The 57,671-nt window shown below is 43.7% G+C and carries 57 protein-coding genes, 16 tRNA genes, 1 rRNA gene, 1 pseudogene and 2 riboswitches (1 of these 77 running past the window's edge); of the genes and pseudogenes, 8 read left to right on the top strand and 67 right to left on the bottom strand.

All coding sequences use genetic code 11. The features are described 5' to 3' along the window. The 6 genes from ABHN01_RS02465 to ABHN01_RS02440 all read right to left on the bottom strand — a co-directional run. Positions 1-1,561, bottom strand: partial view of an ABC transporter ATP-binding protein gene (locus ABHN01_RS02465; protein ID WP_429874236.1) — the 5' portion only. It extends 194 nt beyond the left edge of the window; 1,561 of the gene's 1,755 nt are visible here — the first part of the coding sequence; its start codon is at positions 1,559-1,561; the stop codon falls past the left edge of the window. Between the two features lie 552 nt (positions 1,562-2,113). Then, the gene (gene ribH / locus ABHN01_RS02460; protein ID WP_290401876.1) at positions 2,114-2,584 is read right to left on the bottom strand and encodes a 6,7-dimethyl-8-ribityllumazine synthase; all 471 of its coding nucleotides are present in this window, start codon (positions 2,582-2,584) and stop codon (positions 2,114-2,116) included. Positions 2,585-2,604: 20 nt separating this feature from the next. After that, a complete protein-coding gene (locus tag ABHN01_RS02455) occupies positions 2,605-3,798 on the bottom strand; it encodes a bifunctional 3,4-dihydroxy-2-butanone-4-phosphate synthase/GTP cyclohydrolase II (RefSeq protein ID WP_429874235.1) in 1,194 nt (397 codons plus the stop codon). Between the two features lie 18 nt (positions 3,799-3,816). Then, complete coding sequence (gene ribE, locus ABHN01_RS02450; RefSeq protein ID WP_429874234.1) at positions 3,817-4,467, bottom strand: riboflavin synthase; 651 nt, start codon at positions 4,465-4,467, stop codon at positions 3,817-3,819. A gap of 217 nt (positions 4,468-4,684) precedes the next feature. Continuing rightward, a riboswitch (FMN riboswitch) is annotated at positions 4,685-4,831 on the bottom strand. A gap of 79 nt (positions 4,832-4,910) precedes the next feature. Beyond that, positions 4,911-5,657: an oxygen-insensitive NADPH nitroreductase gene (nfsA, locus tag ABHN01_RS02445; protein ID WP_429874261.1), complete on the bottom strand. Its 747-nt coding sequence runs from the start codon at positions 5,655-5,657 to the stop codon at positions 4,911-4,913. Between the two features lie 161 nt (positions 5,658-5,818). Then, a complete protein-coding gene (locus ABHN01_RS02440; RefSeq protein ID WP_429874233.1) occupies positions 5,819-6,139 on the bottom strand; it encodes a thioredoxin family protein in 321 nt (106 codons plus the stop codon). Positions 6,140-6,302: 163 nt separating this feature from the next. Here ABHN01_RS02440 and dapF point away from each other — a divergent pair, with 163 nt between their 5' ends. Continuing rightward, positions 6,303-7,274: a diaminopimelate epimerase gene (gene dapF / locus ABHN01_RS02435; protein ID WP_290401880.1), complete on the top strand. Its 972-nt coding sequence runs from the start codon at positions 6,303-6,305 to the stop codon at positions 7,272-7,274. Between the two features lie 203 nt (positions 7,275-7,477). After that, complete coding sequence (locus ABHN01_RS02430) at positions 7,478-8,731, top strand: aminopeptidase P family protein (RefSeq protein WP_429874232.1); 1,254 nt, start codon at positions 7,478-7,480, stop codon at positions 8,729-8,731. 62 nt (positions 8,732-8,793) lie between these two features. Here the strand turns inward: ABHN01_RS02430 and ABHN01_RS02425 are convergent, their stop codons facing one another. Next, entirely contained in the window at positions 8,794-9,153 is a 360-nt protein-coding gene (locus tag ABHN01_RS02425; RefSeq protein ID WP_429874231.1) for a hypothetical protein, read from the bottom strand. Between the two features lie 174 nt (positions 9,154-9,327). Between ABHN01_RS02425 and ABHN01_RS02420 the strand changes: the two genes are divergently transcribed. After that, positions 9,328-9,474: a YjcZ family sporulation protein gene (locus ABHN01_RS02420; protein WP_429874230.1), complete on the top strand. Its 147-nt coding sequence runs from the start codon at positions 9,328-9,330 to the stop codon at positions 9,472-9,474. Positions 9,475-9,554: 80 nt separating this feature from the next. On the opposite strand, the gene ABHN01_RS02415 is transcribed toward ABHN01_RS02420, so the two are convergent. From ABHN01_RS02415 to ABHN01_RS02355, 13 genes are all read right to left on the bottom strand, one after another. Then, positions 9,555-10,226 (bottom strand): zinc metallopeptidase, encoded by a 672-nt coding sequence (locus tag ABHN01_RS02415; protein WP_429874260.1) that lies wholly within the window; start codon positions 10,224-10,226, stop codon positions 9,555-9,557. A 248-nt stretch (positions 10,227-10,474) separates the two neighbouring features. Further along, positions 10,475-11,131: a molybdate ABC transporter permease subunit gene (gene modB, locus ABHN01_RS02410; RefSeq protein ID WP_429874229.1), complete on the bottom strand. Its 657-nt coding sequence runs from the start codon at positions 11,129-11,131 to the stop codon at positions 10,475-10,477. A gap of 126 nt (positions 11,132-11,257) precedes the next feature. Then, positions 11,258-12,166: a cation diffusion facilitator family transporter gene (locus ABHN01_RS02405; protein WP_429874228.1), complete on the bottom strand. Its 909-nt coding sequence runs from the start codon at positions 12,164-12,166 to the stop codon at positions 11,258-11,260. Between the two features lie 120 nt (positions 12,167-12,286). Then, positions 12,287-13,093: a hypothetical protein gene (locus ABHN01_RS02400; RefSeq protein WP_290401887.1), complete on the bottom strand. Its 807-nt coding sequence runs from the start codon at positions 13,091-13,093 to the stop codon at positions 12,287-12,289. A gap of 156 nt (positions 13,094-13,249) precedes the next feature. Then, positions 13,250-13,885 (bottom strand): 5,6-dimethylbenzimidazole synthase, encoded by a 636-nt coding sequence (bluB, locus tag ABHN01_RS02395; RefSeq protein WP_429874227.1) that lies wholly within the window; start codon positions 13,883-13,885, stop codon positions 13,250-13,252. A gap of 6 nt (positions 13,886-13,891) precedes the next feature. Continuing rightward, positions 13,892-14,953 (bottom strand): nicotinate-nucleotide--dimethylbenzimidazole phosphoribosyltransferase, encoded by a 1,062-nt coding sequence (gene cobT / locus ABHN01_RS02390; RefSeq protein ID WP_429874226.1) that lies wholly within the window; start codon positions 14,951-14,953, stop codon positions 13,892-13,894. 132 nt (positions 14,954-15,085) lie between these two features. Then, positions 15,086-15,236, bottom strand: a riboswitch (cobalamin riboswitch). Between the two features lie 58 nt (positions 15,237-15,294). Next, complete coding sequence (locus ABHN01_RS02385; RefSeq protein WP_429874225.1) at positions 15,295-16,689, bottom strand: nucleoside recognition domain-containing protein; 1,395 nt, start codon at positions 16,687-16,689, stop codon at positions 15,295-15,297. Next, a complete protein-coding gene (locus tag ABHN01_RS02380) occupies positions 16,674-17,381 on the bottom strand; it encodes a FeoB small GTPase domain-containing protein (protein WP_429874224.1) in 708 nt (235 codons plus the stop codon). The genes ABHN01_RS02385 and ABHN01_RS02380 overlap by 16 nt, the downstream gene beginning before the upstream one ends. Beyond that, a complete protein-coding gene (locus ABHN01_RS02375; protein ID WP_429874223.1) occupies positions 17,374-17,625 on the bottom strand; it encodes a FeoA family protein in 252 nt (83 codons plus the stop codon). Before ABHN01_RS02375 ends, ABHN01_RS02380 begins: the two co-directional genes overlap by 8 nt. A gap of 168 nt (positions 17,626-17,793) precedes the next feature. Then, positions 17,794-18,369: a 5' nucleotidase, NT5C type gene (locus ABHN01_RS02370; protein ID WP_429874222.1), complete on the bottom strand. Its 576-nt coding sequence runs from the start codon at positions 18,367-18,369 to the stop codon at positions 17,794-17,796. A gap of 10 nt (positions 18,370-18,379) precedes the next feature. Then, entirely contained in the window at positions 18,380-19,480 is a 1,101-nt protein-coding gene (gene ribD / locus ABHN01_RS02365) for a bifunctional diaminohydroxyphosphoribosylaminopyrimidine deaminase/5-amino-6-(5-phosphoribosylamino)uracil reductase RibD (RefSeq protein ID WP_429874221.1), read from the bottom strand. Continuing rightward, entirely contained in the window at positions 19,473-20,231 is a 759-nt protein-coding gene (locus ABHN01_RS02360; RefSeq protein WP_429874220.1) for a GTP cyclohydrolase II, read from the bottom strand. Before ABHN01_RS02360 ends, ribD begins: the two co-directional genes overlap by 8 nt. Positions 20,232-20,436: 205 nt before the next feature. Then, positions 20,437-21,852: a SpoVR family protein gene (locus ABHN01_RS02355; protein WP_429874259.1), complete on the bottom strand. Its 1,416-nt coding sequence runs from the start codon at positions 21,850-21,852 to the stop codon at positions 20,437-20,439. A gap of 148 nt (positions 21,853-22,000) precedes the next feature. Between ABHN01_RS02355 and ABHN01_RS02350 the strand changes: the two genes are divergently transcribed. Next, entirely contained in the window at positions 22,001-22,708 is a 708-nt protein-coding gene (locus tag ABHN01_RS02350) for a DUF421 domain-containing protein (protein ID WP_429874219.1), read from the top strand. Positions 22,709-22,752: 44 nt separating this feature from the next. On the opposite strand, the gene ABHN01_RS02345 is transcribed toward ABHN01_RS02350, so the two are convergent. Next, positions 22,753-23,079 (bottom strand): YnfA family protein, encoded by a 327-nt coding sequence (locus tag ABHN01_RS02345; RefSeq protein ID WP_429874258.1) that lies wholly within the window; start codon positions 23,077-23,079, stop codon positions 22,753-22,755. 126 nt (positions 23,080-23,205) lie between these two features. On the opposite strand from ABHN01_RS02345, the gene ABHN01_RS02340 reads away from it, so the two are divergent. After that, entirely contained in the window at positions 23,206-23,340 is a 135-nt protein-coding gene (locus tag ABHN01_RS02340; protein WP_429874218.1) for a hypothetical protein, read from the top strand. A 302-nt stretch (positions 23,341-23,642) separates the two neighbouring features. On the opposite strand, the gene ABHN01_RS02335 is transcribed toward ABHN01_RS02340, so the two are convergent. The 10 genes from ABHN01_RS02335 to ABHN01_RS02290 all read right to left on the bottom strand — a co-directional run bounded on the left by ABHN01_RS02335 (position 23,643) and on the right by ABHN01_RS02290 (position 32,652). Beyond that, positions 23,643-24,329 carry a DedA family protein gene (locus tag ABHN01_RS02335; RefSeq protein ID WP_429874217.1) on the bottom strand — a complete coding sequence of 229 codons (687 nt, stop codon included), beginning with the start codon at positions 24,327-24,329 and terminating at the stop codon, positions 23,643-23,645. Next, positions 24,316-25,272, bottom strand: a complete 957-nt coding sequence (gene corA, locus ABHN01_RS02330) for a magnesium/cobalt transporter CorA (RefSeq protein WP_429874216.1) — start codon at positions 25,270-25,272, stop codon at positions 24,316-24,318. Before corA ends, ABHN01_RS02335 begins: the two co-directional genes overlap by 14 nt. A gap of 31 nt (positions 25,273-25,303) precedes the next feature. Next, a complete protein-coding gene (locus tag ABHN01_RS02325) occupies positions 25,304-26,431 on the bottom strand; it encodes an MGDG synthase family glycosyltransferase (protein ID WP_429874215.1) in 1,128 nt (375 codons plus the stop codon). Between the two features lie 23 nt (positions 26,432-26,454). Beyond that, positions 26,455-27,033, bottom strand: a complete 579-nt coding sequence (locus ABHN01_RS02320; protein WP_429874214.1) for a DedA family protein — start codon at positions 27,031-27,033, stop codon at positions 26,455-26,457. Between the two features lie 11 nt (positions 27,034-27,044). After that, positions 27,045-27,752, bottom strand: coding sequence for a polysaccharide deacetylase family protein (locus ABHN01_RS02315; protein ID WP_429874213.1), 708 nt, complete (start codon positions 27,750-27,752; stop codon positions 27,045-27,047). Then, positions 27,749-28,297, bottom strand: a complete 549-nt coding sequence (locus tag ABHN01_RS02310; protein WP_429874212.1) for a Chromate resistance protein ChrB — start codon at positions 28,295-28,297, stop codon at positions 27,749-27,751. The genes ABHN01_RS02315 and ABHN01_RS02310 overlap by 4 nt, the downstream gene beginning before the upstream one ends. Positions 28,298-28,477: 180 nt before the next feature. After that, positions 28,478-29,845 carry a TrkH family potassium uptake protein gene (locus ABHN01_RS02305; protein WP_429874211.1) on the bottom strand — a complete coding sequence of 456 codons (1,368 nt, stop codon included), beginning with the start codon at positions 29,843-29,845 and terminating at the stop codon, positions 28,478-28,480. A gap of 70 nt (positions 29,846-29,915) precedes the next feature. Further along, positions 29,916-30,800 (bottom strand): YitT family protein, encoded by an 885-nt coding sequence (locus ABHN01_RS02300; RefSeq protein ID WP_425589628.1) that lies wholly within the window; start codon positions 30,798-30,800, stop codon positions 29,916-29,918. A 146-nt stretch (positions 30,801-30,946) separates the two neighbouring features. Next, a complete protein-coding gene (locus ABHN01_RS02295) occupies positions 30,947-32,212 on the bottom strand; it encodes a cation:dicarboxylate symporter family transporter (RefSeq protein ID WP_429874210.1) in 1,266 nt (421 codons plus the stop codon). Between the two features lie 200 nt (positions 32,213-32,412). Next, positions 32,413-32,652 carry a DUF2642 domain-containing protein gene (locus ABHN01_RS02290; RefSeq protein ID WP_429874209.1) on the bottom strand — a complete coding sequence of 80 codons (240 nt, stop codon included), beginning with the start codon at positions 32,650-32,652 and terminating at the stop codon, positions 32,413-32,415. Between the two features lie 184 nt (positions 32,653-32,836). Here ABHN01_RS02290 and ABHN01_RS02285 point away from each other — a divergent pair, with 184 nt between their 5' ends. Together ABHN01_RS02285 and ABHN01_RS02280 are read left to right on the top strand one after the other, a co-directional pair. Next, positions 32,837-33,160, top strand: coding sequence for a hypothetical protein (locus ABHN01_RS02285; protein WP_429874208.1), 324 nt, complete (start codon positions 32,837-32,839; stop codon positions 33,158-33,160). An 86-nt stretch (positions 33,161-33,246) separates the two neighbouring features. Further along, a complete protein-coding gene (locus ABHN01_RS02280) occupies positions 33,247-33,840 on the top strand; it encodes a YitT family protein (protein WP_429874207.1) in 594 nt (197 codons plus the stop codon). Between the two features lie 40 nt (positions 33,841-33,880). Here the strand turns inward: ABHN01_RS02280 and ABHN01_RS02275 are convergent, their stop codons facing one another. From ABHN01_RS02275 to queG, 17 genes and pseudogenes are all read right to left on the bottom strand, one after another. Then, complete coding sequence (locus ABHN01_RS02275; protein ID WP_429874206.1) at positions 33,881-35,224, bottom strand: hemolysin family protein; 1,344 nt, start codon at positions 35,222-35,224, stop codon at positions 33,881-33,883. A gap of 82 nt (positions 35,225-35,306) precedes the next feature. Beyond that, positions 35,307-35,525, bottom strand: coding sequence for a hypothetical protein (locus ABHN01_RS02270; protein ID WP_290401911.1), 219 nt, complete (start codon positions 35,523-35,525; stop codon positions 35,307-35,309). A 6-nt stretch (positions 35,526-35,531) separates the two neighbouring features. After that, a pseudogene (locus ABHN01_RS02265) lies at positions 35,532-35,714 on the bottom strand (MerR family transcriptional regulator); the annotation flags it as partial. 85 nt (positions 35,715-35,799) lie between these two features. Further along, positions 35,800-36,183, bottom strand: coding sequence for a YidH family protein (locus ABHN01_RS02260; protein WP_429874205.1), 384 nt, complete (start codon positions 36,181-36,183; stop codon positions 35,800-35,802). A gap of 74 nt (positions 36,184-36,257) precedes the next feature. Continuing rightward, a complete protein-coding gene (locus ABHN01_RS02255; protein WP_429874204.1) occupies positions 36,258-38,003 on the bottom strand; it encodes a phospho-sugar mutase in 1,746 nt (581 codons plus the stop codon). Positions 38,004-38,247: 244 nt separating this feature from the next. Further along, a complete protein-coding gene (locus ABHN01_RS02250) occupies positions 38,248-39,801 on the bottom strand; it encodes a GNAT family N-acetyltransferase (protein WP_429874203.1) in 1,554 nt (517 codons plus the stop codon). 30 nt (positions 39,802-39,831) lie between these two features. Beyond that, complete coding sequence (locus ABHN01_RS02245) at positions 39,832-40,227, bottom strand: VOC family protein (RefSeq protein ID WP_429874202.1); 396 nt, start codon at positions 40,225-40,227, stop codon at positions 39,832-39,834. Then, on the bottom strand, positions 40,227-40,877 hold the full coding sequence (locus ABHN01_RS02240; RefSeq protein ID WP_429874201.1) for an HAD family hydrolase: 651 nt from the start codon (positions 40,875-40,877) through the stop codon (positions 40,227-40,229). Before ABHN01_RS02240 ends, ABHN01_RS02245 begins: the two co-directional genes overlap by 1 nt. A 166-nt stretch (positions 40,878-41,043) precedes the next feature. After that, positions 41,044-41,904 (bottom strand): ComEC/Rec2 family competence protein, encoded by an 861-nt coding sequence (locus tag ABHN01_RS02235; protein ID WP_429874257.1) that lies wholly within the window; start codon positions 41,902-41,904, stop codon positions 41,044-41,046. Between the two features lie 108 nt (positions 41,905-42,012). Beyond that, positions 42,013-43,179: a sporulation protein YhbH gene (gene yhbH, locus ABHN01_RS02230; protein ID WP_429874200.1), complete on the bottom strand. Its 1,167-nt coding sequence runs from the start codon at positions 43,177-43,179 to the stop codon at positions 42,013-42,015. Positions 43,180-43,639: 460 nt separating this feature from the next. Then, positions 43,640-43,822, bottom strand: a complete 183-nt coding sequence (locus ABHN01_RS02225) for a hypothetical protein (RefSeq protein WP_429874199.1) — start codon at positions 43,820-43,822, stop codon at positions 43,640-43,642. A 49-nt stretch (positions 43,823-43,871) separates the two neighbouring features. Further along, positions 43,872-44,429, bottom strand: coding sequence for a signal peptidase I (gene lepB / locus ABHN01_RS02220; protein WP_290401918.1), 558 nt, complete (start codon positions 44,427-44,429; stop codon positions 43,872-43,874). A 177-nt stretch (positions 44,430-44,606) separates the two neighbouring features. Beyond that, a complete protein-coding gene (locus ABHN01_RS02215; protein ID WP_429874198.1) occupies positions 44,607-46,502 on the bottom strand; it encodes a PrkA family serine protein kinase in 1,896 nt (631 codons plus the stop codon). Between the two features lie 432 nt (positions 46,503-46,934). After that, a complete protein-coding gene (gene trmL / locus ABHN01_RS02210) occupies positions 46,935-47,408 on the bottom strand; it encodes a tRNA (uridine(34)/cytosine(34)/5-carboxymethylaminomethyluridine(34)-2'-O)-methyltransferase TrmL (RefSeq protein WP_429874197.1) in 474 nt (157 codons plus the stop codon). A gap of 73 nt (positions 47,409-47,481) precedes the next feature. Continuing rightward, positions 47,482-48,369, bottom strand: a complete 888-nt coding sequence (locus tag ABHN01_RS02205) for an amidase domain-containing protein (protein ID WP_429874196.1) — start codon at positions 48,367-48,369, stop codon at positions 47,482-47,484. Between the two features lie 79 nt (positions 48,370-48,448). After that, complete coding sequence (locus ABHN01_RS02200) at positions 48,449-48,988, bottom strand: methylated-DNA--[protein]-cysteine S-methyltransferase (RefSeq protein WP_290401922.1); 540 nt, start codon at positions 48,986-48,988, stop codon at positions 48,449-48,451. A gap of 63 nt (positions 48,989-49,051) precedes the next feature. Further along, positions 49,052-50,197 (bottom strand): tRNA epoxyqueuosine(34) reductase QueG, encoded by a 1,146-nt coding sequence (gene queG / locus ABHN01_RS02195; protein ID WP_290401923.1) that lies wholly within the window; start codon positions 50,195-50,197, stop codon positions 49,052-49,054. Between the two features lie 83 nt (positions 50,198-50,280). Here queG and ABHN01_RS02190 point away from each other — a divergent pair, with 83 nt between their 5' ends. After that, positions 50,281-50,943 (top strand): B3/B4 domain-containing protein, encoded by a 663-nt coding sequence (locus ABHN01_RS02190; protein ID WP_429874195.1) that lies wholly within the window; start codon positions 50,281-50,283, stop codon positions 50,941-50,943. A 112-nt stretch (positions 50,944-51,055) separates the two neighbouring features. Here ABHN01_RS02190 and ABHN01_RS02185 read toward each other — a convergent pair whose 3' ends face one another. The 19 genes from ABHN01_RS02185 to rrf all read right to left on the bottom strand — a co-directional run bounded on the left by ABHN01_RS02185 (position 51,056) and on the right by rrf (position 57,581). Beyond that, the gene (locus ABHN01_RS02185) at positions 51,056-53,668 is read right to left on the bottom strand and encodes a YhgE/Pip domain-containing protein (protein WP_429874194.1); all 2,613 of its coding nucleotides are present in this window, start codon (positions 53,666-53,668) and stop codon (positions 51,056-51,058) included. A gap of 218 nt (positions 53,669-53,886) precedes the next feature. After that, positions 53,887-55,521 (bottom strand): APC family permease, encoded by a 1,635-nt coding sequence (locus ABHN01_RS02180; protein ID WP_289475795.1) that lies wholly within the window; start codon positions 55,519-55,521, stop codon positions 53,887-53,889. A 347-nt stretch (positions 55,522-55,868) separates the two neighbouring features. Further along, a tRNA-Leu gene (locus ABHN01_RS02175) sits at positions 55,869-55,953 on the bottom strand. A gap of 42 nt (positions 55,954-55,995) precedes the next feature. After that, a tRNA-Leu gene (locus ABHN01_RS02170) sits at positions 55,996-56,081 on the bottom strand. 18 nt (positions 56,082-56,099) lie between these two features. Then, positions 56,100-56,174 (bottom strand) — tRNA-Cys (locus ABHN01_RS02165). Between the two features lie 17 nt (positions 56,175-56,191). Then, positions 56,192-56,266: transfer RNA gene (locus ABHN01_RS02160), tRNA-Gly, on the bottom strand. A 5-nt stretch (positions 56,267-56,271) separates the two neighbouring features. Further along, a tRNA-Gln gene (locus tag ABHN01_RS02155) sits at positions 56,272-56,346 on the bottom strand. Between the two features lie 6 nt (positions 56,347-56,352). Continuing rightward, positions 56,353-56,428: transfer RNA gene (locus ABHN01_RS02150), tRNA-His, on the bottom strand. Positions 56,429-56,432: 4 nt separating this feature from the next. Then, positions 56,433-56,506: transfer RNA gene (locus ABHN01_RS02145), tRNA-Trp, on the bottom strand. 29 nt (positions 56,507-56,535) lie between these two features. Next, positions 56,536-56,619, bottom strand: a tRNA-Tyr gene (locus ABHN01_RS02140). A 77-nt stretch (positions 56,620-56,696) separates the two neighbouring features. After that, positions 56,697-56,772: transfer RNA gene (locus tag ABHN01_RS02135), tRNA-Thr, on the bottom strand. Between the two features lie 7 nt (positions 56,773-56,779). Then, positions 56,780-56,855 (bottom strand) — tRNA-Phe (locus ABHN01_RS02130). A 4-nt stretch (positions 56,856-56,859) separates the two neighbouring features. Next, positions 56,860-56,935, bottom strand: a tRNA-Asp gene (locus ABHN01_RS02125). Between the two features lie 4 nt (positions 56,936-56,939). Beyond that, positions 56,940-57,016: transfer RNA gene (locus tag ABHN01_RS02120), tRNA-Met, on the bottom strand. Positions 57,017-57,093: 77 nt separating this feature from the next. Next, positions 57,094-57,169 (bottom strand) — tRNA-Val (locus ABHN01_RS02115). Positions 57,170-57,192: 23 nt separating this feature from the next. Further along, positions 57,193-57,267, bottom strand: a tRNA-Glu gene (locus ABHN01_RS02110). A 16-nt stretch (positions 57,268-57,283) separates the two neighbouring features. After that, a tRNA-Ser gene (locus ABHN01_RS02105) sits at positions 57,284-57,375 on the bottom strand. Between the two features lie 6 nt (positions 57,376-57,381). Beyond that, positions 57,382-57,456: transfer RNA gene (locus ABHN01_RS02100), tRNA-Asn, on the bottom strand. A gap of 9 nt (positions 57,457-57,465) precedes the next feature. Beyond that, positions 57,466-57,581: ribosomal RNA gene (rrf, locus tag ABHN01_RS02095) — 5S ribosomal RNA — on the bottom strand. Positions 57,582-57,671: the final 90 nt, after the last annotated feature.

The raw sequence follows: 57,671 nt of genomic DNA, 5'->3' as shown, positions 1-57,671 counted from the left end.
GTTCCCTTCGAATGTTCGCGATAATGGCTGCTTCCGTCTTGGCATCCACAGCGGATAGTGCATCATCAAGCATGAGGATTTCAGGATTTATAAATAATGCTCTGGCGATGGACACACGCTGCTTCTGACCGCCCGATAATGCCACTCCTTTTTCCCCGACAAGTGTGTTCAACCCTTCGGGCAAGTACTTTACATCACGGTCAAAGGCGGCCATCCGAAGAACGTGTTTCAATTCATCCTCTGTTCCGCTGCTTTTTCCGAACATGATGTTTTCTCTTACCGTCTTGGAGAAAAGAGTAGCATCCTGCGGCACATAGCCAATCCAGCCCTGAATATGTTCAATCGCCAGATGATGGAGGTCAATGCCAGAGATCTGGATTTCACCATCACCTAAAGGGTACTCCCTTAACAGCTGCTTCAGGAACGTCGTTTTTCCGCTTCCCGTCCTGCCTACGATTCCCAGCGTCTGGCCTTTTTTGACACGTACGTTTACAGAATTGAGATTATCAACCTCTGAAGATGGATAACGGAAGGTCACATCGTGAAATGCAATTTCCCCAGATTCTTTTAACTGAATTAGATCATCTTCATCCTTCACATCCGGTTCGTAAGCAAGAGTCTCGTTCACCCTGTCGAGTGAAGCATTTCCCCGCTGCATGATGTTGATCAATTCCCCGACTGCGAACATCGGCCAGATAAGCATCCCAAGATACACGTTAAAAGAAACGAGCTGCCCTAACGTGATGCTGTTATGAAATACGAGGTATGCTCCGTAACCCAGCCCGATCAAATAGCTGATCCCGACAAGAACTTTGATGGTAGGTTCAAACAGGGCATCGATTTTTGCAACGGAAATATTTTTATCGTACACGTCTTCAGTCAGGTTATTGAAGCGCTCGATGTCTTCACGTTCTTTAACGTAAGCGCGAATAACCCTGACTCCTGAAATACTTTCAAGGACCTGGTCGTTCATATCACCGAATGCATCCTGCGCTTTCATAAATCGCTCATGAACTTTTTTCCCGTAGCGGTTCATGGCAATGGCCATCAGAGGAAGCGGCAATACAGCTGCCAGCGTCAATTTCCAGCTGATAAGGAGGCCCATCGTAAGAAGGATGACCAGCATGAATACGCTGGAATCAACGAGTGTTAGTATTCCAAACCCCGCCGTCATGGAGATCGCCTTAAGGTCATTCGTAGCTCTCGCCATCAAATCTCCTGTCCGGTTCTTTTCATAAAACGTTGGTGTCATCTTCAAAAGGTGGCGCATGAATTTCGAACGAAGGATCCGCTCAACAACAAATGCACCTCCAAACAATTGATACATCATGAAATACGTCAGAATATACGTCACTGTCAGCAGTCCTGAATAAAATGAAATGGTGTGTACAAGCGATTCCTTTGTCAGTTTCCCAAGATTGATTGCATCAATCGCGTTCCCTACGATCTTCGGCGGAATGACTTCCAGGATGCCAACAACAATTAATAACAGAACTGAAATGGTATATCGTTTCCAATGCTGTTTAAAAAACCAGCCTAATTTGCTTAATACCGAAAACATAATTTCTCCCCTTTCCCCTCATTTAACAGCTGACAAATGGGCTACCCCGATTCGAGATGACCTCCACAATCCAACTTGACCATAGAAAATACATACATCGTGCATTACCCCTTTATGTGAACAAATTTGTAAAACCCAATTGAAAAGAAAGCGCTGGCGCCAGACAACAAAAAAGCATACCGCCCCTGTGGCGATATGCTTGGAAAATAGAAGACACCTCACAAAGGAAGATAGTGACCGGTGCCTGTAGATAACAAAAAAATCAATGACTAACGTTGTTTCATGTCTGGATGGCCGGCCGCGGTATGAAATTGTAAACAGCGATATGACGTACATCATAGACTTTCACTGACTTTTTCATGACACAACCATCCTTTCTAAAAATTGGTATTGGTTTCGACTTTGCTAATATTAACACTATTCCAATTATAGTGTCAATAAGAAAAAATCCGTATAACGCAGATTTTTGCGTGTTATACGGATTTGTTTCTTCATATTTTCTTTATCCGCATAACACTGATTTTTTCACGGATTATGCGGATTTGTTTTTTCTTAAAAATCAAACTGACGGTTAAGGTTAGCCATTTCAATCGCGGCAGCAGCAGCTTCCCAGCCTTTGTTTCCGGCTTTTGTGCCTGCACGCTCAATCGCCTGCTCGATGGAATCGGTCGTTAGGACACCAAAAATAACAGGCACGCCCGATTGAAGAGAAGCAGCGGAAACTCCTTTTGCGGCTTCGTTGCAGACATAGTCAAAATGCGGTGTTGACCCCCGAATGACGGTTCCAAGCGTGATGACAGCATCATACTTGCCCGCATCTGCCATCTTCTTTGCGATCAAAGGGATTTCAAAGGCTCCCGGCACCCATGCGATGTCTACGTTTTCTTCCTCTACACCGTGGCGCTTCAATGCATCCTGCGCACCGCTCAACAGTTTTCCGGTTATAAACTCATTAAATCGCCCTACTACAATTCCGACCTTTAATCCTGATCCAACTAAATTTCCCTCAAATATTTTTGCCATTTCCCTAATTCCTCCTGTGTTTAAAACTGCAGCAAGTGCCCTAGTTTCGTTTGTTTTGTTTTTAAATACTTTTCATTGTCTTTGTTGGATGGCATCTGAATGGCTACGCGTTCAACCACTTCCAGATCATAGCCCTTCAATCCAGTAATCTTGCGCGGATTGTTCGTCAGCAAACGCATCTTCTTAATCCCAAGCTCCTTGAGGATTTGTGCTCCGATCCCATAGTTCCTAAGATCGGGTGCGAAACCAAGCTTTTTGTTGGCTTCTACCGTATCATAGCCTTCTTCCTGCAGTTTGTAGGCCTTCATTTTATTTAATAGCCCAATGCCTCTGCCCTCCTGCCTCATGTAGAGCAGAACCCCTGCATCCGCCTCTTGAATCTGATGAAGGGCAGCATGCAGCTGTGGTCCGCAGTCGCAGCGGCGGGAGCCAAAAACATCTCCGGTCAGACACTCCGAATGAACTCTGACAAGAACCGGCTGGCTGGGATCAATCGTCCCTTTGACGAGCGCTACATGTTCCTTGTCATCGATCAGATTAGTAAAACCGATGGCTCTAAACTCTCCATACTCGGTCGGAAGCTTAATTTCAACTTCCTTGTTCACCAATTTTTCTTTACGGTTTCTGTATTGAATCAAATCCTTAATGGTAATAAACTTCAGATCATGCTCCTGAGCAATCGCCTGAAGCTCCGGAACTCTGGCCATGCTTCCATCTTCATTCATGATTTCGCAGATCATCCCTGCAGGTTTTGCACCTGCGAGAACGGCAAGATCCACGGCGGCTTCTGTATGGCCCGCCCGCTGAAGAACTCCGCCTTTTTTAGCAATCAGCGGAAAGATGTGGCCTGGGCGCTTAAAGTCAGCACCCTTCGCTTCATCGTCCACCAACTTCTGAATGGTGACGGCTCGTTCAAGGGCGGAGATACCGGTCGTCGTGCTTTTGTGGTCAATGCTGATTGTAAAGGCTGTTCCATGAGGGTCTGTGTTATGGCTTACCATTGGAGAGAGCTCCAGCTTAGCAGCAATCTGCTCATCAATAGGTGCACAAATCAGCCCTCTTCCATGTCTGGCCATAAAGTTTACCGTTTCAGGTGTGACGTTCTCTGCAATGGCTACAAAGTCACCTTCATTCTCTCTGTCCTCATCATCTACCACGATCACTGGTTTACCCAGTATTAAATCCTGTATGGCCTCTTCTATGCTGTGAAACATATAAAACCCTCCTTTGCCCTAGAATCCGTGCTCAGTTAAATAGTCTATCGTAATCGCTGATTTATGATTTGCCGTTTCCGTTTTCCCGGCTAAAAACTTTTCTACATATTTTCCAAGCATGTCACACTCGATGTTCACCGAATCTCCCTTTCCTTTGGCGCCAAGTACTGTATGGGAAACGGTATGCGGAATGAGGGAGATCGTAAACGTGTCTTCTGTCAGCCCAAAGATCGTGAGGCTCGTTCCATCCACAGCAACTGACCCCTTTAGCAAAAGGTATTTCGCAAGATGCTCCGGCACTTTTATGTCGTAGTAAATCGCATTTTTTTCGGGCCGTTTCTGGACGATCTCTCCGGTTCCATCAATATGGCCACTGACAAAATGCCCCCCGAACCGGCCTCCGGACGCCATGGCCCGCTCCAGGTTCACCTTTGCATGCACTGATAACCCTTTGAGTCCCGTGCTTCTGTATGTTTCCGGCATGACGTCCACAGTGAAGCTCTTTTCAGAAAAGGCGGTGACCGTGAGACATACTCCATTTACAGAAATACTGTCTCCAAGCTGTACATCCTTAAGAACTGCTGATGCGGAAATCGTAAGAATGATGGTTTCATTGCCTTTTTTTATACTTTCAATGGTTCCTAATTCTTCAATAATTCCTGTAAACATTCATTCACCTCCTGTGAACTGTATCGTTGTTTGATTATGTTAATAAGGAATGAGCTGAACTTGATTGAGCGGCAGAAACAAAAAACCCCCCGGAAGTCAAAATTCTTCCGGGGGTTCCTATTTATTGCTTTCTGAAAAAACTCATAGCATCAATAGTCAGTAATATCGAAATAAGCCTTTCAGCGGTTGTTTTTAGACAATGCCAAATAAGCGTTCTTCATTCCTTCTCCCATCCAGACTATACTGTCGGCTCTGGAATTTCACCAGATCCACCGTCTATGCTTCTGCATAGACGGGTCACGGACTAAGAGGACACCGCCTCATCACCGCCGGTTGGGAATTTCACCCGACCCCGAAGGAAACTTATTCAATTGTTCTGGTTGATTCAAGTATAACGTTCTTTAATTCTTAATTCAAATAACTTATTTTGAGGACCAGGATCCTTACTGTTTGTCGAGGCCTTTTGATTCAATAAAATCTTTCATATACGCCCGCTTTGGCTGTTCCATTACCCTGGACATTTGAGAAGCCCAGCCTTCATTCCGTTTCCCTCCTGTGCGCTCCCTATAATACTCTGCGGTTTTCATCTCGAATTCTTTTAAGACTGGCATTGCTTTCTCGTCATCCAGGTATTGATTTTTATGGAAGACTGCTTCTTGGGGAAGACGAGGCTTTAGGCCAGGTGACGCGTCCGGATAGCCGACAGCCATGCCGAATAGCGGCACTACATGGTCAGGACAGCGGAGCAGGTCGGAAACTTCAGGAAGATTGTTTCTGATGCCTCCGATATAAACGATGCCCAAGCCTAGTGATTCCGCTGCTACTGCAAGGTTTTGGGAAGCGAGGGCCACATCGATCATCCCCACCATAAAGCCTTCCTTGGACTGAATGGTAGCATCAACGTTTCCGCCTGTCATCTCTGCCATGAGCTGATGGCGGTGATAATCCAGACAAAAGACGAAAAAGTAGCCATTTTGAGCTACATAACTTTGATTGCCCGCCAGTTCAGCGAGTTTATCCTTAAGACTTTGTTCTTCTACTCCAATGATGGAATACACCTGCTGATAGCTTGAAGTGGAAGCAGCTTGCGCACATTGGACGAGGGTCTCAATGACTTCTTCCGGAATCGGCTCCTCTTTAAACCGGCGAATCGACCGGTGGGACAGAATATTTTTGATCGTTTCGTTCAAATTCTCCACAATCCCTTCCTGATGAATAGTACTTATTTATGTTTCCTAATCTATCACAAGATTACTCGAAACCGTTAGCACAGCGGCTTAATCAAAAAACCGGAGCCATACGACGCAAGAAAAAGCCGCCTCAAACTTGCGAGGCGGCTTCACTTTGTTTTTTATACAGGAAGACTTTCCAGGTAAGCGCGTACGTCTTCTGGTGTCTTTGCGTTCGCACTGTGAAGATGGGCAAGTTTTTCTCCGTTTTTAAACAAAAGCAGGCTTGGGATCCCCATCACTTCATACTTTTCCGCAAGTTCTGGGAACTTATCCCGGTCAATCTCATACCAGGCTTTATCATTGTGCTCCTCCATAATATCACCGATGAACACTTCAAGCCTGCGACAATCAGGACACCATCCCGCCGTAAAAATCATAATAGTATCTTTATCGGATGAAATAACATTCTCAAATTCATCTAAAGTTTGAATCTCTTTCATTTTATTCCCTCCCTTTTTTAGCTTACACTATTATATATACCACGCTGAATCCTAAGCATGAAGCGTAATGCTCTATAATTTCTATTATTTGATGCTCACATTTTTTTATGTTTCTTGTTATGATACTTATAAGAAATTCAGCGGAACGAAAGGACGAAGAATCTTGAAAATCGACGTGCTAAAAACACATGGGTCCTATAATGACTTTATTTTAATCGATGAATATAGCAACGATTATGGACTGGATGATGAAAAGCGTACCATATTGACGAAAGCTCTTTGCGAACGCAGCAGTTCAATTGGGGCGGATGGAATTTTGTTTATCCAAAAAAGCGGGAAAGCGGATGCTAAGTACCGGATTTTTAATTCGGATGGCACCGAGCCGGAAATGTGCGGCAACGGGCTCCGCTGTGCTGGAAGATACATTACCGAATTGCTCGGAAGAGACCACGCGATCGTTGAGACGTTAAAAGCCAATCTAGATGTGCAGAAAACTGAAAATATTTTCGGCGATATTCAAACCTTTGAAGTACTGATCGGACCTGTCTCATTTGATGTTCAAACGCTGCCGCTCATTCATGATCAGAAGACCCTGGAAAATACGGTAATACCTGAACTATCTACAGAACTCGCCTTCACCGCCGTAAGTATGCCGAACCCGCATATCATTACCCTTGTTGATGAGATTCAAGAAGAACAAGTAGCTGAGATCGGCAAACGGGCGAATGAACTAAAAAGTGTGTTTCCTAAAGGCGTCAATGTAAGCTTTGTCAAAGATTTGGGTGATTCGAAAATTTTTGTACAGACGTATGAACGCGGTGTCGGAATCACAAACTCCTGCGGCACGGCCATGTCCGCTGCCAGCCTGATTACGTGCCGCCTTGGCATCAATCATCCTGAAAAAGAAGTAACGGTTTTAAACAACGGAGGCATGGTGCGCTGTAAAGTGAATGAGCTGAAGGACAACGGGGGCTATTCTGTCATGCTCAAAGGAAACGCGACCTACGTGTTCTCTGGAACGGTTGAGTTCGATTTCAGTTCTCCTGAAGCATTCATCTTTGAACAGGAAGAAGAATTTACTCATGAAGAAGCAAGCTACCGCAAACTTGAAGCCTATGCAAAAAGTTCAGTTTAGACGAAAGACAGTGGCCTAAAGAGGCCGCTGTCTTTTTTACTTTCTTAAAATCATGGATCGTTCTTTATTCCTCTTTGAATGAATACCTTTAAACCGTTTCGTCTAAATAAACATATTTAATTGACGAAAAATTCCATAAAAAATACAATGAAAATAAACCATGTAGTCTGTTTAATTTTAATCAATCATTGAGGAGGATTATCATGGATGCATCATTTTTCACACAAAACAGAAAAAAACTAGCAAAACAGCTCCCTGCTGAATCAACCCTTATTCTTTTTGCAGGCCAGGCCCCTTACAAATCTGCCGATGAACGCTATCCCTTCACACCGAACCGCAATTTTTATTATTTAACAGGGATCAACCGTCCGAACATTATCCTCGTTATGAAAAAAACAGAATCTTCCTTGGATGAGACACTTTTCATCGAAAAAGCGGATCCTGTGATGGAGAAATGGGTTGGTGCCATACTGACGCAGGATGAAGCCAAGAACCGGTCTGGGATTAAAAGCATTTCCTATCTGGAAAACTTTGAATCCTCACTGTCCCGAACATTTTTTGCCGAATCCATAAAGAGTATATACCTGGATTTAGAGCGGAGGGAATGGTCTGAAGGCGCAGCGAAAGCCTTTTCCTTTGCAAAACATATCCAAGATCATTACCCTCATCTTACCATTGAAAATGCATACCCTTTGATTACCGAAATGCGGGTGATTAAAACAGATGAAGAGGTTCAGAAGATCAAGGAAGCGATCAACATCACGAAGGAGGGTATCTACAATGTGTTGAGGCATGCCAAATCCGGTCTGCTGGAGAATGAACTGGAAGCTCATTTTGATTTTGTCCTCAAATCATCAGGCGTTAAAGACTTTGCCTTCCATACCATTTTGGCGAGTGGAAAAAATGCTACCGTTCTTCATTACGAAGAAAATGATTCCATGATTAATGAAGGGAATCTTGTATTGCTGGACCTGGGTGCCCAAAAAGATTATTACAACGCTGATATCAGCTTTACATTTCCTGCTGACGGCAAATTCAGCAGCCGTCAAAAAGAATTTTATAACATCGTGCTGAAAGCGCTGAAAGAAACGACTTCCCTCATTAAGCCCGGTCTTAAATTTGCAGAATTAAATGAACGTACGAAATCCATTCTCGCAGAAGAGTGCATTCAGCTCGGCCTAATTAAGAAGGAAGCGGAGCTCTCCAATTATTATTACCATGGCGTCAGTCACTTCCTTGGCCTAGACACACATGACGTTGGTTCTTATAAGGACCGCGTATTGGAGCCAGGCATGGTTCTTACGATCGAACCTGGGCTCTATATTGAAGAAGAGGGAATCGGCATCCGAATTGAAGATGACATTCTAGTAACGGAAAACGGTTATGAAAATCTGTCCAAAGACATCATACGCAGCGTCGAAGAAATCGAAGCGTTCATGGCTGAAAATAAATCATAAAAAAAATAGAACCGCAGACCAAGAAATCTGCGGTTCTATTTTTTTATGGCCGAACAACTAAATTACCACCAAAAACGTCTAAAACGCCTGAAACCAAAGAAAGGAAATCCGAACAGACCGAAGCCCGGGAAAAATGGCCCTACAAAGAACGGATTGAAGCCAAAACCAAAACCAGGGAAAAAACGCTCAGATGCTTCATCTCTGTGCTGCATAGGCATGATGAGATACAGGTTGTCATTATCATGGCCATGAATCTTTCCTTGATAAATCCTGCCGTCTGCCATCTCGATCTCACAGTTGGCTCCTGCATACTGTTTGCAGAGGTGCATCAAGTTCTCTTTGTGGCCTGGGCTTGCGTGATGCGGTTGATTATCTTTCGACATAGGGTAGTTTGGCTGAAGATTGCTCATGTTTTCGTACAAGTATAGATCCTCCTTGAGTGGTATATAGCCAGTTTATTCTTCTGGACGAGGATGGTTACCAAAATGGTTGTAAAACTATATGTAAACTATCATTTAAAGACACCAACACATTTCACAGCCTGCCTAAGCCAATTGAGTCAAGCCATCATATTCTAAGCTGAGGAGGTGTAAACTATGAGTTTTTTTGGCGGCGGCGGAGTTTTTGCTTTAATTGTCGTATTGTTTATTCTTTTGATCATCGTTGGATGCGCATGTACAGGCTTTGGAGGTTATGGGGGCTTTGGCGGCGGATTTGGAGGAGGCTACGGCGGAGTCTATTAATTCATGTTTTACCGTTATGTATAGTGGAGATCAAAAAAGATGTTTCTCATCAAGAGAAACATCTTTTTACGATGATCAGTTTATTCCTCCCGCTCTCCCTGAAAGAAAATCATAATGAACTTCAAAAGTTCCAGGAGAGAAATCAGTGCGGCCGCTACATACGTTAATGCGGCGGCGTTTAGCACCTTGTTCACGCCCCGCTCTTCTTCATTGCGGATAAATCCCTCAGCCACAAGATACTGTTTGGCCCGCGAACTAGCATTAAATTCTACCGGAAGCGTAACGAGCTGAAAGAAGACAGCGAACGAGAACAGCACGATCCCGATACCGATCAATGAAAATTGATCAAGCAGGAATCCTCCCAGCAATAAAAATGGGGCAATACCTGAAGTCAGGTTTACCAATGGGAACATATGGTGCCTCAGCTTTAATGCACCATAGGACTGTTGATGCTGAACAGCATGGCCAACCTCATGGGCAGCCACCGAAACCGATGCGATGGAGACCCCATAATAAACCGGCTCTGAGAGGCGTACCACTTTTGAAACAGGATCATAGTGGTCGGTTAATGTCCCGCTTACCGGTTCGACTGGAACATCATACAGGCCGTTGTCATCCAGAATGGACCTCGCGATCTCAGCACCGGTTCGACCGGAATGAGCCTCTACTTGTGACCATTTTTTAAAGTTACCTTTCACTTTAAACTGCGCCCACAACGAAATAGCAAATGCAATGAGGATCAGAAAATCCATCGGGTGAAAAAACATATCGTAATAACTCCTCCTACTACAGTTTACATTTAAGAGAACTTCTAGCATTTAACCATCCTAGAAAGCTTCGATTTCTGCTCCTCCGATGCCTATCTTTGAAAAAATCGTTTTGATCGTCATCAACCTTCCTAAAGACGCTGGTGTTTATCGTTATATACGGACAGCCTTCAGTAAAGTTTCATTTCTGAACAAAAAAACAGGCAAATGGCGGGTTAGCCTTCACCTGTTCATTACCGCTTTATCCGATATGCTGCTGTGAGCATGACAAAAGAAATACTAATGCTTGCGAGAACGAGAAGCCAAGCCTCCCTCATGTTCCCCGAATCCATGGCAAGATAGATGGCCGTTGGAATCGTTTGAGTTTGTCCGGGAATATTTCCGGCAAACATTAACGTCGCCCCGAATTCACCCAATGCCCGTGCAAAGCTCAATATGGCTCCTGAAACAATGGAGGTGATGGAAAGAGGAATGGTAATCAGTAGAAAAACCTTCCATGCGCTTCCTCCATCAACCCTGGCTGCGTCCTCAATGTCATTGTCAACGGCTTCAAAACCTGTTTTTGCGGATTGATACATTAGGGGAAATGCCACCACACTTGAGGCAAGAACGGCCGCCCACCATGTAAAAATAATAGGCTGATGAAATACCGCTTCAATAAACTGCCCCACCGGGCTCCTCTTCCCAAAAATAACGATAAGCAAAAACCCAATAACCGTTGGAGGAAGTACGAGCGGAAGCATCAGCACCGTTTCAAGAATCACTTTGCCTTTAAAACGTCTGCCCGCCATAGCCTTACCCATCCCGATACCAGCCAACATTACAATGAGCCATGCCGCTGCAGCAATCGTGATCGACAAGTAGATGGGTGGCCAAATTTCTGCTGCCATAGTTCCTCCCCTTAAGAAAAAGATCAGTTGGTATTCATTATAGCGAATGAAGAACTGGTTTTACAAAAAATAAAAAGCTGAGCGCTTCAGCCGTAACAGCCTGAAACGCTCAGCACCCTGTATTTGTCAGTTGCAATGATTTTCTTTTTTACAAGGATGACCGCCTGCATCAATCTGTATCGTCGTGTGTTCAATATGATATTCATCGTGAAGCAGGCTGTTTGCTTTGACTAAGAGGGCCTGCTGATCGATTCCCGCATCCGTCACGAGATGGCAGCTAAAGGCTGGAAAGTCTGAAGTAATGGACCAGACATGCAAATCATTGACCTCTTTTACTTCCTGAATCGTTAACAGAGTTTGCTTCACTTTATCAATGCTGATATTGGCTGGAGTCCCCTCCATTAAAATGTGGATCGACTCCTTCGTAACACGCCAGCCACTGATCAAAACGAGTAAAGCTACGATCACACTTGCAGCAGGATCCGCCCATCCCCATCCGAAAAACATAATGAGAAGCGCCGCGATAATCGCTCCGACTGATCCGAGCAGGTCCCCGAGCACGTGAAGAAACGCACTTCTTACATTAATGTTTTCGTCCTTATCACCGCTCATCAAAATAAATGCTGCGATGATATTGACAACAAGACCGATGACCGACACAGCCAGCATGCCTGAACTTACAATACTGACCGGGTTTAATATGCGATGGTATGCTTCCCAAAAGATATAAACAGCGATAGCAATCAAAGCAATGCCATTAATAAATGCAGCCAAAATCTCAAAACGCTTGTAACCAAACGTTTTAGAATGGGAAGATGCCTTCTGCCCGTATGTCATCGCTAAAAGGCTTAATCCCAGAGCGGCCGAATCGCTCAGCATATGACCCGCATCTGACAATAATGCCAGACTATTGGTCATAAATCCGCCAATCACTTCAACGACCATAAAAATGGTAATAATCAGAAACGCGCGCTTTAAGGCTTTTTTATTGCCGCTCCAGTGATGGTGGTGGCTGTGATCATGAGAGTGTCCCATAGCTCTACTCCCCCTTATATGAATATATGCTCATATATATTATGACAATGAATTATGAGATGTGCAATCATTTTATGAGCAGATAAAGAAAAAGCAGCCGGTACGGCCGCTGTCGAAATTTTAATAGAAGGGGCCTTCATATAACGACGATTTAATGACAGGCTTAAACGGAAGCCTGTATTTTTCCAGGACGGATTGAACGACTTCCCTGAGCCATTCAGGACTTGTTGGCGAAACATACACTTCATCAATTAATGTGTTCAAATTACTTTGGACATATGCTCCGTCTTTATGGTCAAAAATGCGGTTATTGGGGTTATCAAATGCCAGCAGACGTATCTCGTTTTCATGACTGAAGGAACGGCGTTTGTAGAATAGTGTTTCATAGGGATTCAGACTGGCCATCTCAGAGTTGAAATTGATGTACTGAACTTGTCCGATATACGTATGAAACCTCTTATCCGATATGCTCGTGTACAATTTTTCTAAGGTGGAGCAGATAGCGATGCCCTCATCCGATTTTAAGTACAGGTTCCACATCGCCGCTGATTCTTCTTCGTTCAAGTGCCAGCAGTTCACACCGACATAGTCATGCATCTGCTTGATGTATTCATGAAGCTGTCTTCGCTTCTCCTCTTTTGATAACTTATCATTTACAGGTATAGTAAGGTAGGACAAAGGATCATTCAAAATATTATTTACATCCAGCGCAGAATAGCTGCCTTCATGGTTATCCACGAACAGTGAAGGTTTAGGAAAGAATAAGGATTTTTGATAAAGCATGCTGACAAACTTTGCAAAGTCCATGTACTTCCATACCTTTGATTTTCCAGAAAGCCGTTTGCTGTTTTTTATGTTGTATGAGTTGTTTTGATCAAACTGAGATTCGAATTTGATCAATGCCTTCTCAGCCCAGTATTCACTCATAAAACGATCCTTTCCACGATTTTTACATATTCATCGTCTATAGTTTTACTTCCCCGTTTTCCTTGCCATCCAATCGTTCGATAGGAAAAAGCTCCTGTCCATACAGAAGCTTTTTATGAAATATGCATATGCCTGTCCTTTTCTAATTATGATGCTCTACCATTTATTATAAGAAACTAAGTTTTCTATCTCCCTTTTTTTCTCCCATCGGGCCGTTGCCAGAATGGGTTGTTTTGGATACTCATCTGTATAGCCGATCGAGAGTAAAGCAACTGGTTCAACATGAGGGGGAATTTCTAATATCTCCCGCACATCGGCTTTTTTATAAAAGCTCACCCACCCCATGGCTAATCCTTCGGCGCAGGAAGCCAGCCACATGTTTTGAATCGCACAGGCGGTCGACATGATATCTGTTTCAGGTATTGAATTTCGCCCCAGAACATGTGAACCGCCCCTGGAAGGATCGGTTGTTACACAAATGCTTAAAGGCGCTTCTTTGATCCCCTCTATTTTCAGGCTCAAAAACTTTGTAGACCGATCATCATCTTCATAATGAATGGCAAGGGCCCTTCGTTCTTTATCAGCGGCCCATGCTAACCGTTCCTTGATTTCCTGTGATGTGATCAATATAAAGTTCCACGGCTGCATGAAACCAACGGAAGGAGCATGATGAGCAGCTTCCAATATCCTGCTTATGGCATCCTCTGGTATCGGATCAGGCAGAAAACTCCGGACATCCCTTCTTTTAACGATTACTTTATAGATGGCTTCTTTTTCATCTTTTGTAAACAATGGAATCTACTCCTCCTTCATTCTTTTTGTTATCTGAGCGGTTTCGAATGTGGCCATATTCTTTAGCATTAGGACAGCTGATTGAAGAATAGGAAAAGCAACAGCCGCCCCGCTTCCCTCTCCCAGCCTCATACCCAGGTCAAGAAGCGGCTCTTTATCTAACAACTTTAATAGGGTCTGATGTCCAAGCTCTGCCGAACGATGAGCCATAATCATATAGTCTGAGGCGCGGCTGTTTATCATCGTTGCAATCAATGCTGCGGTCGTTGATATAAAGCCATCAACCAGAATCGGGATTCTATGTGCCGCTGCAGATAGCATGGCACCCGCCATGCCCGCAATTTCAAGCCCTCCCAGTTTCATTAATACATCAATAGGATCCTCCGTTTTTGGCATCCTTTTTTCAATGGACTTTTTTATCAGTTCCTGTTTGTACTGAACTTTTTCATTGTTGATGCCCGTTCCTGTTCCGACCAGTTCAGTTAAGCTTTGCCCAGTGACAGCGACGATAATGGCACTGCTCGCAGTGGTATTGCCGATCCCCATCTCTCCAAGGATTAGACAATTGACTCCCTTGTTGATAAGCTCCTTCGCCTCAACAAAGCCTGTATCAATGGCTTGAAGCACCTCTTCTCGGGACATCGCATCCTGATGATAAAAATTGGCGGTTCCATATCGGATTTTTTTCTTTACTAATCCTTCCTCTTCCTCCAAATCGGCAGCTACACCAATATCGACTATTCTTAAGACCGCCTTGATCGATTTACTGAATACGTTAATCGCTGCTCCGCCATTTAAAAAGTTTCGCACCATTTGGCTTGTTACCTCCTGGGGATAGGCTGAAATCCCTTCTGAAGCGATGCCATGATCGGCAGCGAATACAATAACGCCGGGCGGGGTAATATTCGGAAACAATTCACCTGTCATTCTAGCCAATTCAATGGCTAATGCTTCTAATCTTCCAAGGCTTCCAACAGGCTTAGTCAAAGAATCTGCATAAATTTCTGCTATTGAGCCCATTCCTTCATTCAGCTCTGGTATATTTAGTTGCTGCCATTCATACTTCATTTGTTTACCTCTTCCTTTCAGTTTTTTCTTCATACAAAAAAACCTTAACTAGAGAAGTTAAGGTTTAAGAATACATTTGTAAGCAAATAAAACGATCGCCGTAGACATCCTTTCTCTTCCCTCCGAAGATTACAGAAACTAGATTCTTAAGCAGGTCTCCTGGCTTGATCAGTTAATAAAAGGCAACTGATTTTACAGTAGCGGGGGCTGCTCCAGATTTTCCACTGGATTCCCTATTATCTCTCCACATTCCGTTTTGAGCACTTAAAATCTTTTATTCAGTTGTGGTACACTCCCTATAATACCAGTTTTCCCTCCGCAGTTAAAAACGTTTATTATTGCTATGCTGCTAACCTGGTGATCTGCGCGACTGCAAACGTAACCAGAATAGCGATCGCTGTAGGAATGATAAATGACAGGAAGGTCCATTTTGCACTTTTTGTTTCTTTATAGATGTTAACCAGCGTTGTGCCGCATGGAAAGTGAAGCAGGGAAAAAAGCATCATGTTCAAAGCAGTCAGCCACGTCCAACCATGGCTCTCGAAGATCTGTTTTAAATCTCCAAGATTATCCACTTCGGTCATGGCGCCAGTAGAGAGGTAGCCCATGATCAGGATGGGGAGCACGATTTCGTTTGCCGGCAGGCCTACCAGAAACGCCATGAGAATATACCCATCCAGCCCAAGCATCTGTCCAAACGGATCGAGGAAATGGACGATATGCAATAAAATACTCTGATCTCCTGCGTTCACGTTGGCCAGCACCCAAGTTAAAATACCAGCAGGCGCCGCTACTTTTACCGCCCTCACCAATACGGATAAAGACCGCTGAAGCGAAGAGCGGATCACAGTTTCCCAGAACTTGGGCCTGCGGTAGGGCGGAAGCTCCAGTGTATAGTGTGTAGGAACCCCTTTTAATGCCGTCTTGGAAAGGATCCAGGATACAAGAAAAGTGACAAGGATTCCAACAAGAACGATGCCGACAATGACCGCTGTTGTCACAAGTGACTTTGCACCGCCTGTATAGCCTGCCGCCATAAACAGCGAGGCAAGGACAATCAGCGTTCCCCACCTTCCATTACACGGAACAAAATTGTTCGTTAAAATTGCAAGCATCCGCTCTCTTGGGGACTCAATAATCCTCGAAGACAGCATGGCGGCCGCATTACAGCCGAATCCCATCGCCATCGTTAAAGACTGCTTACCGTGTGCCCCAACCTTTTTAAACACCCGATCCATGTTAAATGCTACTCTTGGGAGATAACCGTAGTTCTCCAGAAGTGCAAATGTCGGGAAGAAGATTGCCATTGGAGGAAGCATTACACTGATCACCCAGGTCGTTCCCCGATACAGCCCCAGAACGAGCAATCCATGCAGCCAGTCAGGCGCATTCATAAGCTGAAAAAGCGAGGTGATATGACCTTCCAGCCATCCAAAAAAGCTGGCAATCATATCTGACGGAACATTCGCTCCTGCGATCGTGAGATAAAACACGATGCCAAGCATGATGATCATGATAGGAAAACCCCAGATCGGCGATGTAAAAATCGCATCGAGCTTCTCCGTATGCTTATCGCGTTCGGTCTTTCCAAATGAAACACTGTCTTCGCACAGCTGTTTGCTCTCCTGATACAGTTTCAGTACGATCTTATCGCGGAGATTGGGAGATGCTATCTGCTGTGCTCTCTCGTACAACTGGTTTAGATCACCAGATCGGCCGGCTAGCTCTGATTGCATACTGTTTCCTCCTTTGTTTTTAGCCTTGTATTCAACTCTTTCAGCAGCGATTCATCTCCGTCCAGCAGCCGTAAGGCAATCCATCGGGATGAAATACGGTCATCCACCACTTGTTTTACGAAGGGCTCCAAGGAAGCAATCCTCGCTTCTATCTCACCATCATACTTGATCTGCACTGGTTCACACGCAATTTTTCCTGAGACGATTCGGTCAATTGTATCAAGAAGTAAAGGAAACCCTGCCCTGTTTCTGGCAGAAAGTTTTATTACAGGAACTCCTAGACGCCTTGCCAGTAACCGTCCGTTGATGGTAATCCCTCTCTTTTCTGCTTCGTCCATCAGATTTATGCAGATGATCACATTCTTTGTCATTTCCAAAATTTGAAGGGCGAGGTTCAGGTTCCGTTCAAGAGAGGTAGCATCAACGACAACGAGCGTCAGATCCGGCTTTTCAAAAACGATATAATTTCTAGCCACTTCTTCATCTGCTGAATTTGAAAAGATAGAATAAGTACCCGGAAGATCAATAAACCTGTATTGCTTACTCCTATGCTTGAAAGTTCCTTCAGCAAGCGAAACTGTCTTTCCCGCCCAGTTTCCGGTATGCTGCTTCAGGCCGGTCAGCGCATTGAACAACGTGCTCTTCCCTGTGTTAGGATTGCCGGCTAAGGCTATACGAAATGTATCAGTCATGACGTATCAGCTCCCCCTGGATTCTAGTGCTCTCCTCTTTCCTCAATGCAATCGACGTCTGGCTGACCCGAAAGGCAATGGGATCTCCCAGAGGACTTTTTCTGATTACCTCAACAAGAGCTCCTTGCACAAAACCAAGATCCAGCAGCCTTCTTCTCATCACTCCTTCGATCTCCATGGAGGTGATGCGAATGATGTCTCCATTTTTTCCATCAAATAAGGATATACTTTTAGTCCCATCCATCTATTTTTCCTCCACTCTTATTTGTTTCCCTCGAGCAACTTTTGCTTATATCATATGTATATACACTCTCTTTGTCAATGTTTCTAAAAAAAATAAAAAACAGCACCTTATTTCAGGCGCTGTTTCTCCCGGTTTTCACCGTGGCTTTGTTGAAAAAAAACAGCAGAATTATCTTCTGCTGTTTTCCATAACCAACTCTTTCAGTTCTCCCCAGTCAGTCAGTCGTTGTCCTTTGTAATGCCGGTTGTACGACTGGTCCTTCACAAAGATTTTCAGGGCATCAATGTCCAATGTCTCCAGGACACCAGGTTTATCATCGAAATAATAATCCAAATCCAACTTTTCAATGATTTTTACTTTTTCTTGATCCTTCATTCCGCAGAAAAACTTTTCTTCTTCCACCGGAAAGCCTTGCTCAATCATCCATTCCATCGTCCGTTGGCCATGTTCCCCTGGACGGGCAGTAATGTAATAGATTTCATGTCCCTGATGCCAAAGCTCCTGGAGCGTTTCTACTGCCTGTGGATATGGAGGGCAAGAGGTAAAATAGATTTCTTCAAGCAAGCTGTTCCACATCTCTTTGCCTTCCTGATCACTGAGGCCAAAGGGATGGTGGATCTCTACCGTTTTCAAATCTTCAAAAACATCCTCTGCAATCTTTTGATTTAATTTTTTATTATAAATGGAAAATGCATGGCTTCTTAAATTAATCAATGTATCATCTATATCAAAACCGAATTTCATGTGAGTCTCCTTACTTCCCCTGATACACCGGATAACCGGTGAATTTAAAATCTTTGCCTGTTTGCACAATGCTCAAATCCCTCAGTTCCACCGCATCGCTCATCCTTTCAATGCCCTCGCCTTCAAGAAAAGTAGGCGACAGGCTTCCGCCTACCAGTTTAGGTGCCATATAAACCACCATTTTATCAATGAGCTGGTGCTGGAGGAAGGACGCAATAACGGCTCCACCACCTTCAATCATGAGTGATGAAACGAGCCGTTCACCCAGCAGGTCAACAACTTCTACAGGGTTTACCTGTTCGGCCAGGCTTTTGGTTACAAAAACAGTGACCCCTGCTCTTTCCAGCTCTTTTCTCTTCTCTTCACTGGCGAGCTCGGTCGTAATGATCCACGTTTGTGCTTTGCCGTCCTGAACAACGTTTGATTCAAGCGGGATCCTTAACGTTGAATCGAGGATCACCCTTATCGGATTTCGGCCGTTTGGAATCCGTGTTGTTAACTCGGGGTCATCCTTGATAACCGTATTGACACCCACAAGGATGGCCATGTTCTCGTTACGAATGTGATGAACGTCTGTGCGTGCTTCTTTTGACGTGATCCATTTGCTGTCTGAAGTATACGTAGAGATTTTGCCATCGAGTGTAGCAGCTGATTTTGTTGTAACGAACGGCCGCTTCTGGACGATGAATTTGTTGAACACTTCATTCATGTTTTGTGATTCATTCTCAAGGACACCAGTGATGACTTCGATGTCAGCTTCTTTTAATATGGCGACCCCTCTGCCTGAAACAAGCGGATTCGGATCCAGACTCGCGATAACTGCCGTTTTAAGGCCCGCTTTCACGATAGCTTCCGCACAAGGCCCCGTTCTTCCGTAATGTGAGCAAGGTTCAAGGGTAACATAAATGGTTCCGCCCTTTGCTTTCTCCCCAGCCATACGTATCGCATGGATTTCAGCGTGCGGTTCACCCGGTTTCAAGTGAGAACCGATTCCAACAATACGGTTTTCATTGACGATGACCGCTCCGACCATGGGGTTGGGATCGGTTTGGCCTTTCATCGCTCGTGCGTTTTCAAGTGCCAATTTCATATAAAATTCATGATTAGCCATTAGGACAGCCTTCTTCCTCTTGTAAGTGTCCAGAGCGGGCCACTTTTGTCTTCAGATAATTCTCATTAAACTCAGAAACGTCTCCCCATAATGGTGTCCGGCCTGACAAGTGCATACCTGAATTTTTTAAGGCCTCCAGCTTTTTAGGGTTGTTTGTAATTAGTGTGACTGGTTTTTTACGCAAAACTTTTAGCACGTGAATAGCATCTTCATAGTTCCTCGAATCATCGACGAATCCTAAATTCAGGTTGGCCTCCACCGTATCGTAGCCATTTTCCTGAAGAACATAGGCCATCGCTTTTGAGAATAATCCGATGCCTCTTCCCTCGTGATTGGCAAGGTAAAAGAGCGCGCCTGTTCCATGTTCTTTAATCATCTTCATCGATTGCTTTAATTGAAACCCGCAGTCGCAGCGTTTGCTTCCGAAAATATCTCCTGTGTGGCAGATGGAATGCATACGGATTAAAGCATCCTCATTATATTCAAAGTCGCCGTATACCAATACGCTTGATTGCTGGTATTCGGCCAGATTGTCAGAAGACAATTTTTCAATAATTTCTTCGTAGTCATCCGTAATTATATCTCTTTGCAGCCAGCAGTACCACCGAAAAACGACTGTTTCCCCGTAGAGGTTCACAGGCAGGCGAATCGGTCCGACCAAATAGATGCCGCCCTCTTCCGATGTTTTGATCAGCTGAATTTTATCTTCAAGTATGGAAAGTACTTTAGATTCAAGTTTCGCTTGTTCCATTATGTTTAATCCCCTTCTATATGAAACAGATGTTTGCTCTAAATTTTATCATTCTGTTTTCTTATTTTGCAAAGCTGACAGACTGACTATCCCTCTTAAAGGAATGTCCCTATGTATTATATAATACTAACAATTAAAAAGTAAGTATATAGTAAAAAGTATTTAAGAAAAAAACCGCCCTTTATCAACGGCGGCTTCAGCTTTATTATAAGTATTTCCGATGTACACTCTTCCCATCATACGTAAACAAGACAGGCTTATCCTCGATCTTCGTCTCCAAATGCACCGGCCTGCCCCACAGCTGGTTCACATACGGCAGCACTTTCTCCAAGTACTTCACATCGAGCTCGATATCTTCAAACCAGTGTTTCAGGTAAAGCCCGCCGTTTTTCATATAATCTCCATCATTAACCGTTATATAAGGAAATCCTCCATTAACGCGCATACCCACAAGCTGGTCCCGTACACCTTCCCATTCTTTATCTACAATCTTATAATCCCTGCCCTGCTTTTGGAAAAGATACATATCTTCGCGCTGGCAAAGGTCTTTCGTTAAGTAGTTGCGGATGAATGACATGTCGGATTCCAGCTCGCGGACTTCAAACATCTTTTCTCTTCCTGATCCAGGTGTTACCCCTTGCCTGATCAATTCTTCATCAGGATTATCGTACCTTTCTTCAATGTCTTTAAATATTTGCAGACCAAGATAATAAGGATTGATGGAGGTTCTTGAAGGCTGAACGACCCCTGCATTCAGTTTGGCAAACTCAATGGTCTCATGAGTGGTCAGATCCATCTCCTGCAGGATTTTAGCATGCCAGTAGCTTGCCCAGCCCTCATTCATGATTTTCGTCTCCAACTGAGGCCAGAAGTAGAGCATTTCCTCCCTCATCATGGAGAGGATGTCTCTTTGCCAGTCTTCCAGCTCTCTGCTGTACTCTTCAATAAACAGCAGGATGTCTTTTTCCGGCTTAGGCGGGAACAGCTTCTTCTTCACAGTCGCCGGCTTTTCATTGCTGCCTCTTGGTTTGTCGATGTCCCACAGATCATCGTATGGTGTCTCTTTTTTTACAACCTCCTCTTCTTCTTCGTCTTCAAGGTTGTAATTCAGCCGGTTTCTCATAATCGAAGGATCGATGTGTTCCTGAATGGCAAGGACTGCGTCCAGAAATACCTCAACCTCCCGCTTTCCATGTACCAGTTCATAGTGAGAGACCCTTTCTGCAGTCGCAGTCATGCTTTCCACCATATCCCGCCTCGTATTGGAGAAACGAACATTATTTTTAAAGAAATCACAATGGGCAAGAACATGGGCGATGATCAGCTTGTTCTGGATTAAAGAGTTTGTATCCAGCAAGAAAGCGTAACATGGGTCAGAGTTGATCACGAGTTCATAGATCTTGCTTAAACCCAAATCATATTGCAGCTTCATTTTGTGAAATTGTTTCCCAAAGCTCCAATGGGAGAACCTTGTTGGCATACCATAAGCACCAAATGTATAAATAATATCCGCAGGGCAAATTTCATAGCGCATCGGATAGAAATCAAGGCCAAAACCAGAAGCAATTTCTGTGATCTCCGAAATAGCCATTCCAAGTTCTTTATTTTGCTGATCCCAGATCAAGATTGTTCCCTCCTCTATTATCTCTTTCTTCAATTTATGATGGAAAGGTTGATTTCATGAGGAAAGGACAAAAACTTCTAAGGTCAAGTATGAATCAATCGGGATTCTGTCCATAATAATGGTACGTTTAAAAGAGGAGACACTTATGGAATTATTTTACAGGCCGTTAATGATCTTTCTATTTGGTTATTTGTTTTTAAGGTTTACAGGAAAAAAAGCTGTATCCCAGATGCATAGCTTTGACATGCTCTTTATCCTGATCATAGGTAACGTCATCAGCCAGCCTCTGCAAAAGGACAGTGTCTGGAAAGCACTGTTTTACACATTTATGATCGTTCTTCTCTATAAGATTTTCATGTGGATCTCCTTACATAACAAACTTCGATGGATTCTTTATGAGAGCCCGACTGTCATTATCCGGAACGGAGATATCGACCGGAAGGGCCTAAGAAAAGTCCGGCTCCCGGTTGATGAACTTCTTGCACAATTAAGAGTGCTGGGCTACACGGATACCCGGAATATTTCACTGGCAGCGATGGAAGACAACGGCCAGATCAGCGTCATTCCTAAAGCCAATTACAGGCCTGTACAGCCCGGTGATTTAAAAGTAAAAGTGAAAAAGGAATTCATACCGATTCCTGTCATCATGGATGGCCAAATCATCGACCATAATCTAAAATACCTTAAACTGGACAGAGATTGGCTGTTAAAGAGAGTAAAGCAAAAAGGAGCGGAAATACGTGACATTATTTTAGCGACCATCACCGATTCAGGAACGCTTCATATCGATACGAACAATCCTCACAATGAGGATAAAGGACCCTATTCCTACAAACCCGGAGAGGATAACTAAAGAAAAACAGTCTGACACTCGGACTGTTTTTTTATGTAATCAAATCAACCTCTTGGCGCCCACAGTATGATCGAGACTCCCGCGATGCAAACCAGAGCACCGATCCAATCGTACATGTCAGGAACTTTCTTATCCACGAGCCAACCCCAGAGAACAGATAATATGATAAATACCCCGCCATAGGCCGCGTATACCCTTCCAAAACTCGGAAAGCTCTGCAGCGCAGGAATTATGCCGTAAAGCACAAGGATCAGACTTCCTGAAACCGCATATCCTATTGGCCTGTTCTCTTTGAGCGTCAGCCAGACGAGGTATCCGCCGCCAATCTCGGCCAGCCCCGCTAGTACAAACAACATCATCGCCTTCATGATTTACCCCTTTCCATACAAAAAGTCTATGCTTCTTTCGAATATAGTAATGTATTTTCATAGTTCTGGATGTTTAAAAAGCTAGTTACCGTGGCATATTACTTTATGAGTTAAGGAGGTTTCACTCAAATGGCCTTTTTGTGCAGTGTACTTGGCGTTTTAGGAATCGCTTTATGCAACGAGATTAAGCATGCTTACAGAAAAAAAGCGAAAGCAAAAGGACCGGCAAAAAGCCGGCTCCAGACAAAAAATCCGATCATTTAATGAATCGGAAAACTAGTGCCCGCCCGAATCATTCTGGGTGGGCATGCACTTATTCTTCTCGCGTCTCCAGCATTTCCCTCATCGTTTCAAAGAATAACTGTCCTAATAATTCCGTTTCATTAACAGCGAACGGACAGGATTTGATCACCTGTATATCTCCAACTAGTACAAGATCGTATACACATTCAGAAGAAAAAGAACCAGGCTGCCGCTCCGTTTCATGAGCAGATAATGAAAACCGATGGACTCAATCAATTCATTTTATGAAAAGTAAGGCCTGGCCGTTTCAAAGGTTTCTCTTATTATTTCATAGACTTTTGTGAAGCCCGAATTTCTCTTCTTGATACAATTGCATAACGAACCACCCACAAAACGAAAACAGCGCCGCAAACTAAAGGAACAAGCCACTGATGCTCCTGAAAATAACGGTTTACCTGAAGGATATGCTTTCCGTAATGGGTTCCGATCGCAAAGTATACGATGACCCAAAGAAAACCAGCAGGATATGTAAGAGCAGCAAACCGGTAAAAAGAAAGGCGGTAACTGCCGACCACAAACGGCATGAGCAGCCTTAGCCCAGGCACAAAAAAGCTGAAGACAAGAATCTTATCCCCCCATCGGCCAAGCAGGGATGACCCCTTTTGGATTCCTTTGTTCATTCTGCCGTTCCGCGAGCATACTCGAAGAACCGCGGCTCCTCCGTATCTTCCCAATGCATAGCTTAGAGATAAGACCGAAATAACGCCCAGATAAGTCATAAAGAAGGAGAGTACAGGATTAAGCAGGGCGCTTGCTGCGAGCATTCCAGTACTCATTACGATGATCTCATTAGGAACCGGCAAACCGAAAAAACCGATCCAGGAAAGCACAAATACACCAAGATAGCCATGTTCCTGAAAAAAGTGAATCAAGAAGCCGTAATCCATCGTTCCCGCCACCCTTTCATCCGGCCGTGGATTCCACACCTGTTCCTTTCTATTCCTGATCAAACCATCCCTTTTTTCTAAACCAAAAGTACATGCTTAGCCCTAAACATACCATGCATCCAAGAATGATAAAGTAGCCCGCATGCCAATTCAGCTCAGGCATATATCTGAAATTCATTCCGTAGATCCCTGCAATAAACGTCAACGGCATGAAGATCGTTGTGATGACCGTCAAGGTTTTCATAATGTTATTCATTTTATAAGAATTAAGTGATATATAATTATCACGGATATCCGAAGTCATTTCCCGATTGGAATCGATCATCTCGCTTAATTTTATTAGATGATCATAAATATCATGAAAATAAGCTTTTTTATGCTCGGAAATCATAAACCGTTTGGATTCCAGGACGCGGTATATGAGATCTCGCATCGGAAAGATAGACCTCCGCACTTTCAGCAAATCACTTCGCACATCAAACGTCTGTTGTATTAAAGAGTGTTTATTTCCTTTCTCATAGTTATTCTCAATATCAAGCAGATGGTCCTCAATATTTTGGACGATTGGAAAGTACGTATCTACGATCTTGTCCATAATCTTATGGCCGACTTCAATTGGGCCGATGGCTGAATAATCTCGTACATCCTGAAAATAGTTCCAGGTAGACTCCAGTTCTTTTAGTTCGTCAAAATGGAAAGACACAATAAAATTCTCTCCGATAAACAGGTCCACTTCCTGCGCGGAGAGAGAATGGGTGTTTAAAGCGTGCACGACAAAGAAACTATAGCCTTGATAGTATTCTAATTTAGGCCGCTGAAGGAATTGGAGACAGTCCTCGATCGCCAGGGGATGAAAATGAAAATAAGAACTAAGCAGTTGGATTTCCTCTTCATCCGGGTTAATGAAATCCACCCAGTACCATGCAACGTTATCGTCTGACAACGATTCAACAGGCGGTTGCAGCAAAACATTGTGATCTTTTGTAACAGCCATTATTCTAAGCATATCCGTCTTTCCCCCGGTACGTACAGATTAATTAAACGGGCTGCATTTGCAGCATCGTGTTCTCATTCAGCAAATTCAGCACCACTTCATAAGCGCTTTTTTCTTTATGATTCTCAAAATAACTCATTTTGCGCAGAATTCCTTTTACTTCGGGCTCATTTTCAAGGACAGAAGCGATCTGCTCTTCAAACGGCTTTTCCTCGTTAAGCTGAATGATTAATTTTTCACTGATCAGCTTCCTCAAATTGATCTGTTCCTGGCCAGGCAGGGCGGAGTGAACGAAAATAGGCAGCCTCTTCTTCAGGGCTTCACTGATGGTGATCCCGCCTGGTTTTGTGACAATGGCGTCCACTTGTTCGTAAAGATGGTTCATTTCTGTCCGCGTGTATATATAGCCCCGCGGCCGGATGTTGGGGTGATTCCACGAAGACAGCTCCTTATACAGCTTCTGGTTTTTTCCGCAGAGAACTGTATAACGGTAATTGGAGTCTTCCTTGATCTGTTTCAGGAACCCTTTCATTTTACCAAGCCCGATGCTTCCGCCAGATATTAAAATGTGTTTTTTCAGGACAGGTCGCCCAGAGAAATAAGCACGGATGTCTTCGTTCACTGGTATCCCTGTAATGATAATCTGGTCTCGGTCAATCTTGTGTCTGGCGACAAGCTCTTTCTTCATGGAAGCATCACTGACGAGATGATAATCAATCCCTTTTTTTCCCCAGATGTCGTTAATAAAGAAATCTGTATATACGTTTACGACCGGGACCTGAATCAATCCTCTTTTTTTCAGCCGGCTGATAATCGCAGAAGGGAAACAGTGAGTACATACAATCACGTTTGGCTTTTCTTCACGAAGCATGCGCAGCATCTTATGTTCAAAAAGCAATAATTGATGAGGCAAAATCCCTCTTTTTTTTGCCGGAGTGTACATGACATGATGATAAATCCAATCATATGTTTTAGGCATTGTATGAATCCACTTTAAATAAGTGGTTGAAATCACTTTTTCCAATGGTTTATTCCAATAGCTTAAGAAATCGATTTTCTTGCAGATAATATGCTGTTTGCTGCTCTGCTGTATGGATGACATTAAAGCATCAGCAACCTGATGGTGACCAGAAGGCATTTGGAACAAAGGCAAAAACAAAATCTTTTTCATATAAAACCCTCCCTACAAACCTTCTAAATCCTGTTTGCAAATTTCTTCCTGAATATCGTTAACAAAAATAAAAGCAAAGCCGCTGCAGCAATCCATGGCAGGTATTTTAATTTAATCTGATCACCAAAGAAATAGCCTATGCTGACAAAGGTCGTCGTCCATAATGCACTCCCTGCAAACGAAAGCAGCACGTACCGATAAAAAGAATAGCAGCTAATCCCTGCAATGTAAGGGGCCAACTGGCGAAGTCCAGGCAGATAGAAACCAAATAATAAGGTTGTCAGCGCATGGCGGTGAAAACGCCCCTCCACCATACTCCATCGTTCTGGTGTAACTTTAATATACTTTCCATAACGCTCTATAAACGGGAGGCCAAGCTTCCGCCCGATCCAATACGACATGAGCATTCCTGCAAATGTTCCTAAAAAGGCATAAAGCAGGCTGGTCCCAAATTCAAAATGTCCTTTTGCGACGAGTACACCAACCAGAAACATAAATGATTCTTCCGGTGCAGGTATGCCGACAATACCGCAAAATAACACGATAAGAATAATCCAATGTCCATAACTTTGCATATAAAAAATAACGCTGTCTAAACTCATAGGAACCTCGTTCATTGTTTTTTCTTAAGTTCATCAAGTGACACAAACCGATAGCCTTTTTGCTGGGCGAATTCTAAAAATTCACGAAGGGCCTCAAGCATGACTGCCGGTGCCTCTTCATCAGCTCCAGGATTATCTCCGTTATCATGAAGTAAATAGATTTTCCCGCGGCCAAGGTCTCTTTTCAGCCTTTCTGCCAGCTTTTCCTTTCCTTGTGAGGCTTTCCAGTCTTGACTGATGGAAGACCACATGATGGTTTGGTACTTCCTTGCAGCAGTGAGCGAGAAAAGGTTGAAGCGTCCCCAGGGCGGCCGGTAATATAACGGATCTTTACCCGTAATCTTCTTTATGACAGAAGCGCAGCTCCCAATTTCCTCCCGAAGACGATACGGGAGCAAGAACCAGCTGTTGGAATGAGTCTGGTGGTGAATTCCGATGGCATGTCCTTCTCTGCACATTCGATCTATGAGATGGGGATGGCTTTGTGCCCGTTCTCCCACGATAAAAAAAGCAGCAGATGCCTGATAAGAACCCAGAAGATCAAGCAGCTTCTCCGTATATACAGGATGAGGGCCATCATCGAATGTCAGTGCAATCTGGAATTCATTATTCCCGGACTTCATAATCCCTATAGAGAAAACCCTGATAAGAACAGTGGGTATAATGGCGTAACAGAAAAACACAAACAGCAATAAAAATACAACCGATAAAATTATCATTCCCCGTGGTATACTCCCTCAAGCTGATCTACGGCGTCTGAAAGTGAATACAGCTTTTCTTCACATCTTTTTAAACATTCTTTAGAATGGAAAGAAAGCTCATTCTTAAAATAGTCTCGCTTCATAATCTTTCTATGCCATCTTTTCAAGCGCAGAAGCTCCATTTCATTTTCCTCTATATCACCAAATCGGGAATCGTTTTGGCTTTCGTCGTTCATGCGTTTCAGGAAGCGGGTGCAGCTCTCCAGCAGCTCCTCATACTCGGCCGCTCTCTGGGCGGTAAAAAGTTGTATCAGTTCTTGCTGGGAGTAATGAGAGAACTTTTCGACCTCTGCGATAAAAGAAGCACCGCGGTGCTCATCAATGAGTGTTCTTAGCTTAGTCAGCTTTTTTTCAATATCCGGTGTTTTAGGCACCAAGCATACCGATTGCTGAATATACAGCACTCCAAGTGCTTTTAGATTCCTCCAGATCCTTACTCTCAGCGTAGAAGGCTCTGCAGATACTTTATATGAAAACAAATACCATGTTCTATTATCTTCCATGGGGTTCACACCTTAATTTATTTGGATAGCCTGTTGCCATAATAACATAAATAACAATTGTTGCAAACGGAAATGAAACAACTGTTTCATAAATTTGTAAGTCCTTAATAAATCTTATCGATTCAATGGGAATTTTACATATAAAAAAAGAGGAGGACTCGATCGTCTTCCTCTTTTTGTTTATTGGCCAATGATGATTTTTTCTTTTGGATAATGGAAATGCTCCACAACCGTCTTTCCTCGGATAATAAATAAGAAGGATAGAACACCAATCCTTCCAATGAACATAAGGACCATGAGGATTACCTTGCCCCCGGTACTCAATTCGGAAGTAATTCCTAAACTTAACCCTGTAGTACCAAATGCGGAACAAACTTCAAATACAATTTTCTCAATCGGCAAAGGGTCCGTGACCGCTAAAAGCAAAGAGGCAGTACTGCAAAGCAGAAAGGCGACAATCAACACAATAAAAGACTTTTGCACATCCTCCGCCATCACTTCTCTGCCAAAGACTTTGATCGAATTCCTTCCTTTGGCATAAAACAGGATAGCCAGGTAGGCTACAGCAACAGTCGTTGTCCTGACTCCTCCCCCTACACTGCTTGGTGAAGCACCGATAAACATCATCGCGCTCAAAAATAGATTAGTGGGCGTTGAAAAATGGTTCATGTCCATCGTAGCGAGGCCGCCGCTTCTCGTTGTCACCGACTGAAACAAGGAATAGAATACCGTCTCATGCCAGGATTTGTCCGCGAGAAAATGACCGGCTTCAAAGACATAGATCCCCATTGTTCCTGTTACGACCAGAATAAAAAAAGTGATTGTCGTAATTTTGGTAAAGAGTGTAAAGGTATATCGTTCCTTATATTTTCTTTCCGCTATGAAATTCTTCCCTTCGACCAGTACAGGAAAACCAATAGCACCGGCGGTAATTAAAATCATGGTCAGCACCTGTATAAGGTAATCATCCTTAAACGGTATCAAGGACTGGCCCGTAAGATCGAAACCGGCATTTGTTGTAGCAGTAACCGAAGAAAAGAAACCATGGTAGAGGGCTTCTTGCCAGGATGGGTAGTACTTTAAAAAGAGGACTGTAAAAAGAACCATACCGATGAATTCTATGATCAAAATTAAGGTCAGAATTTGCCTCATAAGATTCACAAGTCCGGCCAAAGTAGATTGATTTTGATCAGTCATGATCAGCTGACGTTCTCTCATGCCGATTTTCTTTCCGAGCAGAATCCACACGGCAGTCCCCATCGTCATTACACCTACACCGCCGATTTGAACGATCATCGCTAAGGCAATCACTCCGCCCGTATTAAAGGTCTCATGAATCGTTACGACAGAAAGCCCGGTCACACTCACCGCACTGATCGCTGTAAACAGAGCGTCAACAAACGTCAGTTTTACTCCAGGATTGTGAAAGACAGGCAAACTGAGTACCCCAGTCGCAATAATGACTGAGAAAAGATAATAAAGAACGATGATTTGAACAGAGGTTAAGAAGAATCCTCTTTTAGTATTATTTCTTTTTACTCCAAGCACTATTTTCACAACCCTGTCTGATCAAATACTTTCAATTAAAATATACCCGGAACCGTAGCTTAAAGCTGCATCAGTGAATATTTTTCTTTTTAAATCGGCCGCCTTTTACGTCGTGAATATTTCCAACTGCCAAGAAGGCTGTCGGATCAATATCATCCACGATATTTTTTAATTTCGCTTCCTCAAGCCTGGTGATCACGGTAAAGATTACTTTTTTATCGTCTCTGGAATAGGCACCCTCCCCGTTCAGATAAGTTACACCACGTCCAAGCCGGGCGAGAAGGGCTTCGCCTATCCTCATATGTTCATCACTGATGATCCAAACGGATTTCGACTGGTCAAATCCATCGATTGTTACGTCAATGACTTTAAACGCGATATAGTAAGCGATTAAGGAATACATGGCTCTGTCCCAGCCAAAAACAAATCCTGCACTGGCCAGGATAAAGATATTAAAGAACATCACAACTTCACCGACGGAAAATGGTGTTTTTGTGTTGAACAGGATCGCTAAAATTTCGGTTCCATCGAGTGATCCTCCATAGCGGATGACCATTCCGACGCCCACTCCCAGTATAACACCGCCAAATACAGCAGCTAATAAAGGATCATCTGTCAAAACAGGCACCGGATGAAGAAAAGAAGTTCCAATAGACATGATTACAACACCAAATAGAGTTGAAATGGCGAAGGTTTTACCGATTTGCTTATAACCGAGGAAAAAGAATGGGATGTTTAACACGACAAGAAACAAGCCGAGGTTCAGGTTTGTTAAATGAGATAGAATAATCGAGATTCCTACAATTCCGCCATCAATGATCTGATTGGGAACGAGAAAAATCTCAAGGCCCGTAGCAACGAGCATGGCCCCCAGGGCAATAAAGAATACCCTCTTCAAAAGATTCGTTTTCGTTATTTTCTTATGAGCTGTTTGTTGTTGTTGTAATGATTCCAACAGCACTCCCCCTCCATTTATAAGTTTCTCTTATGGTATATATTAATTATAGCAGGATTTTATTGATAACTTAAATGATAAGCCTTATCAAATGATAAATTCGCAAAGACTAAAAAAGAAGCCCCTGCTTTTGCAGGAGCCTCTTTTTATGATGCTTGTTTCACTTCTTTGATATACGCTTCAGCTTTTTTATTATCAAATTGGCCTTCCCACTTGGACATGATAATCGCAGCAAGAGAGTTACCTACTACGTTAACTGCCGTTCTTGCCATATCAAGGATACGGTCGATACCAGCAATAAACGCTAATCCTTCTACCGGGATGCCCACTGTGCCCAGTGTAGCAAGGAGGACGACGAACGATACTCCTGGTACACCTGCAATTCCTTTAGATGTTACCATCAGCACAAGAAGCAGTGTGATCTGCGCGGAAACCGGCATGTCAATCCCATACATTTGGGCAATAAATAATGCCGCAATTGCCTGATACAGGGTTGAACCATCTAAGTTAAAGGAATACCCTGTTGGAATAACAAAGCTTGCGATAGCTTTCGGGCATCCTAACTTTTCCATCTTTTCCATAAGCTTTGGCAGAACGGTTTCTGAGCTTGAGGTTGAATAGGCAAGAATTAGCTCATCTTTTAATATTCTGAAAATATTAAAGATATTAACTCCAGCAATCCTTGCAACAATCCCCAGTACCACTACGACAAAGAACGCCATGGTCAAGTAAACAATTATGACAAGCTTACTTAATGGAATCAGTGATGAAACACCGAACTTCGATACCGTAACACCGATCAGTGCGAAAACTCCGAACGGAGCAAATTTCATGATCTGGTTTGTTACATAAAACATGGCTTCTGCTGTTCCTTGGAAAAACCTCAGAACGGGCTGGCCCTTCTCTCCAATGGCTGCTACACCTAGTCCGAACATAACGGAAAAGAAAATAATAGCAAGCATGTCACCATGCACAAGAGACTCAAACAAGTTTTGAGGAACAATATTAACGAAAGTCTCCGCAAATCCATGTTCTCCTGCTGTTTTGGCTGTGTCAACATAGCTTCCGATATCTGTCTTGCTTAATGTTTTCATATCTACGCCTACACCCGGCTTAAAGATATTAGCTACTAACAAGCCAATAGCGATGGCAATCGTTGTTATGATCTCAAAATAAAGAATAGTTTTTCCGCCGAGTTTACCCAGCTTTTTCATATCACCTACACCGGCGACACCGACGATGAGGCTGGAAACTACAATCGGAATGACAATCATCTTAATGAGCCTTATGAAGATATCTCCAATTGGCTGCAAATACTTTTCAATTCCAGGGTTGCCGTAAAACACAGCTCCGACCGTGATCCCCAGAATTAAACCGATAAGAATCTGCCATGCTAGTCCAATTCTTTTCATAATGTATATCACCTCTTGTTGTTTGTAATCGTTAACACAATACTCTCATTGTATATTCTTTATAAAATGTTTGTCAAAGTTAATAATTGCTAACTTGCTTATTTGCACCAATAAACAAAGCAATAACGCAGGTTTAAGCACGACAAAAAAATAAAAAACACCCCTGGAAATGGGATGTTTTTCGCCCTGTTGAAACCCAGTTAGATCGGGAAAATCGCTACAATCTCTGCTATGCGGATAACAACCCGGAACGTACAATTGTTTCTTCTTACCCGCAGTACGATGACATCCCGGCCAACTTCAACTAATCTTCCGCGGAATGTCTGGTTTACGGTATCTACTTGTACACGTTCGTTAATTAGCGCACACGCTTCTCTTCTAAACGTATCTCCCCGGCGTCGGCCAAACCTGCAGTCTCCGCCATCAAAACCAAAACCCATGAATTACTCTCCTTTCATCACCGATTTCTACCAACCGATGGTACTAATAGTAAATGCGGGGGACAGGGTTTTGGTGTGGACAAACATCACGGGCACCTGCTGATATTTATCGTTTAAACAGTTGTTTAATATTAGGCCGACAGGGAAAAATGAGGACAAAAGCCTAGAAGAAGGGATGGGTTCGATGAGACAAGCCGAGACATTCGATGATATTCTTGAATTCTCCAATACACATGATTCGCAAGGCACGATGTATCTCAGTCAAAAAGAAACATCACCGGGAGGAATTTTGTTCAGTGATGAAGATTCAGGAAAACAGCCATTGGAACTTGAAATTAAACTTCTTTTAAAAACAAACGATGACTCTATTTGTTTTTCCAAACGCTATATGGAAGATGAAGAAGAGGAGTTTGAAAAAACGATGGATCAGCTGGAGCATATGAAAAACCAATTCAGCATAAAAACTGTAAATTCCAGTGAATTCGATGCGCTTTTGTCCAATAAATAGTAGGTGATCCGGCTTTCTGGACATGTCAGTAATGGTTTCCTGTTCGGCTTCATAAAGTAATAAAAAGAACGGACAGGAGGAAAACGATGCTTGCAAAGATGGCAGCCGTTTTCATCGGCAGTTTCTTAATGGGAATCGGAATAAATGTTTTTATACTTCCCTTTCATTTATTGGACGGCGGCATCATTGGCATCGGTCTGCTGTTAAAATATGTGTGGGGATTTAAAGTGGGAATGACCATTATCCTTCTGAGTGTTCCTATTTATTTTTTGGCCTGGAAATTCGACCGCCGTTCGTTTGTTAACAGTATTCACGGTATGCTCGTCTCGTCTTTTATCATTGATCTTTTGCTGCCTCTTAAGGGATCCATACACCTCCCCGTGATGGAAAGTGCTGTGATCGGCGGTTTATTGATCGGAACAGGGATCGGCATCATGCTTAGATACGATACGAGTACAGGCGGCACAGATCTCCTCGCGCTTTTTATTTCCAAGCGTTCTTCATTAAACGTTGGCGTCATCATCTTCATCATTGATGCTGCCGTAATTGTTTCTGGATTATATTTTATCGGCGAGGGAATGTTTTTCTACTCTCTCATCACCATCTTGTCTGTAGCATTTGCAACGAGCACAATTACCCTTTTCCACTCCGTCTCAGTTTTTTTAACGCCCAAATCCTAAAAAAATGCCCGCTGCCTTTATAAGACAGCGGGCATTTCAATTACTCGGGATCCGTAATTAACTCAGGGGTTTTAACCGCCCCCTCCAGCTCCTTCGCGATTTCTAATTTACTTACCTCAATGCGTTTAATCTGGTGTCCGTCATTTTCCACGACTTTAAAGATCAAGTCTTCATGCTCGATCTCATCTCCTTCAACAATATCGGAGTTTTGAGAAAGCATCCATCCTCCGATGGTATCAAGATCGGAATCATCGATTTCCAGGCCATACAAATCATTCACCTCAGAGATCAGCACTTTTCCGTCAAGCACCGTCACTCTAGGTGTCACCTTTAATATCATCGGGGTTTCATCCGTATCAAATTCGTCGCGGATTTCTCCAACGATTTCCTCAAGTATATCTTCCACTGTTAACAGGCCAGCTGTTCCTCCGTATTCGTCCATCAGGACAGCCATATGCACCTGCTGTTTCTGAAGTTTCACCAAGGTTTCCTGAATAGGCATCGTTTCAATCACGGTTAAAATAGGGCGCAAGTAGCTCTCCAGTGATTGTTCCACACCGGACATGAGATCATAAAATATTTCTTTTACGTTCACCATACCTACTACATGGTCTTTATCCTCATCGACGACGGGATAACGTGTATACTTTTCACTCGTGATGATGGCAAGGTTTTCTTCAATGGATTTGTTGATATATAAACAAACGATTTCCGTACGCGGAACCATAATCTCTTTAGCGATACGGTCATCAAACTCAAAGACTTTATTCATATAGCTATACTCTGACTGATTAATTTCTCCGCTCTTGTAACTCTCGGAAAGTATTAGACGAAGCTCTTCTTCCGAGTGGGCCATCTCATGCTCCGAAACGGCCGACAGACCGAACATTTTTGTAAAAAGGCGGGCACTTCCGTTAAGCAGCCAGATGATGGGATACAGGACTCTGTAGAACATGATCAGCGGTCCTGAAAGCATCAAGCTGATCTCCTCTGCCTTTTGAATAGCAAAGGTTTTAGGCGCAAGCTCACCGAGTACAACATGAAGAAAAGTAATGATGGCAAAAGCAAGAATTAAAGTGACCGTTTTCGTGAGCGCAGGACTTAAGCTAAATTGTTCAAAAACCGGCTGAAGCAAGTGATGAAGAGTATCCTCACCGAGCCACCCCAGTCCTAAAGCGGTAATTGTGATCCCAAGCTGACAGGCTGAAAGATAACCATCCAGGTTTAGCAGTACCTTTCGCACCGCAACTGCCCGCTTATTTCCTTCTTCCACGAGCTGGTCGATTCTCGTACGGCGGATCTTTACAATCGCAAATTCAGCGGCCACAAAAAAAGCGGTTAATACAATCAGTAATGCTACTAAGAATAACTTAAATATGTCCAAATAGACTCTTTATTCTCTCACATCTTGGAGAGATAAAGATGTCACCTCCTGATTTATTTTACTGGATACTTTCGGCGTTTCCTTAAATAAGCGGCGTTTCTCCAATAATCAATAAAAGGCTGTGAAGTAAAGTTGCGCGTTCGGCAGGCATATATTTAACAGCAAGTTTTAATTGCTCCTTGTCGAGCTGCTGAAGAAGAGGCTTTAGCTCCTCCACATCTTTTTCAAGCGTATTGAGCTGCATATCGACTTTTTGCATCGTTTCACTATACAGCCCTTCCTTTTCCTTGAATGATGCCATTTTTTCTTTGATTTTCTCTAAAGGAAGATGCTGTTTCTTATAATAATTAATCCACGTAAGCTGCTGTAGGGCTTCTTCACTGTAAAACCGATAATTTGATTGGGAACGTTCAGCCTTTAACAGGCCAAGTTTTGTATAATAATCAATGGTTCTTTTTGAAACGCCTGCTAATTCAGCTAGTTCGCTGATACGATACTTCCCAAATCAATCACCCCAATGCATAGATAATAAATAATTTTACAGAATTAGAACTGTACAGTCAAACGTTTCGGTTTTAAAGGATACTTTGTTTCATGAAATAACTGGCCATTAGAACACTCATCACAACCACGAGGGAAATGGAGACCACGAAAACCATCCTGATGGGAGATTTGAAACTTTGGTTGTTAATTTGTTTTTGTTTATTAAAATAATCGACGGTCGCAAAGACAATCGTGGCAATTCCGAGCAAGAATGCGATAAATCCGACAGCCGCCACCACCTGATCCTCCAGCCGCAGAACTTTGATCTGCAGGGTAAAATGAAGATTTAAGAAAACAAAGCCGATGCCCGCCATTGCGATCGCTGTCCTAATCCAGGCAAGATATGTCCGTTCATTGGCCAGATGCTGCTGAATGTATTTAGAATCAATCGTTGGTTTTCGGTCTTGTTTATCCATAGATAATCTCCCTGTCATTGTCCCTTATTTCAACAAAGAGCAGTCCGGGTTCCGGGACTGCTCTTTGTTTACGTTTACTGAGCTGCTGCAACAAGCTGTTGGACGTGATCCATGACATCATTTTTCAGTTCACGCAGCAAGGATTCACTGCTGGTCAAGGAGTCTGATTTAACGGCAAAATAAAATTTAATCTTAGGCTCTGTCCCTGAAGGCCGCAGGCAGAACCAAGAACCATCACTCAGAACATATTTTAAGACATTGGATGCCGGTAAGTGAATGCTGCTTTCCTCTTCAAAAATGAGATCCGTTTTTGTTGCTGTGCTGTAATCCTCAACATACAAAATTTCCTTCCCTGCCATTTTTAATGGAGGATTGGCCCTGAACGATTCTAAAATATGAAGAATCTGCTCGGCGCCCGCTTTGCCTTTCAGCGTTAATGATTCAAGGCCCTCCAAGTGATATCCGTAGCTTTCAAATATGTCTAATAGACCCTCGAACATCGTTTTCCCTTGCTTTTTATAATACGCTGCAACTTCTGCAGCAAGAAGGCAAGTCTGAACGGCATCCTTGTCGCGGACAAAATCTCCGATTAAATAACCGTAGCTTTCTTCATAGCCAAACAGGAAAGTATGCTCTCCCGTTTTTTCATATTCTTTGATTTTCTCGCCGATAAATTTAAATCCGGTCAGTGTATCGACGGTTTTAAGGCCAAAAGAGCTCGTAATTTCTCTTCCCAGCTCGGATGTTACGATCGTCTTAAGGACGACTCCTTTCGGGCACAGAGAGCCTTGAGCTTGCTTTTGTGAAAGAAGATAGTGAAGAAGGAGTGCCCCCGTCTGATTTCCGGTAAGCACCACATACTCCCCGTCCAGGTTCTTTACCGCTACACCGACACGATCGGCATCAGGATCTGTTGCAAGCAGGACGTCTGCATCCTTCTCTTTGCCATATTGAATAGCAAGCTCAAATGCAGCATGCTCCTCCGGATTTGGCGACTTAACCGTTGAAAAATCAGGGTCAGGTTTTTCCTGTTCTTTTACAACTGTAACATTTTTAAAACCGATCGCATCCAATCCGATCCTAACCGGTAAATTAGCCGTTCCGTGAAGAGGCGTAAATACGATGCTTAAGTCTTTCATGTCATGTATGAGATCCGGATTAACGGTTATCCTCTTTAACTGCTCAAGATATGCGTCATCGATTTCTTCACCCACGATCTGGATGAGCCCGTCCGCTTTCAACTGCTCCTGGGGATCAACCGGGATCGCAAGTTCATTTTCTATCTTTTCAACTAGTTCTGTTAAAAGATCCGCTTCATTCGGCGGCAGCTGCCCTCCATCGGCACCGTATACTTTGTATCCGTTATACTCGGGAGGATTATGGCTGGCTGTAATGACAATTCCGCTGAAAGCCTTGAGATAGCGGACAGCAAAAGAAAGCACGGGCGTTGGTCTCAAGCTCTCAAACACGTAGGTTTGTATTCCCCTTGTCGCTAATGTGCTTGCCGCCTCCATCGCAAATTCAGGTGACTTATGCCTGGAGTCATAGGCGATGACTACACCGCGCGCCTTCGGCTTCTCACCATGTGCTTCAATGAAGCTTGCAAGGCCGGCTGACGCCTTTCGAATGGTATATGTATTCATTCGGTTCGTTCCAGGGCCGATTTCCCCCCTCATGCCTCCAGTGCCAAATTCGAGGTTCTTATAAAAGGAATCCTCAAGGCCGGTTTCCGTTTCTTTTAATTGTTCGAGCTGACGTCGAAGCTCGTCGCTAAGAGTCGGTTCATTCAACCATTTTTCGTATGCAGTCATCCAGTTCATTACGGAATCTCCTCCTTTTATGCGCGGGTCTATTCCCTTTATAATTCTGTACCGCGTATGTTTTCCCTTCTTGTACGGAAAATTCTCAACTACTTATTCCATTATACCGCAGTGTAAAAGCCAGGAAAACTACATTCGACAGCAATGCGGAATTTGTCGCACGATTTGCTGGCATGCGACATTATTTCCCGGTAAATAAAAAAATACAAGCAAAAACGACAGGAAATCTCCTGCCGTTTTCTTTTTAGCTTTTACTTTTACTCTTTTGAACCACTTCATACAAATCCAGCCTGCGGTTTCGAAGCTGGGTGACGTTCCCTGTCTTTCGCTGCCTGCGCAAGATCTCCAGGTCAACGTCTCCGACGACGACTGTTTCGATGTTCGGATGGCATTCCCCAACGATTCCGTCCCGTGGGAATGCGAAATCAGAAGGAGTGAAAATTCCAGATTGAGCATACTGGATATCCATATTTTCAACCTGTGACAGGTTGCCTACTGTTCCGGCAATGACCGTGTAGATTTCATTCTCTACAGCTCTTGCCTGTGAACAATACCTTACCCTGACATACCCCTGTCTGTCCTCGGTACAGAATGGTGTAAAGATAATATTAGCTCCCATGTCTGTCACAATTCGAGACAGCTCAGGGAATTCTATATCATAGCAGATCAGAATGGCGATCTTGCCGCAATCAGTGTCGAACACCTGCACCTTGTCACCTGGTGTGATGCCCCACCATTTTCTTTCATTTGGTGTGATGTGAATCTTATACTGCTTTTCAATCGTTCCGTCTCTTCGGAATAAATAAGCAACATTATAGATGTTGCCATCCTCTTCAACGAAATGCGAGCCTCCGATTATATTGACATTGTACCGGACCGCGAGATTTGTAAAGAGTTCGATATAATCCTCCGTATATTCGGTCAACCGCCTGATGGCCTGGCTAGGGCTTTTCTCTTCACAGAATGATAAGAGCTGAGTAGTCAGCAATTCAGGAAACACAGCAAAATCGGATCCTTGATCGGCAGCAACATCTGTATAATACTCAACTTGCGTAGCGAAATCCTCAAACGATTCAATCGTCTTCATCATGTACTGAATAGCTGTTATACGTATCGGTTCACTTGTTTTGAAATGTCTCCTCGTATTATGAGGATGATAATCCACATTATTCCATTCCATCAAAGTCGCATATTCCTTGGACTGCCTATCATCAGGCAGATAATGGCGGTTGATCCGCATGACTGTGAATCCGTTCATCAGCTGAAAGGTGAGCACTGGATCGTAAATATTGTGATGGATGACTTCTTTCACATATTCCCTCGGTGTCATTTCGTTAGAATGCTTGTAATAATTTGGGATGCGGCCGCCCAGGATTATGCTTTTCAGATTCCACTCTTCAGCAAGTTCTTTTCTCGCCTCATATAGGCGCTTTCCGATTTTCATCCTGCGGTAATTTGGGTGAACCATCACTTCTATGCCATAAAGATTATAGCCGTTAGGATTGTGGTTCGTAATGTACCCTTCATCTGTAATTTCGTCCCATGTATGCTGGTCATCATATTCATCAAAGTTAACAATCAGGCTCGAACAGCTTCCAACTATTTTCCCTTCATATGTAACTACAAACTGGCCTTCAGGAAAAATATCCAGATGGCTTTCAAGCTGCTCGCGCTTCCACGGCTCCATGTGGTCAGGAAAGCAGATTCTCTGCAACTCAAGAATTTCATCTAAATCATTGTATTGTATATTCCGAAGTTCAATCTTCTTTTCAAATTTAGAAACATCTACTTCACTCAATAGGCTCACTCCTATTCAAATTCAATCTCATCAAACCCAGTTTTCCATCCTGCCGGCCAAAGAGCCTGTATTGAGCTCCAGTTGAATACCATCTGGATCCAAAAAGTTCACGCAGCGCCCTCCGCCCCGCTTTATCGGACCTCTGACAATCTTTACGTCATTGCTTTTGAGGACCCCCACTGCTTGATCAAAGTCATTTTCGTGCACAGTGAAGGCCGCATGGTCGACTCCGGCCGATTTACTGTCTGCCTTCTTAGCTTCTCCCCGCTCGAGCAGACAAATCCAGACCGGCCCCCACTCAAGATAAGCGTCCGTCCGCCCTTTATGAACAAGCACGGCATTTAATACCGTTTGATAAAAATCCAGTGAACGGCTTAAGTTTTTCACTGCAAAGGTTATATGATTAACTCCCAGAATCTTGACCATCAAAACCGGCTCATCAGTTCTATTAACTGTACTTCTGCTAACGACTCCAACTGATGGTCCACATCTCCGAAAGCAAGTCCTCTCGTTACTTCATTAGGGATAACTACACAATAAAGACCTGCTGCTTTCGCTGCTTTCGCCCCGTTCGCCGAATCCTCAAACGCAATCGCTTCCTCCGGTTTCACTCCAAGGCATTTAACAGCTTCCAAATAGAGGGCAGGATCCGGTTTTACTCGCTCTACTTCATCCGCTGTTTTCAAACAGTCAAAGTAGGAAAGCAAATTTAACTTTTCCAAGTGCCCAGTTACCCATTCGCGCGACGAGCTGGTGGCGAGAGCGATTTTCAAACCAAGTTCTTTAGCCGCTTCCAGGTAGTCCTCCACACCCGGAAGCGCTTTTTCACCTTCCAGCATGGCAAGGACCCTTTCATGATGCTGCGCACGCAAGCCCTTTATATCTACCTTTTTATTGATTTGTTCTTCAAGGTATTCAAAGGGATCTAAATGATCCTTCGTTCCAATGCATTCCTGCCATAACTCCAGCGGCATGCTGCATGAATGCTCCGTAAAAATCTCTTGAATGGCATTGTAAACACTCGTCTCCGAATCCAAGATCAGCCCGTCAAAATCAAAGACCAAAGCTTTTATCATTTATTTCATTGCCTCCCTTTTTATATTTATTTTCTTATCCCTGTCTTGAAAGTGCAAGAGAGAAGCTTTTAAGAAAAGCGCAAGCGCCGTGCAAGCTCTTTATAACCTGGCAATTCTTTACCCTTTTCAAGGTCTAAAAAAACAAGGCATCCCAAATCGGGGCACCTTATTTAAAGCCGTTCGTCCGGAACGTTATTTTATTTCCGTTGCTGATGGCCGTAATAACCCCGAGCTGATCGGTTCGATAGATGGTCATATCCAACCGTTCCAGCCGGTACAGCACTTCTTTTGAGGGATAATGATACGGATTGTTGTTTCCTACCGAAATAATAGCGGTCTTTGCGTGGACAGCTTTTAAGAACGGCATGGCGGTTCCCGTGTTTGCACCATGATGGCCGACCTTAAGGACATTTGCCTTTAAATCTTTTTTCGACGAAAGCAGTTCCTTTTCGGATTCCATCCCAGCATCAGCCATCAGCAAAAAGCGGTTTTTACCATGTGTAATCCTCAATACCGCAGAGTAATCATTAATGTATTTATAATAGGAAGAACCAGGTCCCAGCATATCCACCTTTACTGAAAAACCGAATCGGAATTTGGTTCCGGCTTTTGCACGTTCCACTGGGATGTTCTTTTCGTTAATGATTTTAAAAAGATCATGATAATAAGCCGTATCATACGGAAGATTGGGCATGTAAATCTTTTTTACATTAAAATTCTGTATCACATCGTCCATGGATCCGATATGGTCATGATGAGGATGCGTTGCCACCAATACGTCGATATCGACAACTCCCTGGCTTTGTAAATACCGAATAATCTCTGGTCCATCATTTTCGTCACCCGCATCAACGAGCATGTTCTTCCCATTCGGCATCTGGATCAAAATGGAATCCGCTTGGCCGACATCAAGAAAATGCACCTTCAGCGGCTCGAACCATGCGGCACCTGCGTTTTTTGGGGAGAAGCATAACACAGCAGCGGCCAGGATAGCGGCTATGATCAGCTGCTTTTTGATTCGATTCACCTTCAACGATCCTGTCCCCTCCCATTTGGTTATGAATTAGTTATATGTAACTTTCCTTCATAATAAAAGAAAACCCATTATCCAATACATGGATAATGGGCCCCTCTGCTATTTTACTTCTTCTCTTTTCCTGAAGAAGCTCTTCATGGAATGATACACATCCGCTTTTTCCTTTAGAATATAATAATTAAATTTAGGATCTGTGATGCTTTTATACACACTCATTAACGTTGAATGCCGGTTATAAGCGTTAACCTCGCCATACCCAAACATATTGCTGTGTGCCATGATCTCCTGCACCAGCTTAACGCAGCGGGCATTGTCGCTTGTCAGATTATCCCCGTCTGAAAAATGAAAAGGATAAATATTAAAACGGGATGGTGAATACTTGGTTTCAATTAATTCCAATGCTTTTCGGTAGGCAGAGGAACAAATTGTTCCACCGCTCTCTCCTTTAGAGAAGAAATCCTCTTCTGATACCACTTTGGCTTCAGTGTGATGAGCAATAAATTCGATTTCCACCGTTTCATATCTCGACCGCAGGAATCGTGTCATCCAAAAGAAAAAGCTCCTGGCCATGTATTTTTCCCATATTCCCATGGATCCTGATGTATCCATCATGGCCAGGACCACGGCTTTTGATTCCGGCTTCACCACTTCATTCCATGTTTTAAACCGCAGGTCATCGTTATAGATAGGCGCGATGGCTGGTTTTCCTTTAAGGGCATTTCGTTTAAATGCGGTAAGTATGGTGCGTTTCTTATCTACGTTCCCCATTAGGCCGGTCTTGCGGATATCATTGAACTCAACTTTTTCAAGAACGATATTGTCCTGTTCTTTTTGTTTTAAATTCGGCAATTCCAGCTCTTTAAACAAGAATTCCTGAAGCTCGGCAAGTGAAACCTCTGCTTCGGAATAATCCGAACCCGGCTTGTCGCCTGCCTGGCCTTTACCTTTTCCTGCACCAGCCTGGCTTCCATTCCCATCACGCGCTACCACATCTCCTACCTGGCTGTCTCCGTCTCCCTGCCCTACATGCTTGTTCTTTTCATAATTGTAGCGAATTTTGTATTCGTCCAATGAACGAATCGGTATTTTAATAACATCTCGCCCATTGGATAAAATAATGTTTTCTTCGCTGATCAAATCGGGCAGGTTGTTTTTTATGGCTTCCTGTACCTTTTCCATATGCCTCTGGTGATCCTGATAGCCTTTGCGGTGGAGGGACCAGTTCTCTTGAGAAACGGCAAAATTATTTTTAGCTTCCTCGCTCATCATTTCCCCTCCTTCTTTTTTAATTGGCTCATTGTTTTATTTGAATGAAATCAGATCAATTGATAAAAGAACCACCCACTTTTGAATAGAAAAAGGGTTGGTTACTTTATCCTATGCAGTACAAGGTGAGAATTGCTAAGTAATTGACACATTTTTCAATCAATTGAGATAAGCGTATGTTTGCGGGCGTTTTACGCCTCAGGAACCTTTTCTATGGGACAGCGGTTGTGGCAGCGCGAAAAAGTCTGCATCTTAAGATCGGTTCAATTAGCAGCAAATTCGGTTCAATTATTTCGAATATGATTCAATTAATTTCCGATTTGGTTCAATTATTTCGATTTTGGGTCAATAATTTTCGGAGCCGCACAAAAAAAGCATCGATGACTCAGCCATAATGATTGAGGACAGGGATAATTTATAGATAAATAAAAAAACCTGTTTCGGTTACCCGAAACAGGTCTTACTGATGATTTTTATTTTTATGATGTTCATACTGAGCAGGATCAGGAGTCTTGCCGCTTTTCTCAACATTATCATTCGTCGACATCTTCTCCATTACCCTTCCATGTTCCTTCATTTCTTTAAAGTTTGGAGTCATCGAGCTGTTTTTTGGTTTTTCTGTATAGTCCTGTTCTCTGGACATAGAACATCACCTCTTCCTGCACAATTCCCTTATTCCTGTGGGACTAAACTTATTTAATCACTTCAAGCTCTTTTACAGGCCAGTAACGGAGATTTACTTCACCAACGATCTTTTTCATATCGACCAAGCCGATATGGCGGCTGTCAATACTGTGCAGCCGGTTATCTCCCATCACAAAGACTTTTCCTTTAGGAATGACTTTTTGCCCGGTGACTTCTTCCAGCGTAAAGTCACCTGTCAGATTTCCGCTCGTAATATTCTTCTTATACTGATTTAAATAGGGCTCATCGATTTGTTTGCCATTTATATAGAGATTATCGTTTTGATAGGCGATCCTCTCACCCGGCATTCCGATCACTCGCTTAATATAATCCTCTTTCGCATTCGCATGAAAAACAATTAAATCAAACCGCTTGGGCTTTCCAAGATTGTAGCCTAATTTATTTACAATCAGCCGGTTTCCATTTTCAATGGTCGGCATCATTGATTCTCCATAAACAACGTACTGCTCGAATAAAAATTTCTTTATCAGCAACGCTAGTATGAGTGCTATTCCAATGGCTTTTATCCAATCCCATAATTGGCTTTTATCTTCCCCGGAACTCATCCTCTCACTTCCTTTTTGTTAGCGTTTAGTATCAATTTACCACTATAGTTTATCATAATACAAGGTATTCTCTTTCTTGGTCCCATTTATTCTTTTATTATGAAGATAATCTTTGACTTTCCTTAACATTCGCTAAAAAAAAACGCATCCTATGAAATCATAGGGATGCGTTTTTTTTTAGCGGTTTAAAAGGCTGCCTACATACCTTAGGAGTTCGTTCGCTGATGTCGTATTATACCCATGCTCTTGGACGAGGCGGGCGATGACTTCATTCACCTTTTTAAGCTGTGCTTCATCAGGAGTCTTAGAAGAAGTCGTAATTTTAACGACATCTTTCAGATCTGCAAACAGTTTCTTCTGGATCGCTTCTCTTAAGCGTTCGTGTGAATTGTAATCAAATTTCTTTCCTTTTCTCGCATAAGCGGAAATTCGGATTAAGATTTCTTCCCTGAATGCTTTTTTCGCATTTTCAGAGATTCCAATCTGCTCCTCAATGGAACGCATCAATTTTTCGTCCGGGCTCATTTCTTCACCAGTAAGAGGGTCTCTGAGCTTATTTTTATTGCAGTAAGCCTCTACATTATCGAGGTAGTTATCCATCAGTGTTTTTGCAGATTCTTCATAAGAATAAACAAAAGCCTTCTGCACTTCCTTCTTCGCGATCTCATCGTACTCTTTCCGCGCCAGAGAGATAAAATTAATATAACGCTCTTTATCCTCCTTAGTGATGGAAGCATGATGGTCGAGACCATCCTTCATAGAGCGGAGAACATCGAGTGCATTGATCGATGGTATGTCTTTGCGAATAATGGCAGATGAGATCCTGTTAATGACGTAACGAGGGTCGATTCCGCTCATTCCTTCGTCCGAAAATTCCTTTTGCAGCTCTTCGAGATCGATATGGTTGTAGCCTTCCACGATTTCTCCATCGTACAGCCTCATTTTCTTGATCAGATCCATGCCCTGCTTTTTTGAATCCTTCAAGCGGGTCAATATCGAGAAAATCGCTGCCACTCTTAAAGCATGAGGAGCAATGTGGACATGGGACATATCACTGTCTTTAATCATCTTTCCATAGATGCGTTCTTCTTCAGACACTCTCAAGTTATATGGTACTCCCATAACGATGATCCTCGAGTGCAGCGCTTCGTTCTTTTTATTGGCGATGAATGAGCGGTATTCCGATTCATTCGTATGAGCGACAATCAATTCATCAGCAGAGATCAGCGCGAATCTTCCCGCTTTAAAATTGCCTTCCTGAGTCAGAGATAATAAATGCCAGAGGAATTTTTCATCACACTTCAGCATTTCCTGAAACTCCATCATCCCCCGGTTCGCCTTATTCAACTCTCCGTCAAAACGGTATGCGCGGGGGTCTGATTCTGATCCGAACTCTGCAATTGTTGAAAAATCAATACTTCCTGTTAAATCAGCAATATCCTGTGATTTTGGATCGGATGGGCTGAATGTTCCAATCCCTGTTCTTTTATCTTCAGAAAAAAAGATTCGTTCAACCATGACATCTTCAATACAATTATCGTACTCTTTTTCAAGCCTCATCGTGTTTAAAGGCGACAGGCTTCCTTCGATCTTGATACCATAATCTTCAAAAAAATCCCCGCGCAGATGATGAGGGATTAAATGCAATGGATCCTCATGCATCGGGCAGCCTTTGATGGCGTACACGGCTCCTGCGTCTGTTTTCGAATATTTCTCCAGACCTCGTTTCAGCATGGTAACAATCGTGGATTTCCCCCCGGAAACAGGCCCCATCAGTAAAAGTATCCTTTTTCGAACGTCCAACCGTTTAGCTGCGGGATGAAAATACTCCTCTACCAGCCTTTCGATTGAATCCTCAAGCCCAAAAATCTGGTTGTTGAAAAAGTTATACCTTTTGGCTCCGTTCACTTCCTCTATTCCAGCATCTTTAATCATATTATAGACTCGGGAATGAGCGGACTGAGCGACATAAGGGCGTTCCTTTAAAATCTCAAGGTATTCTCCGAAGGTACCTTCCCAGGCAAGACGCCTCTCCTCTTCACGGTGCAATTGGATTTTACTTAAAATATCCATGTGTACCCCCTTGCGTAGTGTTTGCATCCTTCGTTTGTTAATCTACTTTATGCGAGGATGTCCCCAATCATTCAAGTTGTTTTTTTGTTTTTCCGATAGAAGAACTTTGTGGTTACGCATCAAAAATGAAAGTGGTTGTAGTATTGTTTATGTATACCGGGGCTGGATTAGTCTTGATATTTTACAGCTTGTTTTTCAGTCAAGTTTGCCGTTGTGCGATAACAGCGGTTTCGCTATAATAAAGAAAGGATATGGAAAATTGCACCCAAAGGAGGAGATCGCATGAGTTTTATCCTCATACTAGGAGTTATGCTCGCGTTCTTAACCGCCATTTTCACTGCGGGATACAATGATAGTCCCGGAACGAAATAAAACGGTACATATAAAAAAACGCCCATTTTCAAGGGCGTTTTTTTATATGCTTAACCCACATTAACCCAATGAAGGGAATTCCTGCTGCCTCAACGCTTCATAAATTAAAATCGCAGCAGTATTGGAAAGGTTCAAAGAACGGATGTTATTATTCATCGGAAGCCTGAAACACCGTTCTGCATTTGCCTCGAGCAGTTCCGGAGGCAGTCCTGTCGTCTCACGGCCAAATACAAAAAAGTGATCACGTGACAGCTCGGTGTAATTCATATCAGTGTAGCGCTGTTTTCCGAACTTGGTAATATAGTAAAACAATCCTTCTGGAAAACGATCGAACAGCTCCTCCAGAGAATCATAATAATGAACATCAACGTGTTCCCAGTAATCCAAGCCAGCCCTCTTCAGCTGTTTATCATCCGTTGAAAAACCAAGCGGACGGATCAAATGCAGAGATGTCCCTGTTCCTGCACACGTACGGGCAATATTTCCAGTATTGGCCGGAATCAGGGGCTGATAAAGTACGACATGTAAACCCAAAACTCTCACCTCGAATGCTTATTCCTCCATTATTATAGCACTTTTACCGGAATATAGCCCCAAGGTGCTTATTTTACACAATATGAAAAAACTTATATTTGATCTGCGGTGTGTAGGCGGTAGAGTCCTCGTACTTCCAGAATCTCATCCGGCTGTCTGTGGAGTGCGCATTCACAAGCGGCTCTCCCGAAGAATCTTTAGCTACCACGATCGTTGTATGCTGCCAGTGCCCGTCGCCGTCAAAATCATAGCAGATCACGTCACCTGGAATGAGCTGGCTCGCAGAAGACTTCTCTCTTGCCTGGAGCTGTGATTTGGATCCGCTCAAATACCATCTCATCGCATTGGCCACCGTCCAGCTGTAGCTCCAATCATGATGCTTAAACCACCAGCCCTTGGACCGGGTTCCATGGTGGACCATGGGGATGCCTCCTCCTGCGTGAAGGCACTGGGAAATATAGTTTGTACAATCGACATCGAAAGACTTAAATGCAGGATTATACGTGTTCCACCATCTTTCCGCATACCTTACTGCCGCCAGCCGGTCATATTTGTGTTTTCGAAGAACAGCCGGCTCTGTCTCTCTGTCAATTTTCACCTTCTCTTTATGCTGCCCCTCAGGTTTAAGCACTTTATCAGTGATCAGCTGATCCTCCTTAAATACCGCTCTCCTCTCCTGTGTCCACTCCTCAACATAAAAATCATACCCATGCCTGATCAAATTACTGAAATGAAGAATATAATCGACCTGGTGAAGATCATCAAAGCTGGAATGCCGCAGGACCTGCGCTTCCACATTATTATTGACCAATACGGCATTCCTCTCATGCAATGCCTGCTTTTTTCGAGCAAAACTCTCCCTTTCCTCCAACGGCAAACAGACACTATCGGTCCAGTTTTCATTGACCATCCAATCCGTCAGGCGCTGTATATAGAATTTCAGCTGCTCCAGCCAGTTCATAGGCCACCCCCGTGTTGCAAAATTAACGTACTATCAGCATATGAAACAGGGACAAAAAAAAAGAACCGTTTAAAACGGTTCACGAAGTCTTTGGTATAAAGTTCTGAAGTTCAATGTTCAGCAGAAGTTCTTTTTTATCCAATCCGCCGCCATATCCGACAAGCGCACCATTGCTGCCAACCACCCTGTGGCAAGGAATAATGATCGGGACTGGGTTTTTGTTATTGGCACTGCCTACAGCTCTCACGGCTTTTGGCGCACCGATTCCTTGTGCGATATCCTTATAGGAGCATGTCGCGCCATAAGGAATCCCCTTTAATTCCTCCCAAACCTTAATTTGAAAGGGAGTGCCATACAGGTCTAACGGAATAGAAAATTCCTGCAGTGTACCATTGAAGTAGCTCTCGAGCTGGTCAACGATCGGCTGCAGCTGTCCTGGTGAATGAGTCAGTTCCCCCTTAAGGTAGTTCTTCGACATCCAGGATTGAAGGGATGGTAAATTTTCTTCAAGGCTCCCAAAATCAATCCGGCAAACGCCATTTTCGGTTGCAATAATAGTCAGGAGGCCAATCGGGCTTTTCATTTCCTCATAAGAGAATAATGTTTTTATATTACACATAAAAATCCCTTCTTTTATTTTCTTGATGTTTTCTATACTAACGGACATGTTCTCGCGATGCGATTAGTAAATTCCGTGATTTTGAAGCATATTCAGTCCTTTATCGATTTCTGACGCCACATTCCCGTCTTTTTCTCGTTCTTTCGCAGCATTAAGCTGTTCTCTTGCTATCCTTCCGCCGATTTTACCTAACGCCCAAGCAGCAGTTCCGCGGATGACAGGGCGGGGGTCTTCATTCATCAACTGGGCCAGGTCCTCAGAGGCGGATTCATCTTTGAAATGAGCAAGAGCAAGGATCGCATTGCGCTGGATCGGTTTTTTCCCTCTCCATGAGCCGGACACTTGGCCGAACCGCTCCTTAAATTCACGGTTGCTCATATGAAGGATCGGCTTTAATAAAGGTTTCGCAATCTCAGGATCCGGTTCCATCTCCTCATGAAGATGGAAATCCTTCCCCTTATTTTTGGGGCATACCGTCTGGCACGTATCACAACCATATAGACGATTTCCTATTTTCTCACGGTATTGATCAGGAAGAAAATCCTTGGTCTGTGTTAAGAAGGCAATACACTTATTGGAGTCCAGCTGCCCTCCCTGCACAAGTGCTCCGGTCGGGCATGCGTCAATACAGATCGTGCAGTCTCCGCACTGATCAGTAATCGGGGTGTCTGGCGGGAGATGTAAGGTAGTTATCAACTCCCCTAGATATACATAGGAGCCAAACTCCGGGGTGATCGTGGCACAATTCTTCGCACTCCATCCGATTCCTGCACGCTCGGCGACAGCACGATCGGACAATTCCCCCGTATCGACCATCGACTTTACCTTCGCTTCCGGGACTTTCTCTTTGATGAAGTCCTCTAACAGACGCAGTTTCTCTCTCAGGATGAAGTGGTAATCCACTCCCCAGGAGGCCCGGCAAAAAATGCCTCTTCTTGCCCCCCTGACACTGCGCGGAGCATTTTTCATTTTAGAAGGGTAAGCTAGAGCGATGGATATGATCGAATGTGCCTCTTCCATCAAAAGCCGCGGATTCGTTCTCTTTTCGATGTCCTTTTCTTCAAATCCCGATTGATAACCGAGCGTTTGCTGCTGAACCAGCCTTTCTTTCAAATCGGCAAAAACATTGGCAGAAGCAAATCCAATTTTGTCGATACCAATTGATTTACTATATGCAATGAGTTCTTCTTTTAACTGGGCGCCTGTCATAACTGAACCTCCTTTCTCCATAAAGGATTTCTTGATCTATGGTAAACTAGCTATAAAATACGATAAAAAGTAAGGTGATCTGTATGATAAATATAGCAAAGGACATTAAACAGCTTGTCCCTTCTTTTAAATTGGGAGCAATACTATATCATGATATCGTGATTGGAGAATCACCGCAAATGCTAAAGGGCAGATTCCAATTATTTCTTGAATCTCTGAAATTGGACGCCCAGCAGCTCAGTGTCTCTGACCACCCCGGCGTTCAGGAATGGAGAAAAACTTTCAAAGCGCTAGCAATGGATCCCTCAAGATACCGGCCTTCTGCAGAAGCTCTGCTTCGAAGAGTATATAGCGGCAAAGACATAGGGATGATCAATTCGGCCGTCGATGTGAACAACTTCTTTTCTCTTCAATATGGTGTACCTATAGGCATATATAATGCAGGCCCACTGACCGGTGACATTGAAGTGAGGCTGGGAAAAGCAGAAGATCAATATGAAGGGTTAAACGGCCGTTTAATGAACATGGAGGCCAAATTGCTCTCTTCTGATGCATCCGGCCCTTTCGGCAGTCCCATCGTTGACTCCAAACGCACGATGACGCACGATAATGTCACAAGCGCCCTTCAGATCGTTTATCTTCGCCCGTCCATGTCAACGAAGGAAGCCGGGAAACTGTTGGCGGCCATCGAAAAAATGTTTATTCAAATACATGGAGGTTCTTCTGAATCATTTATTATTCAATAAAAAAAAAGCGCAGTACTTCATTTAAAACGAAGTACTGCGCTAAAACCTACAACTGCCTTGATTCAATATAGTCCCAATCACCGAATAATATGACAACCTGTTATATTATTTTTTATGCTTGGATTTTAGCTGTGTCCTCCCGCGACAAACGTCTGCCTCTGCTGACTAAGATGACAGCAAACGCCAGAAGAGCAAAAGCGCCCAGATAGATAAACAGAACACTCGCATTAAACAGAGCCGTACCTGGCGCATCAAGAGCAAGCAGCGCCTTAAATCCGGCGATGCTATACGTAAATGGAAGAAATTCGCTCAAAGCCCGCATATTTGGCGGGAGCATATCGATTGGCAAATTCGCTCCTGTAATGGAAAGCTGAAGAACGACAAACGCCAATCCAAGAAACCGGCCAATCATTCCGAGTGCTGCAAAGAAACTAACGATCGCAGAAAATACTATGCTGACAAAAATAGCAAACAGTACAAAGCCTGCCGGGTTTTCAACATTTACAGCTAAAATCATGACTACTAGGGAAAGCAGCAAAGCCTGAGCAATTGCAAGAACGGATAGATTCATTAACTTTGCGCCAAACCAGGCGGCTGCAGATACCTCTTCCGGCCTTTTGAAGTTCATGAACATGGACATGATCAAAATTCCTGTAAACAAGGCGAGTGTTAAAACATACGGTGCGGTAGAATCACGATAATGAGCAAATTTGAACACCTTGTCACTTTTCAGCTGCACTGGAGAAGCAAACATGTTGAAGTTTTTGTCTTCCGGCGTTTTCAGGCTGCTTGTTTTTGCGGCCCCATCTTTCAATCCCGAAGCCAGCTCGCCTGAACCATCATTCAGTTTTTCTGCACCATCATTTAGCCTGGTGACACCCGAAGTTAAATCCCCCCATCCTTTTTCCACTATTGAATTGCCGTCACTCACTTGAACCGTTCCTGAATGGATCTTGTCCGCCCCTGCTGTGAGGACTTTCCAGCCCTTATCAACGTCCGCGTTTCCACGGCTCACCTGTCCAGAACCATTATTAAGTTTACTCGTACCATCAATAAGCTTTTTCCAGCCATTATTGACCTCGTCATTACCGGCGGATAGAAGCCATGCGCCTGAGTCGAGCCTTCTAACTCCATCCGTCATTGAACTCCAGCCTTCATTCACGGATTGGTTGCCAGCTGCGATTTGTGCCGTGCCAGCATGAAGATCACCAACTTTAGTCACCATGGTGTTCCATCCCGCGGCAATTTGCGCTGTGCCATCTTTTAGCTGTGGTGCTTTCTCGTTCAGTTCGCCCACACCGTTGTCGATGACGGACTGTCCTGCCACCAGTTTATCAAGCCCTGCAGTCACTGCACCTTCTTTACTAAAAGCACTGGCAATAGTTGCTGACCCATCCTTGAGTGCGCCAAGCTGCTTTATATTATCAGGATCATTCGCATTTTGAGAAAGTACTTGGCCTGTCCCAACTATTTTCATAAAATTAGGATCATTCCTCAAATCAGGATGTGCCTCAAGGTAGCTGTTTAGAGCTGAAGAAAGGCCTTGAAGCCCAGCTCCAAGAGCTTGTGCATTTTCCGCTGCTTTCGCCACTCCTCCAGCCACTGCCTGAGTTCCCGGCCGAAGCTCTGAATTCACTTTGTTTTGCAAATTTTTTAAACCGCCAAGCACTCCTTCTGTACCTTGTTTAAGTGCCGGCATTTTGTCATTAAGCACCTTTGCCCCAGCTGCCAGCTCTTCAACACCTTGCTGCTTCTTTTTAAGTGTAAGCAGCAGCAGGCCTGTCCCTTCATTAGCTTTTTCCGAACCTACTGCTAATTTTGCAATATCTCCAGACCCAGCTTTTAAAGAAGACAAGAGTTCATTTGTCCCGTCCTTTAAATCATGTGATCCAGACGACAAACGCTTAATATCCCCCTGCTTGCCGGTCAAGTTTTGAAGCACTTGGCCTAATCCATTGTTTACCTGTGCCGCTCCATTGGCTAATTTCTTGATATCATTCTGTTTTCCGGAGAGGGACTGATAAATCTTCCCGGTTCCTTTTTCAAGCTCTCTGGTCCCTGCAGCAAGCCTGGATATATCGCCGGATTTTTTTGTAAGCGATTCCAAAAGTGTGCCGGTTCCTTTGTGTAATTCAGATGTGCCTCCGTTCAGCTTTTCTGAGCCATCAGCAGCGGTCTGAAAACCGTCCGACACATCTTGCAGGCTCGCAAACATAGTGTTCACGTATTTCTCTGTAATCCGGTCTGCGAGCCTTTCCCGGATCTGTTCGGTGGCACTCTTTGTAACCTGTGCGGCCATGAAGTTCAAACCTTCATTCTGCACATACTTCAGTTCTGGTTTTTGAGGATCTGTTGAAAGAACAGTCGTTACCCTCTTGGAGAAATCCTTGGGGATTTCAATGACCATGTAATACTTTAAACTCTTCATCCCGCTTTTTGCCTCGTCGGAGTCAACAAATTTCCAACCGAGGTTTTTTCCTTTTTCCAGATCAGCGACTAAATCCTTTCCTGCATTGATCGTCTCTCCATCTGAATCCGCTCCCTGATCATTGTTAACGACTGCTACAGGCAGATTAGACAGGTTGTCATACGGTCCCCACCTCGGAGATAAGAGTATCCCCCCGTACACAACCGGGACAAGCAAGGCAATTATGACTGATACCAGCAGCCCTTTTTTCGCTGCCAAACCAGCCATCTCCGCCTTGAACAAACTAAAGACTTTCATCCGCTACTCCCCCATGCTTTAGAATAAAATACAGGTGAAGATGAATGACCATTCACCTATATTAGCCTATGTATTCTAATAAATGACAAAAGAATCCTTTCTTTTTATATCTGAAAATTAAAAATATTTATAATTTTCCCGGCAAACGGATAACTCGATGTTTTAAAAAGCATAAAAAAAGAAGTGCACCATTTATGCACTTCTTTTTACCGTAATAGTTAACCTACTTCTTCCCCAGATTCGTTCCCGCGTTTCGTCATTTCTTTAACTCTAACTTGCTCATTCAGTTTAGCTGCTTCGTCTAAATACTCGGTTTGAATCCCGCTTTTTACAGCCCAATAATAAAACACAAGGGCTAAGCATGCAATGAGAACCATATCCCAGCCAAATGGAATGATGTTGGCTCCTCCAAATTTTTCACTTCCCAGGTAGGAGATAAACATCATGCAGATTAAGTAAACAACCATCCAGAGTCCTGCCAGGAAATTGGTTTTGAAACCTTTCCATTTCTTTCTCGCCTGATAATAAAAGTAAATCGGAAGGCCAATCAAAATAAAGAATAGCACCTGTCCAGTCAGCGGCCATCTTGCCCAATACAGCGTTAAAGAGGCAAAGACGAACCCGCATGGTGCGATGATGCTTAGTGCTTTAACACGTAATGGACGATATAGATTCCTGCCTGTCCGTCTTAATGTCATGACGGTAACTGGGCCGGTGATATAAGAGATAAGGGTTGCTACTGAAATTACTTCTGCTAGTACCCCCCAGCCTCTAAAGACAAACAGAAACAGAAAACATACAGCAAGGTTTAAATACATAGCAGGACGAGGCACACGGTAAAAAGGGTGAACCTTTCCAAACACTTCTGGTAAATATCCGTTCTTTTCCATTCCGTAGATCATTCTCGCTGTGGTGGCGGTATACGTAGTTCCTGTGCCGGAAGGAGAAATGAATGCATCACAATAAAGTAAAATGACAAGCCAGTTAATGCCCAGTGCAATGGCCAAATCGGCAAATGGCGAATTGAAATTTAAATGATGCCAGCCTTTAGCAATCGTGGCAGGACTGACAGCCCCGATAAAGGCCACTTGCAATAAAATGTAGATAACGGTTGCGATCAGAACAGACCCTACAACTGAAAATGGAATAGTGCGGCCGGGATTCCTTGCCTCGCCCGCCATATTAATGGGGCTTTGGAAACCGTTGAACGCGAATACAATCCCTGAAGTAGCTACGGCAGTTAGTACACTTGCCCATCCATAAGGGGCAACACTGTGCCCGGATGTAAAGTTCTCCCCATGAAATCCTACGAAAAGAAGCGCTCCAACCGTGAGTCCAGGAATAACAATTTTAAAAATTGTTATCAGGTTATTTGCTTTGGCAAACAGGCTGACTGCCCAATAGTTCAAAAAAAAGTAAATCAGCATCAATACTGAAGCGATAACCAATCCTTTCCCGGTAAGGGTGCCTTCCGTCACTAACGTGTGCGTCCACCTTGCCCATTTCCACGGCCATGAACTCATATATTGCACAGAGGCGATTGCTTCAACAGGAATAACAGAAACAATGGCAATCCAATTGGACCAGGCTGCAAGAAATCCTACAAACGATCCATGAGAATACTGTGTGTATTTCACCATACCTCCGGCTTCAGGAAACATGGCGCCTAATTCAATATAAGAAAGCGCTATAAATAAAATAACGATCATGCCGATGATCCAGGAAAAAACAGCGGCTGGACCGGCGATTTGTGCAGCTCTCCATGCCCCAAATAACCAGCCGGATCCAATGATCGATCCGAGCCCGACCATAGTCAGGGCAAAAGTTCCCATCTTTCGTTGCAAATCACTCATTCATGAAACTCCCTTCCAAAACTGTCCGTTTAAAGATAATATTCCTTTGTCGTTACTGTGAATCCCATAGAGGAATACTGAATATGATTACCGACAGCCTTCTATCTACAAATTTCGCCTTTTTTTTACATTTGTTTAGGGTAGAGCACATAATTGGCAAAGTGTTCATTCTTTCGTGAACAATTTGAGAGTGGAATAGTATTAGGGGCCAAATGCACGTCTATTAGTATGCGATAATGTAATGGAGAAAAAACGTATATCTCTGCGTACTGAAAAGTATAAAGAAAAAAAAACGTTCCTTGCATTGTGCAAGGAACGTCTATATTTAACGTTATTATGTTATGTATTGGTACCGGTGGTCGGGGTCGAACCGACACTCCCAAGGGAACACGATTTTGAGTCGTGCGCGTCTGCCAATTCCGCCACACCGGCATGCAAATAAATCTTTAGGCAGTTTAAATTATAAAAATATGATGCCGAGGGCCGGACTCGAACCGGCACGGTAGTCACCTACCGCAGGATTTTAAGTCCTGTGTGTCTGCCAATTCCACCACCCCGGCGCTGGGGGAATTATGTAGTGGAGGCGGCAACCGGATTCGAACCGGTGGATAAGGGTTTTGCAGACCCTGGCCTTACCACTTGGCTATGCCGCCATAACAGATCATATGAATGGAGCGGAAGACGGGATTCGAACCCGCGACCCCAACCTTGGCAAGGTTGTATTCTACCACTGAACTACTTCCGCATATATGGCTGGGCTAGCAGGATTCGAACCTACGAGTGACGGAGTCAAAGTCCGTTGCCTTACCACTTGGCTATAGCCCAATCATATGGGGCGACCGATGGGAATCGAACCCACGAATGCCGGAACCACAATCCGGTGCGTTAACCACTTCGCCACGATCGCCATATGGCAGGGGCAGTAGGAATCGAACCCACACCAAAGGTTTTGGAGACCTTCGTTCTACCGTTAAACTATGCCCCTGAATCAGTTAATGTGCAATAAAAATTAGATGGTGGAGGGGGACGGATTCGAACCGCCGAACCCAAAGGAGCGGATTTACAGTCCGCCGCGTTTAGCCACTTCGCTACCCCTCCATGAGAGACAAAATCTATTTTAATACAGATTCATCTATTCTTCAAGAAGTAATTTCTTACAGTTCTAAAAAGAAAAGTGGTGCCGGCTAGAGGACTTGAACCCCCAACCTACTGATTACAAGTCAGTTGCTCTACCAATTGAGCTAAACCGGCATAAAAATGGTGGCTCGAGACGGAATCGAACCGCCGACACGAGGATTTTCAGTCCTCTGCTCTACCGACTGAGCTATCGAGCCAAAATGGCGGACCCGACCGGGGTCGAACCGGCGATCTCCTGCGTGACAGGCAGGCATGTTAACCACTACACCACGAGTCCATTTTGGTTGCGGGGACAGGATTTGAACCTGCGACCTTTGGGTTATGAGCCCAACGAGCTACCAGACTGCTCCACCCCGCGATGATATTTAGCTTACGGACGATATGCCCGAATATAAGACTGTTCTTCCTCTACAAGAGAGAAAAGATAAGTATTAATGGTGGAGGATGACGGGTTCGAACCGCCGACCCCCTGCTTGTAAGGCAGGTGCTCTCCCAGCTGAGCTAATCCTCCAAAGAAGTGATTTATGTATTAAATGGTGACCCGTACGGGATTCGAACCCGTGTTACCGCCGTGAAAGGGCGGTGTCTTAACCGCTTGACCAACGGGCCATATGTTGAAAAGTTATGGCGGAGAGCAAGGGATTTGAACCCTTGATACGGCTTTAACCGTATACACGATTTCCAATCGTGCTCCTTCGGCCACTCGGACAGCTCTCCAAAATATGGCTCCACAGGTAGGACTCGAACCTACGACCGATCGGTTAACAGCCGATAGCTCTACCACTGAGCTACTGTGGAATAATGTAAGCCTGGCAACGTCCTACTCTTACAGGGGGAAGCCCCCAACTACCATCGGCGCTGAAGAGCTTAACTTCCGTGTTCGGTATGGGAACGGGTGTGACCTCTTCGCTATCGCCACCAGACTATGCCGGTTTGTGATCAACGGCAATCTTCTTCGTCAGCTTCACTCCTCCTCTTCCTCATGTACGTCTAGGTACACTCCGGAGAGTCGT

This window comes from Fictibacillus sp. NRS-1165 (assembly GCF_050468105.1).
Lineage (GTDB): Bacteria > Bacillota > Bacilli > Bacillales > Fictibacillaceae > Fictibacillus_C > Fictibacillus_C terrinigri.
The sequence above is the reverse complement of the archived record's forward strand: the minus strand, read 5'-3'. Positions and strand labels throughout refer to the sequence as shown.

Coding starts and splice junctions, on each gene's coding strand:
- queG (WP_290401923.1), bottom strand. CDS start 50,197: ATGACAGGCGCCCAGTTAAAAGAAGAACTCATTGCATATAGTAAATCA.
- modB (WP_429874229.1), bottom strand. CDS start 11,131: ATGGCAGCAGAAATTTGGCCACCCATCTACTTGTCGATCACGATTGCT.
- ABHN01_RS02200 (WP_290401922.1), bottom strand. CDS start 48,988: ATGTGTAATATAAAAACATTATTCTCTTATGAGGAAATGAAAAGCCCG.
- ABHN01_RS02285 (WP_429874208.1), top strand. CDS start 32,837: ATGAGACAAGCCGAGACATTCGATGATATTCTTGAATTCTCCAATACA.
- ABHN01_RS02215 (WP_429874198.1), bottom strand. CDS start 46,502: ATGGATATTTTAAGTAAAATCCAATTGCACCGTGAAGAGGAGAGGCGT.
- ABHN01_RS02440 (WP_429874233.1), bottom strand. CDS start 6,139: ATGAAAGAGATTCAAACTTTAGATGAATTTGAGAATGTTATTTCATCC.
- ABHN01_RS02290 (WP_429874209.1), bottom strand. CDS start 32,652: ATGGGTTTTGGTTTTGATGGCGGAGACTGCAGGTTTGGCCGACGCCGG.
- ABHN01_RS02325 (WP_429874215.1), bottom strand. CDS start 26,431: ATGAAAAAGATTTTGTTTTTGCCTTTGTTCCAAATGCCTTCTGGTCAC.
- ABHN01_RS02240 (WP_429874201.1), bottom strand. CDS start 40,877: ATGATAAAAGCTTTGGTCTTTGATTTTGACGGGCTGATCTTGGATTCG.
- ABHN01_RS02190 (WP_429874195.1), top strand. CDS start 50,281: ATGATAAATATAGCAAAGGACATTAAACAGCTTGTCCCTTCTTTTAAA.
- ABHN01_RS02375 (WP_429874223.1), bottom strand. CDS start 17,625: ATGGATGGGACTAAAAGTATATCCTTATTTGATGGAAAAAATGGAGAC.
- ABHN01_RS02280 (WP_429874207.1), top strand. CDS start 33,247: ATGCTTGCAAAGATGGCAGCCGTTTTCATCGGCAGTTTCTTAATGGGA.
- cobT (WP_429874226.1), bottom strand. CDS start 14,953: ATGAAGTATGAATGGCAGCAACTAAATATACCAGAGCTGAATGAAGGA.
- ABHN01_RS02360 (WP_429874220.1), bottom strand. CDS start 20,231: ATGGAACAAGCGAAACTTGAATCTAAAGTACTTTCCATACTTGAAGAT.
- ABHN01_RS02260 (WP_429874205.1), bottom strand. CDS start 36,183: ATGGATAAACAAGACCGAAAACCAACGATTGATTCTAAATACATTCAG.
- ABHN01_RS02385 (WP_429874225.1), bottom strand. CDS start 16,689: ATGCAATCAGAGCTAGCCGGCCGATCTGGTGATCTAAACCAGTTGTAC.
- ABHN01_RS02315 (WP_429874213.1), bottom strand. CDS start 27,752: ATGATAATTTTATCGGTTGTATTTTTATTGCTGTTTGTGTTTTTCTGT.
- ABHN01_RS02455 (WP_429874235.1), bottom strand. CDS start 3,798: ATGTTTCACAGCATAGAAGAGGCCATACAGGATTTAATACTGGGTAAA.
- ABHN01_RS02225 (WP_429874199.1), bottom strand. CDS start 43,822: ATGTCCAGAGAACAGGACTATACAGAAAAACCAAAAAACAGCTCGATG.
- yhbH (WP_429874200.1), bottom strand. CDS start 43,179: ATGAGCGAGGAAGCTAAAAATAATTTTGCCGTTTCTCAAGAGAACTGG.
- ribE (WP_429874234.1), bottom strand. CDS start 4,467: ATGTTTACAGGAATTATTGAAGAATTAGGAACCATTGAAAGTATAAAA.
- ABHN01_RS02370 (WP_429874222.1), bottom strand. CDS start 18,369: ATGAAATTCGGTTTTGATATAGATGATACATTGATTAATTTAAGAAGC.
- ABHN01_RS02255 (WP_429874204.1), bottom strand. CDS start 38,003: ATGAACTGGATGACTGCATACGAAAAATGGTTGAATGAACCGACTCTT.
- ABHN01_RS02415 (WP_429874260.1), bottom strand. CDS start 10,226: ATGGATTTTCTGATCCTCATTGCATTTGCTATTTCGTTGTGGGCGCAG.
- ABHN01_RS02340 (WP_429874218.1), top strand. CDS start 23,206: ATGGCCTTTTTGTGCAGTGTACTTGGCGTTTTAGGAATCGCTTTATGC.
- ABHN01_RS02295 (WP_429874210.1), bottom strand. CDS start 32,212: ATGAAAAGAATTGGACTAGCATGGCAGATTCTTATCGGTTTAATTCTG.
- ribD (WP_429874221.1), bottom strand. CDS start 19,480: ATGGCTAATCATGAATTTTATATGAAATTGGCACTTGAAAACGCACGA.
- ABHN01_RS02270 (WP_290401911.1), bottom strand. CDS start 35,525: ATGGCATCATTCAAGGAAAAGGAAGGGCTGTATAGTGAAACGATGCAA.
- ribH (WP_290401876.1), bottom strand. CDS start 2,584: ATGGCAAAAATATTTGAGGGAAATTTAGTTGGATCAGGATTAAAGGTC.
- ABHN01_RS02310 (WP_429874212.1), bottom strand. CDS start 28,297: ATGGAAGATAATAGAACATGGTATTTGTTTTCATATAAAGTATCTGCA.
- ABHN01_RS02430 (WP_429874232.1), top strand. CDS start 7,478: ATGGATGCATCATTTTTCACACAAAACAGAAAAAAACTAGCAAAACAG.
- corA (WP_429874216.1), bottom strand. CDS start 25,272: ATGCTTAGAATAATGGCTGTTACAAAAGATCACAATGTTTTGCTGCAA.
- ABHN01_RS02180 (WP_289475795.1), bottom strand. CDS start 55,521: ATGAGTGATTTGCAACGAAAGATGGGAACTTTTGCCCTGACTATGGTC.
- ABHN01_RS02405 (WP_429874228.1), bottom strand. CDS start 12,166: ATGGGACACTCTCATGATCACAGCCACCACCATCACTGGAGCGGCAAT.
- ABHN01_RS02420 (WP_429874230.1), top strand. CDS start 9,328: ATGAGTTTTTTTGGCGGCGGCGGAGTTTTTGCTTTAATTGTCGTATTG.
- ABHN01_RS02350 (WP_429874219.1), top strand. CDS start 22,001: ATGGAATTATTTTACAGGCCGTTAATGATCTTTCTATTTGGTTATTTG.
- ABHN01_RS02205 (WP_429874196.1), bottom strand. CDS start 48,369: ATGAACTGGCTGGAGCAGCTGAAATTCTATATACAGCGCCTGACGGAT.
- ABHN01_RS02320 (WP_429874214.1), bottom strand. CDS start 27,033: ATGAGTTTAGACAGCGTTATTTTTTATATGCAAAGTTATGGACATTGG.
- ABHN01_RS02245 (WP_429874202.1), bottom strand. CDS start 40,227: ATGGTCAAGATTCTGGGAGTTAATCATATAACCTTTGCAGTGAAAAAC.
- lepB (WP_290401918.1), bottom strand. CDS start 44,429: ATGAGTTCCGGGGAAGATAAAAGCCAATTATGGGATTGGATAAAAGCC.
- ABHN01_RS02380 (WP_429874224.1), bottom strand. CDS start 17,381: ATGACTGATACATTTCGTATAGCCTTAGCCGGCAATCCTAACACAGGG.
- ABHN01_RS02185 (WP_429874194.1), bottom strand. CDS start 53,668: ATGAAAGTCTTTAGTTTGTTCAAGGCGGAGATGGCTGGTTTGGCAGCG.
- ABHN01_RS02400 (WP_290401887.1), bottom strand. CDS start 13,093: ATGAGTGAATACTGGGCTGAGAAGGCATTGATCAAATTCGAATCTCAG.